Origin of the sequence: uncultured Pontibacter sp. (assembly GCF_947499215.1) — a bacterium.
Lineage (GTDB): Bacteria > Bacteroidota > Bacteroidia > Cytophagales > Hymenobacteraceae > Pontibacter.
In genome coordinates, this window is sequence record NZ_CANMNI010000002.1 from 631318 (window position 1) to 687936 (window position 56619).

The 56619-nt window shown below is 49.6% G+C and carries 59 protein-coding genes and 2 tRNA genes (2 of these 61 cut by a window edge); 45 read left to right on the plus strand and 16 right to left on the minus strand.

Going from position 1 to position 56619, the window contains the following annotated elements; genetic code table 11:
- Positions 1–156 carry the start of a segregation/condensation protein A gene (locus Q1A04_RS10780; RefSeq protein WP_299705269.1) on the minus strand. The gene continues 615 nt to the left of window position 1, outside the view, so 156 of the gene's 771 nt are visible here — the first part of the coding sequence; it begins with the start codon at positions 154–156; its stop codon lies beyond the left edge, outside the window.
- Positions 157–544: 388 nt separating this feature from the next.
- On the opposite strand from Q1A04_RS10780, the gene dxs reads away from it, so the two are divergent.
- From dxs to Q1A04_RS10795, 3 genes are all read left to right on the plus strand, one after another.
- Positions 545–2461 (plus strand): 1-deoxy-D-xylulose-5-phosphate synthase, encoded by a 1917-nt coding sequence (gene dxs, locus Q1A04_RS10785; protein WP_299705272.1) that lies wholly within the window; start codon positions 545–547, stop codon positions 2459–2461.
- Between the two features lie 289 nt (positions 2462–2750).
- Entirely contained in the window at positions 2751–3530 is a 780-nt protein-coding gene (locus Q1A04_RS10790) for an alpha/beta fold hydrolase (RefSeq protein ID WP_299705275.1), read from the plus strand.
- The gene (locus Q1A04_RS10795; RefSeq protein ID WP_299705278.1) at positions 3523–4713 is read left to right on the plus strand and encodes a nitrate/nitrite transporter; all 1191 of its coding nucleotides are present in this window, start codon (positions 3523–3525) and stop codon (positions 4711–4713) included. The genes Q1A04_RS10790 and Q1A04_RS10795 overlap by 8 nt, the downstream gene beginning before the upstream one ends.
- Before the next feature lie 75 nt (positions 4714–4788).
- Here Q1A04_RS10795 and Q1A04_RS10800 read toward each other — a convergent pair whose 3' ends face one another.
- Positions 4789–5211 carry a lipocalin family protein gene (locus tag Q1A04_RS10800; protein ID WP_299705280.1) on the minus strand — a complete coding sequence of 141 codons (423 nt, stop codon included), beginning with the start codon at positions 5209–5211 and terminating at the stop codon, positions 4789–4791.
- 218 nt (positions 5212–5429) lie between these two features.
- Between Q1A04_RS10800 and Q1A04_RS10805 the strand changes: the two genes are divergently transcribed.
- Positions 5430–5735 carry a LysM peptidoglycan-binding domain-containing protein gene (locus tag Q1A04_RS10805; protein WP_299705283.1) on the plus strand — a complete coding sequence of 102 codons (306 nt, stop codon included), beginning with the start codon at positions 5430–5432 and terminating at the stop codon, positions 5733–5735.
- 72 nt (positions 5736–5807) lie between these two features.
- Here the strand turns inward: Q1A04_RS10805 and Q1A04_RS10810 are convergent, their stop codons facing one another.
- The 3 genes from Q1A04_RS10810 to Q1A04_RS10820 all read right to left on the minus strand — a co-directional run bounded on the left by Q1A04_RS10810 (position 5808) and on the right by Q1A04_RS10820 (position 7371).
- Complete coding sequence (locus Q1A04_RS10810; protein WP_299705286.1) at positions 5808–6461, minus strand: hypothetical protein; 654 nt, start codon at positions 6459–6461, stop codon at positions 5808–5810.
- A 3-nt stretch (positions 6462–6464) separates the two neighbouring features.
- Complete coding sequence (locus Q1A04_RS10815) at positions 6465–6857, minus strand: T9SS type A sorting domain-containing protein (RefSeq protein ID WP_299705289.1); 393 nt, start codon at positions 6855–6857, stop codon at positions 6465–6467.
- A gap of 94 nt (positions 6858–6951) precedes the next feature.
- Positions 6952–7371, minus strand: coding sequence for a nucleoside-diphosphate kinase (locus tag Q1A04_RS10820; protein ID WP_299705291.1), 420 nt, complete (start codon positions 7369–7371; stop codon positions 6952–6954).
- Between the two features lie 250 nt (positions 7372–7621).
- On the opposite strand from Q1A04_RS10820, the gene Q1A04_RS10825 reads away from it, so the two are divergent.
- From Q1A04_RS10825 to Q1A04_RS10835, 3 genes are read left to right on the plus strand one after another with little or no spacing between them, the layout of a single operon-like run.
- On the plus strand, positions 7622–8641 hold the full coding sequence (locus tag Q1A04_RS10825) for a bifunctional oligoribonuclease/PAP phosphatase NrnA (RefSeq protein WP_299705293.1): 1020 nt from the start codon (positions 7622–7624) through the stop codon (positions 8639–8641).
- 26 nt (positions 8642–8667) lie between these two features.
- A complete protein-coding gene (locus Q1A04_RS10830) occupies positions 8668–9633 on the plus strand; it encodes an FKBP-type peptidyl-prolyl cis-trans isomerase (protein ID WP_299705295.1) in 966 nt (321 codons plus the stop codon).
- A 30-nt stretch (positions 9634–9663) separates the two neighbouring features.
- Positions 9664–10251 carry an FKBP-type peptidyl-prolyl cis-trans isomerase gene (locus Q1A04_RS10835; protein ID WP_299705298.1) on the plus strand — a complete coding sequence of 196 codons (588 nt, stop codon included), beginning with the start codon at positions 9664–9666 and terminating at the stop codon, positions 10249–10251.
- A gap of 60 nt (positions 10252–10311) precedes the next feature.
- Here Q1A04_RS10835 and recO read toward each other — a convergent pair whose 3' ends face one another.
- From recO to Q1A04_RS10855, 4 genes are all read right to left on the minus strand, one after another.
- A complete protein-coding gene (gene recO / locus Q1A04_RS10840) occupies positions 10312–11022 on the minus strand; it encodes a DNA repair protein RecO (RefSeq protein WP_299705301.1) in 711 nt (236 codons plus the stop codon).
- Positions 11023–13338 carry a hypothetical protein gene (locus tag Q1A04_RS10845; protein WP_299705304.1) on the minus strand — a complete coding sequence of 772 codons (2316 nt, stop codon included), beginning with the start codon at positions 13336–13338 and terminating at the stop codon, positions 11023–11025.
- Between the two features lie 93 nt (positions 13339–13431).
- Positions 13432–14025, minus strand: a complete 594-nt coding sequence (locus tag Q1A04_RS10850) for a thymidine kinase (RefSeq protein WP_299705307.1) — start codon at positions 14023–14025, stop codon at positions 13432–13434.
- A gap of 41 nt (positions 14026–14066) precedes the next feature.
- Entirely contained in the window at positions 14067–14390 is a 324-nt protein-coding gene (locus Q1A04_RS10855) for a 2Fe-2S iron-sulfur cluster-binding protein (protein WP_299705310.1), read from the minus strand.
- Between the two features lie 34 nt (positions 14391–14424).
- Here Q1A04_RS10855 and Q1A04_RS10860 point away from each other — a divergent pair, with 34 nt between their 5' ends.
- From Q1A04_RS10860 to Q1A04_RS10880, 5 genes are all read left to right on the plus strand, one after another.
- On the plus strand, positions 14425–15540 hold the full coding sequence (locus tag Q1A04_RS10860; RefSeq protein ID WP_299705313.1) for a hypothetical protein: 1116 nt from the start codon (positions 14425–14427) through the stop codon (positions 15538–15540).
- A gap of 307 nt (positions 15541–15847) precedes the next feature.
- A complete protein-coding gene (locus Q1A04_RS10865) occupies positions 15848–16234 on the plus strand; it encodes a hypothetical protein (RefSeq protein WP_299705315.1) in 387 nt (128 codons plus the stop codon).
- A 359-nt stretch (positions 16235–16593) separates the two neighbouring features.
- Positions 16594–17058: a hypothetical protein gene (locus tag Q1A04_RS10870; RefSeq protein ID WP_299705318.1), complete on the plus strand. Its 465-nt coding sequence runs from the start codon at positions 16594–16596 to the stop codon at positions 17056–17058.
- Positions 17059–17175: 117 nt separating this feature from the next.
- Positions 17176–18168 (plus strand): MoxR family ATPase, encoded by a 993-nt coding sequence (locus Q1A04_RS10875; protein WP_299705321.1) that lies wholly within the window; start codon positions 17176–17178, stop codon positions 18166–18168.
- 144 nt (positions 18169–18312) lie between these two features.
- Positions 18313–18501: a hypothetical protein gene (locus Q1A04_RS10880; protein WP_299705324.1), complete on the plus strand. Its 189-nt coding sequence runs from the start codon at positions 18313–18315 to the stop codon at positions 18499–18501.
- A 173-nt stretch (positions 18502–18674) separates the two neighbouring features.
- Here Q1A04_RS10880 and Q1A04_RS10885 read toward each other — a convergent pair whose 3' ends face one another.
- Together Q1A04_RS10885 and Q1A04_RS10890 are read right to left on the minus strand one after the other, a co-directional pair.
- A complete protein-coding gene (locus Q1A04_RS10885; protein ID WP_299705327.1) occupies positions 18675–20027 on the minus strand; it encodes a T9SS C-terminal target domain-containing protein in 1353 nt (450 codons plus the stop codon).
- A 50-nt stretch (positions 20028–20077) separates the two neighbouring features.
- The gene (locus tag Q1A04_RS10890) at positions 20078–22876 is read right to left on the minus strand and encodes a TonB-dependent receptor (RefSeq protein ID WP_299705330.1); all 2799 of its coding nucleotides are present in this window, start codon (positions 22874–22876) and stop codon (positions 20078–20080) included.
- A 522-nt stretch (positions 22877–23398) separates the two neighbouring features.
- Between Q1A04_RS10890 and Q1A04_RS10895 the strand changes: the two genes are divergently transcribed.
- The 24 genes from Q1A04_RS10895 to Q1A04_RS11010 all read left to right on the plus strand — a co-directional run bounded on the left by Q1A04_RS10895 (position 23399) and on the right by Q1A04_RS11010 (position 44640).
- A complete protein-coding gene (locus Q1A04_RS10895; protein WP_299705333.1) occupies positions 23399–24685 on the plus strand; it encodes a porin in 1287 nt (428 codons plus the stop codon).
- Between the two features lie 280 nt (positions 24686–24965).
- Positions 24966–26153, plus strand: a complete 1188-nt coding sequence (locus Q1A04_RS10900; protein WP_299705336.1) for a porin — start codon at positions 24966–24968, stop codon at positions 26151–26153.
- Between the two features lie 144 nt (positions 26154–26297).
- Entirely contained in the window at positions 26298–27251 is a 954-nt protein-coding gene (locus tag Q1A04_RS10905) for a PstS family phosphate ABC transporter substrate-binding protein (RefSeq protein ID WP_299705339.1), read from the plus strand.
- Positions 27252–27323: 72 nt separating this feature from the next.
- Positions 27324–28199: a phosphate ABC transporter permease subunit PstC gene (pstC, locus tag Q1A04_RS10910; protein ID WP_299705342.1), complete on the plus strand. Its 876-nt coding sequence runs from the start codon at positions 27324–27326 to the stop codon at positions 28197–28199.
- On the plus strand, positions 28192–29049 hold the full coding sequence (pstA, locus tag Q1A04_RS10915) for a phosphate ABC transporter permease PstA (protein WP_299705345.1): 858 nt from the start codon (positions 28192–28194) through the stop codon (positions 29047–29049). The genes pstC and pstA overlap by 8 nt, the downstream gene beginning before the upstream one ends.
- Positions 29050–29060: 11 nt before the next feature.
- Complete coding sequence (pstB, locus tag Q1A04_RS10920; protein ID WP_299705346.1) at positions 29061–29825, plus strand: phosphate ABC transporter ATP-binding protein PstB; 765 nt, start codon at positions 29061–29063, stop codon at positions 29823–29825.
- 59 nt (positions 29826–29884) lie between these two features.
- Positions 29885–30559 carry a phosphate signaling complex protein PhoU gene (gene phoU, locus Q1A04_RS10925; protein WP_299705348.1) on the plus strand — a complete coding sequence of 225 codons (675 nt, stop codon included), beginning with the start codon at positions 29885–29887 and terminating at the stop codon, positions 30557–30559.
- 238 nt (positions 30560–30797) lie between these two features.
- Positions 30798–31439 (plus strand): heme exporter protein CcmB, encoded by a 642-nt coding sequence (locus tag Q1A04_RS10930; RefSeq protein ID WP_191184197.1) that lies wholly within the window; start codon positions 30798–30800, stop codon positions 31437–31439.
- Between the two features lie 184 nt (positions 31440–31623).
- Positions 31624–32289 (plus strand): cytochrome c biogenesis protein CcsA, encoded by a 666-nt coding sequence (gene ccsA, locus Q1A04_RS10935; RefSeq protein WP_299705358.1) that lies wholly within the window; start codon positions 31624–31626, stop codon positions 32287–32289.
- A complete protein-coding gene (locus tag Q1A04_RS10940) occupies positions 32282–32551 on the plus strand; it encodes a CcmD family protein (protein ID WP_299705360.1) in 270 nt (89 codons plus the stop codon). The genes ccsA (Q1A04_RS10935) and Q1A04_RS10940 overlap by 8 nt, the downstream gene beginning before the upstream one ends.
- 116 nt (positions 32552–32667) lie before the next feature.
- Complete coding sequence (locus tag Q1A04_RS10945) at positions 32668–33093, plus strand: cytochrome c maturation protein CcmE (RefSeq protein WP_299705362.1); 426 nt, start codon at positions 32668–32670, stop codon at positions 33091–33093.
- Between the two features lie 86 nt (positions 33094–33179).
- A complete protein-coding gene (gene ccsA / locus Q1A04_RS10950; protein ID WP_299705364.1) occupies positions 33180–35777 on the plus strand; it encodes a cytochrome c biogenesis protein CcsA in 2598 nt (865 codons plus the stop codon).
- 100 nt (positions 35778–35877) lie between these two features.
- The gene (locus tag Q1A04_RS10955; protein ID WP_299705366.1) at positions 35878–37098 is read left to right on the plus strand and encodes a glycosyltransferase family 4 protein; all 1221 of its coding nucleotides are present in this window, start codon (positions 35878–35880) and stop codon (positions 37096–37098) included.
- Entirely contained in the window at positions 37095–37883 is a 789-nt protein-coding gene (locus Q1A04_RS10960) for a Rossmann-like and DUF2520 domain-containing protein (RefSeq protein ID WP_299705368.1), read from the plus strand. Before Q1A04_RS10955 ends, Q1A04_RS10960 begins: the two co-directional genes overlap by 4 nt.
- A 104-nt stretch (positions 37884–37987) precedes the next feature.
- Positions 37988–38317 (plus strand): 2Fe-2S iron-sulfur cluster-binding protein, encoded by a 330-nt coding sequence (locus tag Q1A04_RS10965; protein ID WP_299705370.1) that lies wholly within the window; start codon positions 37988–37990, stop codon positions 38315–38317.
- A 96-nt stretch (positions 38318–38413) separates the two neighbouring features.
- Positions 38414–38656, plus strand: coding sequence for a Fe-S cluster assembly protein IscX (gene iscX, locus Q1A04_RS10970; protein WP_007652365.1), 243 nt, complete (start codon positions 38414–38416; stop codon positions 38654–38656).
- Between the two features lie 92 nt (positions 38657–38748).
- Positions 38749–39246 carry an HAD family hydrolase gene (locus Q1A04_RS10975; protein ID WP_299705375.1) on the plus strand — a complete coding sequence of 166 codons (498 nt, stop codon included), beginning with the start codon at positions 38749–38751 and terminating at the stop codon, positions 39244–39246.
- 118 nt (positions 39247–39364) lie between these two features.
- Positions 39365–39559 (plus strand): cold-shock protein, encoded by a 195-nt coding sequence (locus Q1A04_RS10980; protein ID WP_299705377.1) that lies wholly within the window; start codon positions 39365–39367, stop codon positions 39557–39559.
- A gap of 116 nt (positions 39560–39675) precedes the next feature.
- The gene (locus Q1A04_RS10985; protein WP_299705379.1) at positions 39676–40524 is read left to right on the plus strand and encodes a geranylgeranylglycerol-phosphate geranylgeranyltransferase; all 849 of its coding nucleotides are present in this window, start codon (positions 39676–39678) and stop codon (positions 40522–40524) included.
- A 306-nt stretch (positions 40525–40830) separates the two neighbouring features.
- Entirely contained in the window at positions 40831–41271 is a 441-nt protein-coding gene (locus Q1A04_RS10990) for a transcriptional repressor (protein ID WP_299705381.1), read from the plus strand.
- 76 nt (positions 41272–41347) lie between these two features.
- Entirely contained in the window at positions 41348–41857 is a 510-nt protein-coding gene (locus Q1A04_RS10995) for a DUF4442 domain-containing protein (RefSeq protein ID WP_299705383.1), read from the plus strand.
- 65 nt (positions 41858–41922) lie between these two features.
- Entirely contained in the window at positions 41923–42747 is an 825-nt protein-coding gene (locus Q1A04_RS11000) for a Cof-type HAD-IIB family hydrolase (RefSeq protein WP_299705385.1), read from the plus strand.
- A gap of 125 nt (positions 42748–42872) precedes the next feature.
- Positions 42873–43328: a DUF1801 domain-containing protein gene (locus tag Q1A04_RS11005; protein ID WP_299705388.1), complete on the plus strand. Its 456-nt coding sequence runs from the start codon at positions 42873–42875 to the stop codon at positions 43326–43328.
- Positions 43329–43401: 73 nt separating this feature from the next.
- Positions 43402–44640, plus strand: coding sequence for a hypothetical protein (locus Q1A04_RS11010; protein WP_299705391.1), 1239 nt, complete (start codon positions 43402–43404; stop codon positions 44638–44640).
- Positions 44641–44673: 33 nt separating this feature from the next.
- Here the strand turns inward: Q1A04_RS11010 and Q1A04_RS11015 are convergent, their stop codons facing one another.
- Positions 44674–45045 (minus strand): helix-turn-helix domain-containing protein, encoded by a 372-nt coding sequence (locus tag Q1A04_RS11015; protein WP_366943859.1) that lies wholly within the window; start codon positions 45043–45045, stop codon positions 44674–44676.
- Positions 45046–45160: 115 nt separating this feature from the next.
- Between Q1A04_RS11015 and Q1A04_RS11020 the strand changes: the two genes are divergently transcribed.
- The 9 genes from Q1A04_RS11020 (at position 45161) to Q1A04_RS11060 (ending at position 54559) form a co-directional block, all read left to right on the plus strand.
- Positions 45161–45814 (plus strand): NAD(P)-binding domain-containing protein, encoded by a 654-nt coding sequence (locus Q1A04_RS11020; protein WP_299705394.1) that lies wholly within the window; start codon positions 45161–45163, stop codon positions 45812–45814.
- 99 nt (positions 45815–45913) lie between these two features.
- Positions 45914–46501 (plus strand): phosphoribosylglycinamide formyltransferase, encoded by a 588-nt coding sequence (purN, locus tag Q1A04_RS11025; RefSeq protein ID WP_299705397.1) that lies wholly within the window; start codon positions 45914–45916, stop codon positions 46499–46501.
- Between the two features lie 52 nt (positions 46502–46553).
- Positions 46554–48077 carry a bifunctional phosphoribosylaminoimidazolecarboxamide formyltransferase/IMP cyclohydrolase gene (gene purH, locus Q1A04_RS11030; RefSeq protein WP_299705400.1) on the plus strand — a complete coding sequence of 508 codons (1524 nt, stop codon included), beginning with the start codon at positions 46554–46556 and terminating at the stop codon, positions 48075–48077.
- A gap of 337 nt (positions 48078–48414) precedes the next feature.
- The gene (locus tag Q1A04_RS11035; RefSeq protein WP_007652384.1) at positions 48415–49440 is read left to right on the plus strand and encodes a rod shape-determining protein; all 1026 of its coding nucleotides are present in this window, start codon (positions 48415–48417) and stop codon (positions 49438–49440) included.
- A 9-nt stretch (positions 49441–49449) separates the two neighbouring features.
- The gene (gene mreC, locus Q1A04_RS11040) at positions 49450–50313 is read left to right on the plus strand and encodes a rod shape-determining protein MreC (RefSeq protein ID WP_299705408.1); all 864 of its coding nucleotides are present in this window, start codon (positions 49450–49452) and stop codon (positions 50311–50313) included.
- The gene (locus tag Q1A04_RS11045; protein ID WP_299705411.1) at positions 50306–50830 is read left to right on the plus strand and encodes a hypothetical protein; all 525 of its coding nucleotides are present in this window, start codon (positions 50306–50308) and stop codon (positions 50828–50830) included. The genes mreC and Q1A04_RS11045 overlap by 8 nt, the downstream gene beginning before the upstream one ends.
- Positions 50827–52656: a penicillin-binding protein 2 gene (gene mrdA, locus Q1A04_RS11050; RefSeq protein ID WP_299705414.1), complete on the plus strand. Its 1830-nt coding sequence runs from the start codon at positions 50827–50829 to the stop codon at positions 52654–52656. The genes Q1A04_RS11045 and mrdA overlap by 4 nt, the downstream gene beginning before the upstream one ends.
- Before the next feature lie 3 nt (positions 52657–52659).
- On the plus strand, positions 52660–53985 hold the full coding sequence (gene rodA, locus Q1A04_RS11055; protein ID WP_299705417.1) for a rod shape-determining protein RodA: 1326 nt from the start codon (positions 52660–52662) through the stop codon (positions 53983–53985).
- A gap of 289 nt (positions 53986–54274) precedes the next feature.
- Positions 54275–54559, plus strand: coding sequence for a DUF4242 domain-containing protein (locus tag Q1A04_RS11060; RefSeq protein WP_299705419.1), 285 nt, complete (start codon positions 54275–54277; stop codon positions 54557–54559).
- 143 nt (positions 54560–54702) lie between these two features.
- Here Q1A04_RS11060 and Q1A04_RS11065 read toward each other — a convergent pair whose 3' ends face one another.
- The 4 genes from Q1A04_RS11065 to mutS all read right to left on the minus strand — a co-directional run.
- Positions 54703–55809, minus strand: coding sequence for a hypothetical protein (locus Q1A04_RS11065; RefSeq protein ID WP_299705422.1), 1107 nt, complete (start codon positions 55807–55809; stop codon positions 54703–54705).
- Positions 55810–55952: 143 nt separating this feature from the next.
- Positions 55953–56036: transfer RNA gene (locus Q1A04_RS11070), tRNA-Leu, on the minus strand.
- A gap of 84 nt (positions 56037–56120) precedes the next feature.
- Positions 56121–56193 (minus strand) — tRNA-Gly (locus Q1A04_RS11075).
- A 167-nt stretch (positions 56194–56360) separates the two neighbouring features.
- Positions 56361–56619: the 3' portion of a DNA mismatch repair protein MutS gene (gene mutS / locus Q1A04_RS11080; RefSeq protein ID WP_299705425.1), read on the minus strand. 2372 nt of this gene lie beyond the right edge of the window; the window shows 259 of its 2631 coding nt (coding positions 2373–2631); its start codon lies off the right edge, out of view; it ends in the stop codon at positions 56361–56363.

A 56619-nucleotide genomic window follows, 5' to 3' on the forward strand; every position in this document is an offset into this window, starting at 1 on the left:
TATGTTGAGCTGCTCGAGCTGGCGTATGTAGCCCACAAACTCGTTGGTAATCTGGAAGATGGGAATATCGTGTATGTCCAGCTCGTCACGCTCAATAAAGAAGAGCAACAAGTCAAACGGCCCCTCAAACAACGGTAATTTAATTTCGAAACTCACTTCTCTGGCCTTTGGTTAATGCGCTGATCGCGACTGATGGACAAAAATACTAATTTATTCGGATGAAATAGCAGTGCACTTAGCGCGTTATAGATGCCGTGCTTGCACGGTTTTTCGAACAAAATAAGATTTCCAATGTATACATGTAGCACTATTAAGGGGAGAGCCTGATGTTAAGTTCCACAAACCATGCTTTAACCTGTTAATCACACGCTTACAACACCAACACCCGACTTCGCCGTTGGCTGCCACTACAGTATAAGGAAGAGAAATAGCAGCTTGTGTTCTGAATTTTGCTAACTTTACGTTTTGTCCGGACGACAGTATTTTGCGCAATGCAAACTTTTGCCGGAAAAATTTGTTGGAAGTCTATAATAAAGACATTTCTATGATCATCAAACCCGGAGAGCTGCTTGCCTCCATTGACAAACCTGCCGACCTGCGCGAACTGAAGCCAGAGCAACTGCTGCAGGTATGCCAAGAGTTAAGGCAATATATCATCGATGTGGTATCTATCCACGGCGGTCATTTTGGGGCCAGCCTTGGGGTGGTGGAACTGACGACGGCACTGCATTATGTGTTCGACACACCTTACGATCAGTTGGTTTGGGATGTGGGGCATCAGGCATATGGGCACAAGATCCTGACCGGTCGTCGCGATAACTTCCACACCAACCGCAAGTACGGCGGACTCTCTGGTTTTCCGAAGCGTAAAGAAAGCGAATACGATACCTTTGGCGTAGGCCACTCGAGCACCTCCATTTCGGCGGCGCTGGGTATGGCTGTAGCCTCACAATACAAAAACGAAGAAGACCGCCAGCACATTGCCGTGATCGGTGATGGCGCCCTGACCGGTGGTATGGCCTTCGAAGCCCTTAACCACGGCGGCGCGACCAACGCTAACCTACTGGTGGTCCTCAACGACAACTGCATGAGCATCGACCCGAATGTGGGCGCTCTGAAAGAATATCTGACCGACATCACCACCTCCCGCACTTATAATAAGTTGCGTGACGAGTTGTGGAATGTACTCGGCAAGATCAGCAAATTCGGACCGAACGCACAGCATATTGCCTCTAAGATCGAGAGCGGCATCAAAGCCACACTATCGAAGCAGAGCAACCTGTTCGAAGGCCTGAACTTCCGCTACTTCGGTCCGATTGACGGGCACGACATCAACCACCTCGTATCGGTGATGGAAGACCTTAAGCGTATACCGGGTCCGAAGATCCTGCATGTGCTCACGACCAAAGGCAAAGGCTTTGCACTGGCCGAAAAAGACCAGACCAAATGGCACGCGCCGGGTCTGTTCGACAAGATAACAGGTGAGATCTACAAGAAGCATCACGATACGCCACAGCCTCCGAAGTATCAGGATGTGTTTGGCCATACCATTGTGGAGCTGGCTGAGAAGAACGACAAGATCATGGGTGTGACGCCTGCGATGCCGTCTGGCTGCTCGCTCAACATTATGATGAAAGCCATGCCGGACCGTGCCTTTGACGTAGGTATAGCCGAGCAGCATGCCGTGACTTTCTCTGCTGGTTTGGCAACACAGGGCTTGGTGCCGTTCTGCAACATCTACAGCACGTTCATGCAGCGCGGTTACGACCAAGTGGTGCACGATGTGTGCCTCCAGAACCTGCACGTGGTGTTCTGCCTCGATCGTGCCGGCTTTGCCGGTGCCGACGGTCCAACGCACCATGGTGCTTACGACATCGCCTACATGCGTTGTATCCCGAACATGGTGGTAGCTGCCCCCATGAACGAGCAGGAGTTGCGCAACATGATGTATACCGCCTCTCAGGAAGGAGCCGGTCCGTTCACGATCCGCTACCCACGTGGCGAAGGTGTGATGCCAAACTGGCGCACGCCACTGGAGCTGCAGCAGATCGGCAAAGGCCGTACCGTGCAGGAAGGTGAAGAAGTAGCGATCCTGACATTCGGTCACATCGGTAATTATGCCGTGGATGTTTGCCAGAAACTGAGCTACGAAGGCATCAACCCAGGCCACTACGACATGCGCTACTGCAAGCCACTGGACGAAGAACTGCTGCACCACATCTTCAACAAGTATAGCAAAGTGATCACCGTGGAAGACGGCTGTCTGCAGGGTGGTTTCGGAAGCGCGGTGCTGGAGTTTATGGTCGACAATGGCTATACCTCCCAAGTAAAGCGCCTCGGCATACCTGACCAAATCTTCGAGCATGGTTCGCAGCTAGAACTGCACCGCGACGCTTGCTTCGATCCGACTGCCATTGAGAACACTGTGAGAGAGATGATCGGTGTGGCGGTGAAGGTATAAGCTCTGACAAAGTACATTTTGACAAAAGACAAACCCCGTAGTTCTTCAGGAGCTGCGGGGTTTTTGTTTGCAATCACTTTTTAGGGACAGATCGCAACCTATCCGCCCGGCGTAGACATTTCTATGCAAATGGTGGTTTATAATTTGCCAATGCTCTGTCAATGTATAAATTTACATTTGTGCGGTTTTCCTGCATTGCCAAGACGTGATGCGCACGCTGTTTTGCAATTACTCATGCACGATTCGGACAGGTCGCGACCTATCCCTACAAATTGACACACCTTAAACTATGAACGGTCACACCACCTATACCTCCGCCGGATCTGGCGAAACAATCGTATTCCTGCACGGCTTCTGCGAGAGCAAAGAAGTCTGGACGAACTTCACAAAGCCGCTGCAGCAGAAGTTCAGAACCATCGCACTGGACCTGCCCGGCTTCGGCGAAAACACCCAAGGTATAGCCGACTACAGCATGGAAGGAATGGCTGACTATGTCAAGGCAAAGCTGGAAGAGCTGAACGTGAAGAAATGTATTCTGGTGGGCCACTCTATGGGCGGCTATGTGAGCATGGCCTTTGCCGAAAAATATAGCAGTATGCTCAGCGGCCTCTGCCTCTTCCACTCCTCCGCCCTACCTGACACCGACGAGAAAAAGGACAACCGCAACAAAACCATCGAGTTCGTGGAGAAGCATGGCGTGGAGAAGTTCATGCAGTCCTTCATCGAACCACTCTTCTATAGCGAGAACCGCGACAAACTAAAAAAGGAGATTGCGCTGATGAAAAAGATCGGAGTCAGCACACCAAAAGAGAGCGTAACCGGTGGCTTGGCCGCCATGCGCGACCGTCCTGACAGAACACATGTGCTAGCCGCTGCTAAGTTTCCGGTGCTGTTTATATTCGGTAAGGAAGACGGCGCCGTCCCGCTTGACAAAGCCCTAGAGCAGTGCCACCTGCCTGACAACAGCATGGTCTACTTCTTAGGCAAAACCGGCCACATGGGCATGTTCGAGCGCACCTACGAAACCCGGAAGGCACTCGAGAAATTCGCTGAAACGATTTATGGCTAACCCAACCTTAGCCCCGCCCGCTCGCATATTGCCTACGCTTGTGTTCTCGCAGTTTGCGGGCACCTCGCTGTGGTTTGCCGGCAATGCGGTGCTGCCGGAGCTGCAAGCCTCGCTGCAGTTGCAAGAGGGTGCGCTGGCACTGCTGACTTCTGCTGTGCAACTGGGCTTCATTGGGGGTACGCTGGTCTTTGCTTTTCTTTCGCTGGCCGATCGCATCTCTCCACGTCTGTTGTTTCTGATCTGTGCGCTGCTGGGAGCCACAGCCAATGCGCTGGTGCTATTCTTTGCTGATAGTCTTTATGCCGTGCTCCTACTACGCGCCTTAACCGGATTTCTGCTAGCAGGGGTCTATCCGGTGGGCATGAAGATAGCTGCCAGTTGGTATAGCACCCGTCTGGGAAAAGCAATCGGCTATCTGGTTGGGGCATTGGTACTGGGCACGGCCTTTCCGCACCTGATCCGTGGCCTAGGCGCTACATTGCCTTGGCAACAGGTACTGCTGGCTGTTAGCCTGCTGGCCTCAATTGGTGGCGTGCTGCTATACCTGCTGGTACCTGACGGCCCATACCTGAGCAAAGGAGCAACCTTCAAAATGGGGAATATGCTGCAAGCTTTCCGCCACCGCGAGTTCCGGGCGGCAGCTATGGGGTATTTTGGCCACATGTGGGAGCTTTATACCTTATGGGCCTTTACCCCGCTCATACTGGCCACCGCAGCCCCGCAGCTTTCTGCAGGGGAAGTATCTTTTTATGCTTTCTTTATAATAGCGGCTGGGGCAGTGGGCTGCATTGGTGGCGGCTACCTGTCACAGGTATGGGGAAGCGCCCGGGTGGCCTTTGTGCAGTTGCTGCTCTCAGGGCTCTGTTGCCTCTTGTCGGTTGTAGTGCTTCAAGTGGACGCTCCATACTTGCTCCTTACTTTCCTGTTGTTCTGGGGCATTGTGGTAGCTGGCGACTCGCCTCAGTTCTCGGCTCTGACCGCCAAAACGGCTCCGTCGCACCTAGTCGGCACAGCCCTGACCATTGTTGTGGCCATTGGCTTTGCCATTACGGTGGTGAGCATACAGCTTACGGGCTATCTGCTCACAAAAATGCCGCTCCAGTATGTGTTTGCTTTACTGGCTATTGGTCCGGCTCTCGGATTGCTGGCGCTCCGCAGGCTGGTTGGAACGCCAACACTTTAAAAATTCTAGTTCTGTTATAAAGCAAAAGAGCCGGTTTTAAACCGGCTCTTCCAAAATATAATCTCAACTCTATACCTATTCGGCTTCCAACTCCATTTTGGAGCCATCACTTGCTACCAAGTGCATCTCCTTGTCGGTCAGTTTTTCTACTGTGAAGTTCTCAGACACATTAGCCCCCTCAAAAGTGAGCGACAGACGTTTGCCGGCTTGGTCATAATTCCATGTGCCAGTCTGTAAAGAGCCCCCGCCACCCATAGCGAAGCGGCCATCAGAGTAGAACTGCATGGTTTCGTCCTTTTCGTCTGCAGTCAGTTTATCTTTATCGCCAGAGGCAGTAGTTTCTTTGTCGGCCTTCCAAGTTTTGCTGCTTCCGCCGGAGATCATGTTCGCGTTACCGGCATCGTCCTTGTCACCACCGCAGCTAGTCATAAAGGCCATCATTACAAAGGCCATCACAACTGTCAAATAGCTCTTAGCCTGTTTCAGATTCTTATTCATAATATTCATAGTTTTATGGTTATACATACCTGCGCCTGCTTATCCAAGGTGGCGTGCATAGAGTACGGCTAAAACTTTTTTAAAGTTGATAAAAGCTACCTAATCTGTTAGAAAGCCCTGATCCCACAACTATGCCCCCCCGTTGGCGTATTTATCTAAGCAGCTGCGCTTTCGTAGCCGCACAGAAAAACTATTACAGACATTTAAAGAATATAGATATGGGATTGCGTGATTTTTTCAAGAAGGGTGAAAAGGAACCCGCTAAGGCTCCTAATCCAACAAACCGTCAACCGGGCGACAGCACATTTTTTAATCAGCAAGCGCCTCAGCAACCCGCGGGTCAGCCAGCAGCGGGTCAGGACACTTATACTGTAAAGAGCGGTGACTCGCTTTCTAAAATCGCCAAGCATTACTATGGCGATGCCAATGCATGGAAAAAAATCTATGAAGCGAACAAGGCTACCATCGGCAACAATCCTGATCTGATTAAACCGGGTCAGCAGTTTGTGATTCCGAAGCAGTAATTTTATTATTATAAAAAAGAAACAGCCGGCTTTAAGAAGCCGGCTGTTTCTTTTTTCTCTCCTCAGGAAATTCTACAAGGTATAATTTACTCCTACTGTCAACCCCAAATCCCGTTCTTTGAAAGCAGACTCTGCTGCTGCTATTCTGTTGCTGAGCGGCACTTGCACCTGCCCGACAAGCTGTATGCGTTGACTTAGCTTTACCTGCGCCTCCAGCGGCACAAAAACTTTTAATTTCCGGTGATAGGTGTTCGCATAGTAGTCATTGCTGTCCACGGCATAACCGACGCCGTATTCGACCTTCTGCATCACCATAATGGCTGCCAAGTTATACCTGCTGCCGACACCTGCCCCCATGCATAGTCTGTCATTTAGCTGATACAGGTATACTGCTGCGCCACCGATTGACAGATTGCCGTATCTGGTTTTGAGATCTGCTATATCATTCCCGTAGCTATCTACAGCCCTGATCGTCCCACCGCTTTGTCGCTCTATGGCCTGCAATACATAAAATTGAACACTACTTTTCTCAGCTACCTTTAATTTAACCCAAGCACCTACTTCAAGCTGCAGTCCGGGTCTATACTGGTTATTACTGCCTATGCTTTCACTGCTGCTGACTATGGTTTTATAGGCTCCGAATCTACCTGTAAGGCCATAAGACACATCTTGTGCTTTAGCAGCGACTGTAAGCAACAAGGCTAGAAAAAAAATCAATTTCTTCATCTCTTACTGAGCTCTAACAAGGCGGTACCGATCTACTTTTCCGGGCTGTTGTACTTCACAAATGTATACTCCCTTTGGCATTCGGCTGAAATCCAGAAATAATGACGTTCCCCCTCCCTCGTGCACCTCAAATTTTTTGCTGTATTTTCCTTTTTCATCAGATACATAAATGGTAGCAGGAGTATTGTCTGGATTATGCACCTCAATGGTCAGATGACTGAAAAATGGATTAGGATAGATGGATACATGTGTGGTACCACCAGTAGTGCCGGAAAACTGCTGCACGGTATAAGGGATGTCTTGGATACCAGAAAAGTCCGGTTCTGGATCGGCTTGGCTACAGCCTCCAATGCAAAAGGTAGCTACTAAGGCAATTAAGTATAAGCAGGATTTCATATCAGAAGATTAAACACTAAACTTAATCAAAAAAGCCCACCTGACCATAGGGTCCTGCGGGCTTTTGAGAAATCAATAAGTAGTCTTTATTAGCTTAGAAACGCTCGTCAGCAGAGAAATAGAAGTCGCCTTCGATCTGAGCGTTCTCGTCAGAGTCAGAGCCGTGTACGGCGTTCGCCTCGATTGACTTGGCGTATACCTTACGGATAGTGCCCTCCTCAGCTTGAGCCGGGTTAGTAGCGCCGATCAGCTTACGGAAGTCCTCTACTGCGTTGTCTTTCTCAAGAATCATGGCTACGATTGGGCCAGATGACATGTACTTAACCAAGTCACCGTAGAAAGGACGCTCCTTGTGCACTTCGTAGAACTTACCGGCACGCTCCTCAGTCAATCTTGTCTTCTTCATCGCCACGATGCGGAAGCCGCCCTCCTCGATCATTTTCGTAATGCCGCCAATGTGGTTATCTGCCACCGCATCCGGCTTAATCATGGTAAATGTGATGTTTCCAGCCATGTCTATTCTGTTAATGTGTGTATGTTTCGTTTCGAAGCTGCAAAATTAGCGCATTTAGCTCAATTATCGCAGCATCCGGCCTACACTTTCTGCAATTATTTATGCGATATGCCATGGAGGCTAAGTTGATTTGCTGTTACCAAACTGCCGCGCAAGGCGTCATAAAACGCTATTTTATTGCTTTAGAAGTTATTTCTTCAGAAATTCGCGCCTTATATCCCTACTAATCAGCGGATTTATAACAAGCAGTATGCACGACATTAATGCTCTCAAAGAGCTTCTGAGAGAACCTAAAGAGGTGATGATCACCACGCACCACAAACCTGACGCCGATGCCTTGGGTTCGTCGCTGGGTCTCGCCGGCTATCTCAAAAAACTGGGTCACCGGGTTACCGTTATCACGCCTTCCGATTATCCCAGCTTCCTGACTTGGATGGAGGGCAACGAGGACGTGCTCGTGTACTCTGAGAAAAACGACGCCCTCGTGCGCCGCATTATAGAGGAGTCGCAAGTAATTTTCTGCCTTGACTTTTCTGTGCTGTCGCGCATCAACGAAATGGGCGAGTATATCCGCCATGCCAAAGGCACCAAGGTACTCATAGACCACCACCTGCAGCCCGAAGATTTTGCCGACCTCGACTTCTCTAACCCGAAGGCGGCCGCCACGGCTGAACTGGTGTATGACCTGATCAAGGCACTGGGCGACGGCGACAAGATCGACACAGGTATAGGCGAGTGCCTTTACGCCGGCATTATGACCGATACGGGCTCTTTCCGCCATCCGAGCACTTCCAAAAATGTGCACCTGATCATAGCTGACCTGCTGCATATTGGGGTGAATACCTCCAACATCCACCGCCTCATCTACGACAGTTCCTCCGAGTTGCGCCTGCGCTTTCTGGGTTATGCCCTCAAAGACAAGCTGGTGGTGCATCACGAGTACAAAACCGCTTACATCGCTATTACGGCCGACGAACTGAAAGCCTACGACTCCAAGACCGGTGACACCGAGGGTCTGGTGAACTTTGCACTCTCTATCGAGGGCATTGTTTTTGCAGCCGTCATCATCGATCGTGTGCAGGCCGTGAAGATGTCTTTCCGCTCGGTAGGTGATTTCTCGGTAAACGAGTTTGCCCGCGCCAACTTTAACGGCGGCGGACACCGCAACGCGGCCGGCGGCATGTCTCTTGACTCACTCGACAACACGGTGGCCAAATTTGAAAGTCTGTTGCCACAGTACAAAGACCAACTGCTGGCTTCTATTAACTAATACAACAATTATCCAACCTATAACACATGCTATTTAAATCAAAGTTCTTATTGCCGGTTCTGGCCGGCGCCCTGTTACTGCAATCTTGCGGCGACAAAAACAAAAGCGACGAATTCCGCACCACGGCTGATGGCTTAGCTTATAAGATTTATGAGCAGAACGACAAAGGTGAGTATGTAAGCCGCGGCGAAATCGACCCGAACGACACCACCGGCGCTCGTTTAGACCAAGTGATCACCATGCACATGTCTTACCGCACTGAAGGTGACTCTGTGCTGTTCAACTCACGTGATCAAAAACAGCCTATCATGATCCCTGTGATGGAGCCGTCTTTCAAAGGCAGCCTTGAGACAGCCCTTACTATGATGCGAGCAGGCGACTCTGGCGTGTTCAAAATCAATGCTGACTCTCTTTTCGCAAAGACTTTCGGTCAGCCGATGCCTCCGTTTATTAAGCCGGGTTCTCACATGACCTTCTACCTGAAAGCTGAGAAGATCCAGTCGAAGGAGGAGGCTATCGCCGACCAGCAGAAAATGTTTGAAGAGCAGCAGAAAGCCGCTATGGCGCAGGCTGCTGAGCAAATGAAGGTTGACGATGCCAAGATTCAGGAATACATCAAAGAGAAGGGTCTGAAAAATGCACAGAAGACTGACGCTGGTGTGTACTACGTGGTAACTGAGCCTGGCAAAGGTCCTAAGGCCAAAGCAGGCGACAACGTGTCTGTACACTACAAGCTTTCTTTCTTGGATGGCAAGGAGTTGGAGTCTTCTTACGACAACCCGATGAGCGGTGGTCAGCCGTTCAGTTTCCCTCTGGGCCAAGGCCAAGTGATTCAAGGCTGGGACGATGGCATAGCGCAGCTTAACAAAGGCAGCAAAGCAATTCTGCTTGTCCCTTCTCCGTTGGCTTATGGAGATCAGGCCCGAGGCGAACAAATGCCAGCCAACTCAATCCTTCGCTTCGACGTGGAGTTGGTTGACATCAAACAATAAGAAGATCTGGAACCGATAAATCCTTTTGCAATGAGCCCTATTACTTTTCTGAAGCAAAAAGCAACGTACTGGAATGCTTCGGTTACCCTGTTGCTTGTGCTGCTTTCTTTGTCATTCTCTTCGTGTGAAAAGCAGGAGGACCCTTACAGAAACCCATGCATCGCCACAGAGGAGGAAAAGAATGCACAGATGCTAGTCGACGTCAAGGCAATCAAGAAGTACTTCCGCGACAATGACATTGACACCACCGACATGCAGGTGACGGCGTCAGGCATCCATTACTTTACTATAAAGGAGGGAACTGGCGACATGATCCAGTCGGGCGATAGAGTATCTGTGCACTATATCGGCAAGCACCTGAGTGCGGCCACGTTCGACGCTTCCAGAACATTCGACAACTCTTACCCAACCGGCACGCCTTTTACTGTCTATGTTGACATGAAAAATGCCCCGGGAAGTGTGATCGAAGGTTGGAACCAAGCCTTGAAGCTGATGAAAATCGGTGGAGTCTCCAGATTCTACATTCCTTCTTATCTGGCTTATGGCAAATGCGGAAGCCAGTCAATACGTCCAAACGAAGTGCTTTCCTTTGAGATAGAGACGCTCAGAAAACTATAGCGCTTGTATAACCATAAAAAAAGCGGCTGGGTATTATACTCAGCCGCTTTTTTTGTGCCCTTACGATAACACTTCTGAAAGTATAGCAAGCGATTTTATCTCGCCCAGCCGCTCTACGTGTAGCTGATAATAACGAATGAGGATAGAGAGCATTTCGCGGCGCACCTTGCCGTTAGGTATAGCCGCCTGCTCCGGTGTGCGCAGCAGTTGGTCAAAGTACACCTCATAGGCCTGCAGCGCTAGCACGGGCGGAGCTCCAGTATTGGACTGGGCATTAGCCGAGAAGGCCACCTGCTCGATGATCTCCGTCCCATTGCTCGGCCCAAAGCCTAGATGGTGGCTCAGGTGCAGTAGAAAGACCAAATGAAAATTCTCGAAGTGCTCCTGCAGCTCGTCAAATTCGATGATGGCATTGTAGAGGAAATGAAAGAGCGCCGGGTTCTCCTCCTCCTCCTTCACGGTGCGCGACACCATCTCTGACAGAAACAGCAGGATGCTGCTTTTCCGGATGTCGAAAGGTATGGTAGAGAAGGGATAGGCACTTCTATACTCTGAAATGCGAGTCAGCCCGCCTTTGTGGGAGGTATAGACCACCATGTCGAGCAGCGTGAAAGGCTGAAACAGGGCAATGCGAGAACCAGCGCCCTTCTTGCGCACACTGTTCACGATATAAGACTGCACCCCTAACTGCTCGGTGTATACCTTAGCGATGATGGACGACTCTCTGAACTTGATATAGTGCAGGACGATGCCTCTTGTTTTGACTAGCATTTATTCCAGTACGGCTATTTTACTGATACAGGTTTGACGGGCTTCGCCATCGGAAGCGAACACCAAGTAAACGCCCGCTTTTACTCGCTTGCCATTGTAACCCCTGCCGTCCCAAGCGATGGTGCCGCCGGTGGCCTTTGCTTTGTACACCAGTGTGCCGTTTATGTCGGTGATGCGCACATCGGCGTTATTAGGCAGCCCCGATACACCGATTAGCCCCGTAAAGTCGGGCCGCACCGGGTTTGGGTATACCTGGGTGCAGTCGGGTTTGCCCTCAGTGATAGTGGCACTAGAGCGGTAGGAGGCAATACCCGCGTCAGTTACCACAAACACTTCGCCGGAGCGGTGCTCTATCGCCACAGAGAGCACCTTGTTAGATGGAAGCGGACTGTTTTGGGCCGTGAAATGCTGCAACAGCCTGTCTCCCTCCGAGTTAAACAGCCAAAGCCCATTATCTGTGGCCATCCATTTTCGGTTGGCACCATCTACAGCTATGTCGCGCACCACCTGTCCTCCCAGCAGCGGCCTACCGTCTATCACAGGTATACGGGCATCGTACCCCTGCACGGAAAACACGGCTGCGGTGCTATAATATACCGCTACCCCGGAGGCCGTGCCTACCCAGATGTCACCGCTAAGGTCTTTTGAGAGGCTATATACCGCCCCGCTTGGTAGATTTCCACTGCCAGCGCCAGTGGTAAGCTGCCGGAGTTGCTGCCGCGCCTCGTCATACACCACCAAGCCGCTTCGCACATTGTTGCGCCGGCTTATACTTAGCCACTTATACCCGTTATCATCTACTGCGAGGCGTTCCAAGTTGCCATTGTCTAGGATGCTTGGAATCATGTAACCCTGCCACTCACCATCGGGTCGCAATACGTGCAAACCCGGTGCACCGGACACTTGATGGCGGTTCACCACCCATACATTGCCACCGGCATCCACTGCCATATCCGTAAGCCGTACCTGCTCGGTGCGATCAGTGCTGGGCTGGGTGCTGAGCAGCGTGCTGTTGGTGCCGTTATAGAGCAGAGGCTGCTCCTCCCCTTTCCAGACTAACAACCCTTGCCCGTATGTCGCCATGTATACATGCTCGGTCACGGGGTTATAAACTGCATCCACGAAGTCACGCAGCTCTCCACCAGCAGGGGACTGGGCAGGGCTGTTGTTATACCAGCGGCCACCTTGGTAGCCATAGTAGCCGTTTGTGCGGTTAAGGGGCTGGTAGTTTTCGTCGTAGCCGCCGCTGAGCACGTATGTTATGCCGTTGCCAGCCTGTACCCTGAAGCTATTACTGGAGGCTGGTCCGTTGGGGGCGAGCACAACAGCATCACTTTGCAATCCCAATACCACCAGCCCTTTGCTCCTATCAGCCACCCACATGACACCAGATGCATCTTCCACCACCATCGCAGGCCGCTGCACACTAGGGTGGGTTAGCCCTGAGGCCACGCCGCGCTGGTCCAGCAGCAGGATACCTTGTGCTGTGGCGGCTGTCAGGCTGCTTTCGGAGACGTTCATACTTCGAATAGCTGAACCATCTGGTACAGGCACTGGCTCCCATACTCCGTTCTGAAGCACTTGCATACCGTGTGCTGTGGTACCTAGGTACACTTTGTTTTGAAAGGCCGCGATGGCTGTTAGGTTGACATTTTGTAGCAATCCGGCGGACATAAGCTGCCAGCTCCTGAAATCTTTGAGGTTTGCCTGAAGGCGGTTACCGCGCAGCACCCCAAGGTTGGTTGCCAAGTAGAGGTGTTCGCCCAGTATAGCAGCCGCCTTTACAGACAGGTCCGCTCCTTCAGGCCCTAGTTGGGTATAGGTGTCTTTTATCTCCTGCTTTACCAAGTCTAGCACCACTACCCCAAAAGCAGTGGAGAGATAGGCCGTTTTGTTATGGATGAGAATATGGTGGATAGTCTTGTCATCACCAACGTTACGGCGCATGATATCCGGAATGTTCAGAATCCGGTTCCCCTGCAACAGGTCGAGGTTAGCGTTGGCATGGGCAATGATGAGTGTGTTGGTTTCCGGGTCGTAGCCGATGGTGCTGATACGCTGTTCGCTGAGTCCGTCAGCACGGGTGACGGGCTGCACATTTCGGAACTCCTTATCGTAGTAAAACAATCCCTGTTCAGCGGCAAGGTACACCCGATCGCTAGCATCAGCCACTGCCCTGCCCTCGGTATAGGGCACATGCAGTTGCCAAGCACCTATACCTATCTGGCTTTGTCCTAACACCGAGGCTGGCAGCCAGCCTAAGGCCACTACTAGGCATATCAAGCGCACGATGGTGTTCTGGGCAGGTATAGGCATAAAGGTTGTAACATGGTGAGCATCTGTCGGCAAGCTACAAGACAGCTTTGGGCATTTGCTTAGCTAGTGGCTTAGAGCTAAAGAACCGTCGATCTACTTTTTCTGTTTGATGCCCTCTACAAAACAATGGCGGCAGCGGGCCTCATACGACTCCGTCTCGCCGAGCAGCACTTGGTGTTCCGATACCGCATTTCGGAAAGAATAGGTGGCAATATCGCCGCACTGTACGCATATGGCGTGTACCTTGGTCACATACTCGGCCACGGCCATCAACGCAGGCATGGGCCCGAAGGGTTTTCCGAGGTAGTCCATGTCGAGGCCGGCGGCAATCACACGCACCCCGCTGTTAGCAAGCTTCACGCATACCTCGGCCAGCCCCTCATCAAAGAACTGGGCCTCGTCTATCCCTACCACGTCGCAGCTGCCGCCGAGTAGCAGCATGTCCTGCGCAAAGTCTATGGGTGAGGAGCGGATGGCATTGGCGTTGTGCGACACAACGTCCTCGTCGTGGTAGCGCTTGTCAACAGTAGGCTTGAATATCTCAACCTTCTGTTTGGCGATCTTTGCTCTGTTCAGTCTGCGGATAAGTTCCTCTGTCTTGCCCGAAAACATCGATCCGCAGATCACCTCTATCCATCCTCTTCTGATTGCATGGTTCTCATTGCCCACGCGCGGTTCTATAAACATGTACTACTCTGTAATGACTTTATGGCTAAATGGTTGAGTTGTTAGCTACTGTATTTCATATGTGGCAGCATCGTCTGCCGGGGCACGCGGCCTATGGCATCTCCTGTTACCAATGTACACTGGCAGGTCAGTCTTTCGTTAGTCTTTAGGCGGCCGTTGCTTCGGTAGCGCTCCTCAGCGGCGGTCAGCGGGCCGAAGTGCTCCATACCCTCCTGCACAATGATACGGCAGGTCGTGCAGCGCCCCTTGCCGCCGCAGGCATGCATCCAGTCGATGCCAGCGGCCTGAAGTGCTTTGAGCAGCGTTTGACCGGGCGCTACTTCTACCTCACAATCGTGCAGGTTTTGCACCGTTATGTTTGGCATATTATTTATAACTTTACGAGAGAAAGCGATACCAATGGAAGACAAATATAATCAATTACGCCTAGAACGTTACAGCAAAGAACTCGCAAACATGCTTTGCGACCGCCATTTTGCAGCCCACGATACAATTAACGGTCCGCAGCTGATCGGCTTTACCCCAGTTAGGCAGGTGAACCTGTTTGTAATTAAAGAACTGTTGTTGAAGTGGCACCACGAGATGGCCAATCTGCGCAGCCCCTACTTCGACTATGAGCACGAGGAAGTGAAGGAGGCGCTGCTCAATTTTATGAACGTGCTCTCACGCAAGATCCTGATCAAACGCGACGCTTTTGAGCCCCTTCTTCAGAAAGCCATTTACGACACGTTCCTCCTCAAGCTGGCACCTGTGGCCATGTTCGAGGAAAAGTTTCTGCGCATTCAGGAAGACATCACCTTGCCTAAGTTGCAAGAGAACCTCAAGTACATCGATCTCGACAAACCGTTGTTTGCCGGCTTCGTGGGCACCCTATCGCCCTCCAACCGCGACCGAGACTATATTCTGAGCCGCTTCAAGCTATACCTGAACGCGAACAAAGACAATATTGCACCATTGGCCGAGCTTGTTTCCAGCTTTAACAGCCTGCTTCCGATAAACGAAGAGGAGATTAGAGAAGCGGCACCGGTTTCGCCACTGGCGGCCTATGCTGCTGCTGCAGCTGCTAAGCCTACACCAGCCGCCCCTGTGGAGGAGAAAGATGTGGTAGCGCCCATACATACCACCCAGCGCGAAGCCTCAGCTCCTGTGGCAACTGCCGCCAAGACAACTGTAGCCAACGATAACATCAATGAGCGCTTTAGGGCGGAGCGCCCTACCATGAATGAGAAGTTTAGCAACCCGGCCTCGTCTTCTCTCGGCGACTCGCTGAGCAACCGCAAAATCGAGTCACTTAAAAACTCCATCTCCATCAACCAGCGCTTCAGCTTTATCAATGAGCTGTTCGATGGCGACAACATGAGCTACTACAACACCATCCAGAAACTGGACGAGTACAAAAGCCCGGATGAGGCCAAGCACTATGTGCAGCACGAGCTGGCTCCTCGGTATGACTGGAGCAAGAAGCAGGACAGCGTGGGCAAGCTGCTGCGCCTGATCGAGCGCAAGTTTGCCTAAGTCGTCTTCATCACAGCACAAAAAAAGACCTTTTCTCGGAAAGGTCTTTTTTTGTTGCCCGCTCTATTGGCTTTACGGTCAAGCACTACCAGCGCACATTTTTTCCTTCGCAAAATAATTCAACACAGGCAGGGCCTAGGGCATTGCAAATACGGTTTTGAAACATTATTTATGCATTTTCTTTGGCTGTAGCAGCAGGCAAATAGCTGTTTCTATGAATCCGTTCTGAGATAAAACAGTATACTTTATGCAACACCCGGAGAATAGCCGTGCGTACTAACAATTCAAAATAACCTTATTATCAGCCATGAGAGACGATTTCGACTACGATGACGACTTAGATTACAGCTTCGATGATGAAGAGGAGGATGACGACTTTGGGATGACCTTCGAAGAGGACCTGTACCTGATGATACGGGAGAAGCTCCGCGACACCATTCAGGAGTTTAAGGCCGAGCATCCGAGCCTGAAGAAACTGGAAACGCACGTAACTAGCTTCAAGGTGAATGCCAAGAACACGGACGACTCTAAATTCTACCCGCTGGCTGCCAAGTTGCTGAGTGAGCACATTAAGCCGCTCACCCAAGATTCTGAAGAAATATTGGAGATTTACGAGAATATGCAAGCGGATATTTCCCGATTCAAAAACCAGCGTGCGCATGGCCACGAAGGCGAATTCTACCTAATTGGATAAACCACGTTTTTAGAAAAAAACAGCAAAAGCCACTCTATTCAACTGGAGTGGCTTTTGCTATATATAAATATATAAAATTTAAATTATTCAACGCTCAATTTAATACTAGGCAACATTTTTGCTATCAAAGCATACGATTTGCCGTAGGTATAATATTGCGAACCGCCAAGTATGATTTTACAAGGACAGACTTTGGCGCTCTTCGCTCTGAGAGTAATATTTTTTAACTTTGTCCCCGATTTAGATGCAACCATTTGGTGCGCCAGGGAATCTTGGACATAGATAAACACCAAAAATAAGCTGTGATACACTCGCTCCGCCTCAACTTAAAAACAAACAAACTTAATGCTCCATCAAGTATGGCAGTAACCCGATTGCTTGATGGCGAGAGGTGTCTTATACAGACAGTGGACAAGAAACTCACCTTGACCACGCACCGCGTTATACAGCGCCAACAAAACTGGTTGGTCCGTAGTTCACAGGCCATCATGCTCGAAGACATCTCGTCTTGGCAGATAAAGGCAACCGGCAAACCGCTTTACCTTGCAGCCAGCGTGGCAGCCGCTCTGTTCGTTTATTTCAACGATTCCTTTGCTTTGCTGAGCGGCTTTTTTCTGATGCTATACCTGCTTACCCGCCAGCATCGCATTCATATCGCATCGCCTTACGCCACCATGATCCTACCCATTGAGGATGTGGAAGAAAACCGCCTGAGCAGTATGGTAGAGTTGGTGCGGCAGGCCAAACGCGAACGCATAGAAGCCCTGCGGCAACAGGCCGACAACCCCGCTACTTTCGAGACCGAACATAAAAAAAGCGCTTAAGGCGCTTTTTTCACTTTTAACCCCTTCCTAGGCATACCTGCCTGTACGCTGAAAAGCAATTAATTGCGCCCGTCCCTTAGAATTGCTATATTTAGGGCCTTTAAATGCCTTTGAGCTATGCCAGCAGAAGAATTAGTATATCAGGACCAAGTGAAAGACCATCAGCAAAAGATCAAGCAGGTCTTCGATGAAGTGGGGAAAGTGGTAGTGGGGCAGTCCTATATGGTAAACCGCCTGTTGATTGGACTCTTTACAGGCGGCCACATCTTGCTGGAAGGTGTACCCGGTCTGGCCAAGACGCTAACGATCAACTCACTGGCCCGCGCCCTGCGCCTCGACTTCCAGCGTATCCAGTTCACACCCGACTTGCTGCCTGCCGACCTGATCGGCACCATGATCTATAACCAGAATGCCTCCCGCTTTGAAGTGAAGAAAGGCCCGATCTTCGCCAACCTTATTTTGGCTGACGAAGTGAACCGCTCTCCTGCCAAGGTACAGTCGGCCCTGTTGGAGGCCATGCAGGAGAAGCAGGTAACCATCGGTGAAACGACCTATATGCTCGATCTGCCTTTCTTGGTACTCGCCACGCAAAACCCGGTGGAGCACGAAGGCACCTATCCGCTGCCAGAAGCGCAGGTAGACCGCTTTATGATGAAGGTATACATCGACTACCCGAAGAAAGCCGATGAACTGGAGATCATGCGCCGTATGGCCAACATGGCGTTTAATGACAATGTTAACAAGGTGCTTTCGAAAGAAGACATCTTCGCCATCCGCAGTGAGATAAACCAAGTGCAGATATCGGAGACACTGGAGAAGTACATCATCGAGCTAGTGTTTGCGACACGCCGTCCTGCCGAGTACGACCTCAACGAGTTTGCAGACTACATCCAGTTTGGCGTGTCACCCCGTGCCAGCATCGCCCTTAACCGCGCCGCCAAAGCCATCGCTTATTTCGATGACCGCGACTACGTATTGCCTGAGGACATCAAGGAAGTAGCCCACGATGTGATGAACCACCGCATTATTCTCAACTACGAAGCAGAGGCCGACGGTATCAAAACCAAGGATTTCATTGAAGCTATTCTGCGAAAGGTACCGATCAGCTAAAAGCTGTAATAGCTATACCTGATAGGTCGTAGGAGCCTTACGCAGAACTACCTTCTATACCTTTCCGTAAGTTTTAACCCCGACTGTTTTGTGTTTAAGCACAGTACAGTCGGGGTTATGTGTTTTAAAACTAAGGTATAAACTATGTTAAGAGGCTTATTCAAATTTTGGATTCTAAGTAAGTTATTCGGCGGCAGAGGCGGCGCTGGCGGCGGAAGAGGTCGAGGTGGCTGCGGCGGCATTGGCTGTTTGGGTATCATCGTACTGGCTGTGCTGACTTATTTCCTCTTCCAATACTTAGGCGGTGATGGCGGCACAGTGACTGACTTTTAAAGTATAACTTGCTGAAACATACCTTATAGGTATAGCCTACACAAAGGTATAGGTATAAAAAAAGACCCGCTCTTACGAGGCGGGCCTTGTGCATGATGTGGGAGACTAAGCCACACCACTATGGATTGCCGCAATTGATCTCACCCATAATGGGCAATCCGTATTTTTATAGATTAATAAGCAGTGCTGATTGGGTCAAAGTTAGCCCAGCCAGCAGTCCAGTCCTCTGAGCCGAAAGCACCTCTGTAAGTAACTCGCTCAAAGAAGTTGTCCATTCCGTCGAAGGCGGCGCCGCTCTGTAGGCTGTTACCGGTTAGCACTGGGCGTGAAGTCTGGTTGAAGCCACCACTGATGTTTAGGGTAGCATTGTCAGCCACTACGCTGTTGCCTTTGTCTGCTGCGTTGAACCAAGCCGCCACATCAAACGTGCTGCCGCTCTCCACTGTCAAAGCGTTTGAGGAACCTGAAATCACCGTGTTTTTGATGGCCAGCGAACCTGCCGTGGCATTCGCCTGTGACTTGGTACCGTCCAGCAACAAACCTGTTGGCCAGCCAGCGAACAGCGAGTTGTGCACCTGAATGTTGCTGTTACGGCGGATGTGCATCGCACGCTTGAAGTTGCTGTTGAACTGGGTGCTCTCCGTAGCTTTCGGTCCGAAAAGACTCACGTTTGAGAAAATAGCCGAAGTTTTTGGTGTTGCGTCAGAACCCTGTGCGTCGCCATCCGACTCAAAGCCGTTGGAACCAGACACATCGGCCATGTTCGGGTCAGAGATACCCAGCAGGAACTGCAGTTTGCCAGAGTAACCATTGTCTGTGTCGAACATATCATCCACTGTTTTGTAAGCGATCAGGTGCTTGGCATTCACGGTGCCACCGAACATCTCGAAAGCGTCGTCACCGCAGTAAGAAACCTGCACATAATCCACTGTAGTGCCAGCACCTACACCGCCCATGGTCAAGCCGTTGATTTCGTTGTCTGGCTGGAAGGCTATACCTGAGAACTCGATACGCACATATTTCAACACACCGGAGTTGTCGTTAGCGTCTGTGCCGCCGTACTCACGGTCCACACCGCCTTCAATACGGGCATTGTTACCAAGATTCACAGGAGCTTTGCCAAGAACGATCAGGCCACCCCAGTCACCTGCGGCACGCTGCCCGGCAGGCTGAGCCGATGTGAAAACGATAGGCTTCTCTTTCGTGCCCTGCGCCATGATCTTACCGCCGCGCTCCACAATTAGAGTGCCTTTTGAGTTTTTGTCACCCATGATGATGGTGCCCGGCTCGATAGTGAGCGTGGCGCCGTCTTTCACATACACGAAGCCTTTGAGCAGATACTTCGTGCCCGCTTTCATGGTGAAGTCTTCTTCCGTAGAACCTGAAACGGCCATCATGCCGCTCTCCTGTGCCATCGTGAATTCGATGCCTTTTGGTGTTGTGGTTCCTGGGTCGTCGTCTTTGTCGCATGCGAAAAGGGAGACTGAAACAACAGCAACCAGCAATAAATTAAATAGCTTTTTCATAAGTAATGAATTAAGGTATATGGGTTTGGTTTTCTATTGGAAAATCGATTTTAAAACTTGTAAGTAGCGCCTAGCGTGGCGTAACGGCCTTTGCGGAACTCGCGGAAGGACTCGTCTATACCTGTGATTTTGGCGTCGTCGTTGGAGTCTTGGATCAGGCGCGTTTTCTGGTTGAGGATGTCCTGTACACCTGCCTTCAGCTCCAGATTTTGACCGAAAGCCTTGGTCACAGAGAAGTCGATCACGTTGCGAGGCAGTTCATACACGGTCGGGCGCAGGTTGCTGCCCACCGCGAAGATGCGGGTACCGATCACGTTGTAGAGCATGCTGAACTGGAGTTGGCGGACGTCATCCTGATAGTAAAGACCGGTGTTCAACACATAAGGCGATTGCCCCATCATCGGTCTGTCAGTGCTTTGGTTGTCGTACTTATCATCCAGCTGCACGCGGCTCTGCACCAGCGCTGCATTCAGCACCAGCGACAAATTGTCTACCAGCGGCGAGGCAGTCAGGCCTAACAGTGATTTGCGTACTTCGGCTTCCAGACCATAGCTGTAAGCTTGGCGGGCATTGTCGAAGGTGATGCTGTTGGCGCCACTGGTGTTTTGGAAAACTGTTTCGATTGGTTTGTTAAAGTACTTATAGAACATACCCAGCGACAGGATCTCGGTAGGGTTCGGGTAGAATTCGTAGCGCAGGTCTCCGTTGTAGATCGTGGCCGTTTCCAGATTCGGGTTACCAGTCACTTCCAGCAAGTTGATGAAGTCGTAGTAAGGGGCCGGGGCCAGCTCACGGAACTCCGGGCGGTTGACACTGATACTCGCTCCAGCCCGCAGCATAGACCGTGGATTGAAGGTATAGGTGAAGTTAGCGGCCGGCAGCACGCTCAGCACCGGATTACTTCTATTGAGACGTGAGCCATCCAGATTCACGGAGCGGAGTTCCTGTTCGTTATACTCCAAACGCACCCCACCCGACACCGACAAGGCACCTGTCAGCGGCGTAGCACCGCCTAAATAGCCGGCCAGCAAGTTGCTTTGCGCTTCGTAGTTGTTCTGCGGGTTGGCGTCTTCTTCCACTCGCCAGCCCGTCTGGCTGTTGATGTTCTCCGGTGCGAACACCTGATCGTAAGGCTGGAACAGAATGCTGTTGTCGAATGAGCCGATGTTGGCAGGTATATAAGAGAAGTAGCGGGAGTCGTAGTTGCGGTGTTTGCGCTCGGCGTACAGGCCTACTCTTACTTTCGGGGCATGCTCGGCTGTGGAGTCTGCCGTGCTGAAGCGGTGCTCGAATTGCGTATTGGCCATCACGGTGTTCTCGTCGAGCTCAGAGTAGAAGCGACCAGCGTCGTTGAGGCTTGGCGTGAACTTGTAGGTCATTTCGTAAGGACCTCCAGAGCCGGCGTCGCGGAAGGTGCGGAAGCGGCGGTAGTCAGGTTCGTTGCGGTTGGTGTAAGCGTATCCACCTGTCCAGGTCAATGTGCTTTTCTCGTCGTTCAGGTCGTGCGTGCCCTGCAGCTGACCGGAGTAAATGGTGCGGCTTTCGTAGCGCAGCGAGTAGTTGAGCTGTTCCTGATTGGCGTTGGAGAAGTCCACTCCTTCGCGGCGCAGCACTTCGCTACTGCCCAGCTGGTTGAACAAGTTTCGGAACTCCAGTTTGTGGTTGTTGTTAAGACGGGCCGTCCAGTTGTGGATCACACCCAGTCGCACGTTGTGCGCCGATACTTCATCTTTAAAGCTGAACTGGCGCTCGCTGCGGCCCAGCTCAGGTATAAAAGACAGGTAGGTGTCGCGTGTTCCCACGGTATTGGTGCGCGTGTTGCTGTACGACACAGCCGACACATTGCTCAGTCGCACCGAGCCAATATCCAACCTGCGGTTCACCCCAAACGAAAGGCGCATGTCAGGTATAGCCGACACCAGCTCGGGTGCCCAAGCGTTTGGCAGGTCGCGTCCTAGCACGCTGCGCTGCTCCTGATTCACATTGTTTAGGTTATCCGGGAAGCTATTAGGGATAGCGCGGTAACCGTTGTCAAAGCCAAGGAAGTCGGTTTTGCTGCCGTTATAAGTGTTGAAGTTCTGGAAAGTCGTGCCAGAGCGGTAAGAACTGGAGAAGGAGATGGAAGTTTTGTCTTCGTCCACCACGTTGCGTGTATAGATCTTGATTACGCCTCCACCGAACTCACCTGGCAGCTCAGGCGAGCCGTTTTTATAGATCATGATGCGGTCGATCACGCTGGTCGGCAGGATGTCGAAAGAGAAAGCTTTGGCGTCGGGCTCGGTGCTGGGCGTGAGGGCATCGTTGAGCATCACGGTATTGTAGCGCTGGTTCACACCCCGGATCACCACATAGCGATCGTTCATGATTGTGACGCCCGGTATACGCTTCACGGTTTCGGCGGCATCGCGGTCCAGCGACTTGGCTATTTGTTCGCCCGACACCCCGCTCACCACTACTTCGCTCTGCCGCATGTTTTCCATCAAGGCCAGCTCGGTGTTCGTTTGCCGCGTTCCCACAATGGTTACCGCCTGCAACTGGGTGCTGTTCTGCTCGATTTGCACATCCAGTGTGGTAGTTTTGCCCGTTTCTATTTTGATGTTGGTGTGCTCGGTGGGTTTGTAAGAGAGCGAGGTGATGGAGATCTGGTACAGGCCGGCTTCGAGCGGGAGGCTATACCTGCCTTCGACATCAGTGGTCGTACCTTTGGAAGAGCCCTTAATAAAGACCACGGCGCCGATGATGGCTTCTCCGTTTGTTTTGTCTGTTACTTTACCTGACAGCGTGCCCTGCTGGGCGAAACCGTAAACGGTGGTGATCAGGATGGTGAGAAGTGTTAAAATTAATTTCATTGCGCTTAACTGTATCTTAGTCTCGCTGCAAAAGTATAACCGGCCTTTTAAGCTAAAATTACCGCCCAGTTATCAAACTGTTAAAGTTCTAGGTGCTTTGTTAAGTCACTGTTAAGTATGTGTTCAATGCTGTTTCGGCTACTCCTTATTATTGTAAAGCACGTATAATGGCAATTCCGAATCGGTATAACTGACGGCCATTTTTCCTCTTCCGAAAAAAAGTCATATGCTATACCTTCTCTTCCTGCAGAGTACTCAAACTCCCTCCGCCACTTCTAATAATCACTTATACCTATACCTGTCCGCCAGCTTTTTATACTTGCCCACACTTTGGTAACACAATCTTAACATTGGCATAACAGACGAGTAACATTACCACCCGACCTTTGTGCCGTTGAAAATGAAACCACCTTCTAAATCAATCAATTAGCGGCTTTTCAAATTCAGCAACAGCCTTCCTCAAGCGAGTAGACTCCGCAGCGGGACCAGACTAAGGCTTCAGTACATTATACTCACCCAAAGATGAAGGTAACAATCGTAACGCGTGCTATCCTCGTGGCAGGATTAGCCACAGGCTTTTTGGTTTCGAAGGAAGTAAAGGCCCAGACAACAGACTCTACTACACAGGCCACATCGGTGGTGGTGCAGCAAGTTCCTGCAGCAATGCAGGAAGCCCCAAAGAAAAAGGCTTGGTACGATAGAATATCGCTGCGCGGCTATGCGCAGGTGCGCTACAACCGCCTGCTCGAAACGAACCCCAACCTCAAGTGCGACCAGTGTGACAAGTCCCTCGGAGAAGGTGGCGGTTTGTTTCTACGCCGTGGCCGTCTGATCTTCAGCGGCGACGTGAGCGACCGCCTTTCGATCTACATCCAGCCTGACTTCGCGTCATCACCTTCTTCCAACGCCCTGCACTTCTTCCAGCTCCGCGACGCTTACTTCGATGTGTCGCTCGACAGACAGAAGGTATACCGCTTCCGGGTGGGCCAGAGCAAGATTCCTTATGGATTCGAGAACCTGCAGTCAAGCAGCAACCGACTGGCTCTTGACCGTAACGACGGTCTGAACAGTGCCATAGCAAACGAGCGTGACTTAGGCATCTTCTTCTACTGGACGCCCGAAACCGCACAAGAACGCTTCAAATTGCTGACAGACGCTGGCCTGAAAGGCTCAGGCAACTATGGCGTGTTCGGTATCGGTATCTACAATGGCCAGACCGCCAACCGTCCGGAAGCCAACAATACGCAGCACGTGGTTACCCGCCTTTCCTACCCCTTACTGGTGGGCAGCAAACAAATCATTGAGCCGGGTATACAAGCCTATACAGGCAAGTATGTGGTCACGCCAGACCAGCTTTCTTCAGGCGTAAGTGTAGCCGAGAAGTACCTAGAAGAAGGCTTTACTGACCAACGTATCGCCGCCTCTTTAGTCGTATACCCGCAGCCGTTCGGTTTTCAGGCGGAATACAATGTGGGTCGGGGGCCAGAGTTCAATCCAGAGACAAACGCAATTGAAGTGAAGAACTTAAAAGGTGGTTACGCACAGGCCATGTACCGCAAAGAAGTGGGTTCGCAGGTGCTTATACCTTTCGTGAAAGTGCAGCACTACGAAGGAGGCAAGAAGCATGAGCGCGACGCCCCTAGCTACAGCGTATATGAAACCGAAATCGGTGTGGAGTGGCTTGTACACAAGAGCGTGGAGCTAACGGCGGACTACAGCATCGGCGACCGCACCATCCGCAACGCCCAGAACTTCAACAACAGCCAGCACGGCAGCCGCCTGAGACTACAGGCGCAGTTTAACTTCTAAAAATCAGGAGTGATATACCTTGCACAGTCGCTGGTTCTTGGGAGCCAGCGACTGTTTTGTTCTGTCACACCCTATTCTTAACATATTCGTAACATGGCCATAACCTCCGATTAATATTGGTGTGATAACTTTGCAGCATAATTCAGGAACAGATCTGATGGCCTGACTACCCATTTACTGCTCTGAACTTTAACTTGCCAAGGTATCGGCTTAGACTATCGATATCTGGCTTCAAAACAAAAGTTATTAGATTAATTCTCACCTTAACTAATACAACACAGTGAACAACACAATCAAAAGAGGGCTTATTGCACTCTTATTCATCTGCCTCTATACTTTCAACACGCAAGCTCAAACCATCAACGACAGCAAGTTCGGCAAAGGATTACGGTTCGTAGCGGCCGACTCTTCTTTCAGTTTTCAGCTGGGAACGAGATTCCAACTGCTCTACCAAGGCGGGCAAACCCCTGCTACCGATGAGTGGGACGACCGCTTCCTTATCCGTAGGGCTCGACTCAAATTTGACGGTTTCGCTTTCTCGCCACGGCTAGTGTATAAAATAGAACTCGGTCTGAGCAACAGCGATATTGGCAGCGACATACCAAACCAGACCAACAACGCTGACAATATCATTCTGGACGCTGTGGCCAAATGGGAAGTCGCTCCGAACCTGCATTTGTGGGTGGGCCAAACTAAACTGCCCGGCAACCGCGAGCGTGTTATCTCTTCCCAGAAACTCCAGTTTGTAGACCGCAGCTTGCTCAACTCCCGCTTCAACCTCGACCGCGATGCTGGCCTGCAGCTGCACCACGAGCACCAATTGGGGCAGGTGGTATTACGCGAAATTGGCTCCATCTCGATGGGTGAAGGCCGTGATATTACTGTAAACAATTCAGGTGGTTATAATTATACAGGTCGCTTTGAAATACTACCCTTCGGTGAATTTGAAGGTGGTGGCGACTATGTGAGCAGCGATATTGAGCGTGAGCAGACTCCTAAACTCTCACTGGCCGCTTCTTACGACTACAATGACAATGCCGCTCGTGATCAAGCGCAACTAGGCGATTTCCTGAGCGCGACCCGTAACCTGCGCACTTGGTTTGTGGACGCCATGTTCAAGTACCGCGGCTTTTCGGCTATGGGCGAGTATGCCAACCGCAAAGCTCCAGATGGATCTGTGGTGCTGCGCGACGAACTGGGCGGCGTGGCGGAAACCTTCGTGACGGGCACTGCCCTGAACCTGCAGGCGGGCTACCTTATGCCGAGCAATTGGGAAGTGGCGGGCCGCTATACCGACTATACACCAACAGCCGAGACAGGATTGCGAAATCAGGAACAGTATACCTTGGGTGTATCCAGATACATTGTGGGGCACTCGCTTAAGGTGCAGAGCGACGTATCGCTGATACAGGAAGCTGGCCGCGATGATCGCACTCAGTTCAGGCTGCAGTTTGAATTGGCCCTTTAAACAACTACCTCATTACCAAAACAGTATATCAGCTTAAAAATCATCAATTCCATACAAACCAACCCAAAACACTCATCTTATAACCCAAAATCGAATTGTATGTTAAAATCTAGGCTTTCATATTTCAGACTTAGCGCAGTTATAATGCTAGGTGCCTCGCTTGCCATGACGTCTTGCGGCGGCGAGCGCCAAGAAGGCGGCAGCGACATGTCCGGCTCTATCCAGATTGACGGTTCTTCTACAGTATACCCGATCACAGAAGCTGTGGCAGAAGAGTACCGTGCCGAAGCTCCTGACGTGAAAGTGACCGTGGGTGTATCGGGTACAGGGGGCGGTATGAAAAAGTTTACACGTGGTGAGATTGATATCGTGAACGCCTCCCGCTCCATGAATGCCGAAGAGGAAAAGACGGCCACTGAAAACGGACTTTCATTCCTGCAGCTGTCTGTAGCTTACGACGGCCTGACGGTGGTGGTGCATCCTGAAAATGACTGGGTACAGGACATTACTGTAGCCGAGCTAAAGAAAATTTGGGAGCCTGAAGCACAAGGCACGATCAAACGCTGGAACCAGATCCGCCCGGAGTGGCCTGATCAGGAGATTCACCTGTACGGTGCGGGTGTAGAGTCCGGCACGTACGACTACTTTACTGAAGCCATTGTGGGCAAAAGCCACTCGAGCCGCGGCGACTATACCGCCAGCGAGGATGACAATGTGCTGGTGCAGGGCGTATCCACAGACCCACTGGCGCTTGGCTTCTTTGGCTATGCTTATTATGAAGAGAACAAGAGCAAGCTGAAGGCTATACCTGTGAACGACGAAGACGACAGCAACGGTGCAGGCGCTATCCTGCCATCGCTGGAAACGGTGAAAGACGGCTCTTACGCTCCGCTTTCCCGTCCGCTTTTCTTATACATAAGCTCTAAGGCAGTGGCCAAGCCAGAGGTGGTAGATTTTGTCAACTTCTACCTCGACAATGCCCCAGAGCTTAGCGAAGAAGTGGGTTACATTCGCATGCCGGATAACATCTACAACGAGCAAAGACAGAAGTTCGAGCAATTTGCGAAGGGCGCTGCCACTGCCACTAATCAACAATAACTTCCTGAAATAAGCAGTACAGGTATAGCCCGCGGAGACAGAGGCTATACCTGTGCTTAAAGCAAAAGCACCTTGAGAGTACAGGAGAAAATTATCGAAGGCTTGCTGTGGCTGTCGGCCGCCATCACCATCCTGATCACGGTCAGCATTATCTGGGTATTGCTCTCGGAGTCGGTTAAGTTTTTCAGCGAAGTATCCATCGTGCGCTTCCTGACAGAAAAAGAATGGACGCCACTTTTCGCCGAGAAGAAGTTCGGCATTATGCCGCTTGTGGCGGGTACTTTTCTGACTACGGTCATTGCCATTGCGGTGGCGCTGCCCATTGGCCTCACCATCGCCATTTACCTGAACGAGTACGCACACGCCCGTTTCAAAACCTTTATCAAACCTTTGCTCGAAGTGCTGGCCACTATACCTACCGTTGTGTATGGCTTCTTTGCCCTGACCGTGGTGACGCCTTTTCTGCAATCGTTTATACCCGGTCTGGCAGGTTTCAATGCCTTGTCGGCAGGCATCGTGATGGGCATTATGATCATCCCGATGATTTCTTCTTTGAGCGAAGACGCCATCAGCGCCGTGCCCCGCTCTCTGCGAGAAGCCGCTTACGGCATGGGTTCCACCCGACTGCAGACCGCCTTTGGGGTAATGGTGCCCGCCGCTTCGTCAGGTATACTGGTGTCGGTGATTCTGGCTATTTCGAGAGCCGTGGGTGAGACCATGATCGTGGCCATTGCCGCAGGTCAGCAACCGCGCCTCACCCTCAATCCGCTGGTGCCTATTGAGACGATTACGACTTACATCGTGCAGGTGAGCTTGGGTGACGTACCGCACGGCTCGCTGGAGTACCGCACTATTTTCGCGGCAGGTATGACGCTGTTCGTGTTTACGTTTCTGCTGAACAACCTCAGCTTCTGGATCAAAAAGAAATATCAGGAAAAGTATGACTAACTCCGAGAAAAACCGCCTCAAAGACAAGGCCTTTCAGGTGTTTGGCGTCTTCTGTACCTTCATCGGCTTGGTGGTGCTGGCCATCTTCCTGATCGACATCGTGATTGAAGGTGTAGCCCGCATCGACTGGGACTTCCTGACTAGCCTTCCTTCCCGCCGTGCCGCACGTGCAGGTATACTCACGGCTTGGGCAGGCACGCTCTGGATTTTGGTGCTGTCAGCTATCATTGCTTTCCCACTGGGGATAGCCGCTGGCATATACTTGGAAGAGTATGCGAAAAAGACAAAGCTTTCGAACTTCCTCGAAATCAACATCGCCAACCTTGCGGGCGTACCTTCCATTATCTACGGTTTGCTGGGGTTGGAGCTTTTTGTGCGCATCATGAACTTAGGTGGCATTTTGCTAGCAGGGGCCCTCACGCTCTCCTTGCTGATTCTGCCCATTGTTATTGTAACCACCCGCGAAGCCATCAAAGCCGTACCCCGCACCATCCGCGACGGCTCTTTTGCGTTGGGCGCTTCCAAATGGCAAACGGTGTGGCATCAGGTGCTGCCTGCCTCGTTTGGCGGCATCCTTACCGGGGTGATTCTGGCACTCTCACGGGCAGTGGGTGAAGCGGCACCGCTTATTGTCATCGGGGCTTTGGCTTACGTGCCTTTCGTACCGAGATCGCCGATGGACGAGTTCACGGTATTGCCGATCCAGATCTTTAACTGGACCTCCCGTCCGCAGGCAGCCTTTCTAACCAATGCGGCCGCGGCCATCATCATTCTCCTATTGATTACCTTCCTGCTCAACGGCATAGCGGTATACCTGCGCCACCGTCAGCAAAAGAAAATAAAATGGTAAGTTTTTCACCCATGACTAAGAAATACAGCAAGTTAGAAGCCATTAACCTCGACGCCTACTACGGCGACTTTCATGCACTTAAAGGCATCAACATCGCTATGGAGGAAAAGGCTGTGACCGCTTTTATCGGGCCGTCGGGCTGTGGCAAGTCCACCTTCCTGCGCACCTTCAACCGCATGAACGACTACATCGACGGCTTCCGCATAGAAGGTCAAATTCTGTTGGACGGCCGCGATATTTATGAAAAGGACATTCGGGTGGACGAACTCCGCAAGGAAGTGGGCATGGTGTTCCAAAAGCCCAATCCTTTCCCGAAGAGCATTTACGAGAACGTGGTGTACGGCCTCAAAATACAAGGCATAAAGGACAAGAAAATTCTGCAGGAAGCCTGCGAGACCTCACTGCAGCAAGCCGCCATCTGGGACGAAGTGAAAGACAAACTCGACAAGTCGGCACTGGCGCTTTCAGGTGGACAGCAACAGCGCCTCTGCATTGCCCGTGCTTTGGCCATACAGCCTTCTGTGATTCTGATGGACGAACCCGCTTCGGCCCTCGACCCCATCTCCTCAGCCAAGATTGAAGAGTTGATCTACGACTTGAAGAAGGACTATACCATCGTAATCGTGACGCACAACATGCAACAGGCAGGCCGTGTGAGCGACCATACCGCTTTCTTTTACATGGGAGAACTGGTGGAGTATGCCAAAACCAAAACCATGTTCACAAGCCCCAAGGATACCCGCACCCAGAACTACATTACGGGCCGCTTCGGTTGACAGGCGCCCACCGCTGATTCACGTATAAAAATAGTCTCACTCAAAAAAACTATACACGAATGCCTCATATAGATGTAGAACTCGAACGCCTGCGGGAAAAATTATTGGAGATGTGGGATTTGGTTGACTACCAGCTCACCAGCGGGCGCGACGCCATGATGAATGCCGACCATGAACTGTCGCAGCGCATTATCAAGCTAGAGCGCAAAGTCAACAGCTTTGATATTAAGATCGACCGCATGTGCGAAAACTTTTTCGCCCTATTCACGCCCGTTGCCGTTGACCTGCGTGCCGTGCTGGCCATTCTCAAGATAAACACCAACCTAGAGCGCATTGGCGACACCGCCGAGGGAATGGCCCGCTTCGTCTGTAAGCTCGACCGCCCTTTTGACCCAGAGCTGGTAGAGCTTACTAAAGTGCTGGTGATGTATGACGAGGCGCTGGCCATGTTCCGGGAATGCCGCACAGCCTTCGTGAAAGATGATCCTAAGCACGCCAAACAAATCATCAAGATGGACAAGGCGCTTAATAAGATCTATCGCAAATCCGACGTCGTGATTGCCAAGTATCTCCAAGCCAATCCCGACCGCATTCCTGAAGGCCTTGCCCTACTCTCGATTATTAAGAAACTGGAAAGAGTAGGCGACCAAGTAACTAATATGGCCGAAGAAATCATCTTCTACCGTGAGGCGAAGGTAGTAAAGCACAGAAGGAAGAAGAAAAAGAAGGAGTAGGTTAATGGTTAAATTGTTGATTGTTCAATTGCTGGTTCGCATTGAGTAAAATAACTGGCGCAAGTTTTCAAACTTGTGCCTTTTTTATGATGGCAAGTTTGTAACTCGACCTTATACCTTGCCATAAGAATAACTCCCGCACTCATACCTCCCCAACCCCCACTTTAGCAATTATACAATTTGTGTCGTACCTTTGCGCAAAAATACGAAGGTGCTGTTCAAAGAAGTTATATACCTAATGCAGAAGGATTTCCTGCTGGAGTGGCGGCAAAAGTATGCTTTCAACGGCATGCTGCTCTATGTCAGTAGCACGGTGTTCGTCTGCTACCTGAGCTTCGGGCTCCGCTCGAATGCCCTGCAAGTGCCCGTTTGGAATGCTTTGTTCTGGATCATCCTGCTGTTCACGTCAGTCAATGCGATTGCCAAGAGCTTTATGCAGGAGAACCGCGGTCGGCTGCTCTATTTCTACTCCATCGTGAGTCCGCAGGGTATTATTCTGGCCAAGATCCTCTACAACGCCTGCCTCATGTTGGTGCTGGCGCTCATCTGCTTTGTGTTCTACGCCTTCGTGCTGGGTAATCCCGTGCAGGATATTCCGATGTTCCTGCTCAGCATTCTGTTAGGAGCCATCGGTTTCTCGACCTCCCTCACCATGATTTCAGGTATAGCGTCCAAGGCCGCCAACAGTAGCACACTCATGGCGGTACTAAGCTTCCCGGTGATTGTACCCATGCTGCTCATGCTCATTAAGATGTCCAAAAACGCCATGGACGGACTGGAGCGGGCTGCCAGCCTCGACGAACTACTTACTTTGCTTGCCATAAACATGATCGTTGTCACTGTTTCTTATATTTTGTTCCCGTACCTTTGGCGTTCGTAAGGCATGGCCCAATACGCAAGGTATAGCCAACAGAAAACAAGGCATAAGCAACTGAGCTGACGAAAATTAAATACAGTTCCTGCGCAGGTTTGCGACAATTTGAGCAACAAAACTGTTAGGAATAAAAAGAGAGAATGGAACACGGCGCAGGCTGGCTTCCATCATTAAGAAGAGAAGAAGGAACATGAAGAAGAACTGGTGGAAAATACTGACTGTGCTGCTGCTGGTGTTTACCGTGGCGGTGGGTATGTTGTCGGATGTTCCCCGACTGGCTATCCTCAACGAGACTATTCGTAACCTATACTTCCACGTGCCGATGTGGTTTGGGATGATTCTTATCCTGCTGGTATCGGTGGTGTACTCCATCAAATACCTGCGCAAGCCGAGCATCAAAAACGATATCATCGCACACGAAGCAGCCAAGGTGGGTATCCTGTTCGGTGTATTGGGTATTGTGACAGGTATGGAGTGGGCCAAGTTTACGTGGGGTGAGTACTGGAGCAACGACCCGAAACAGAACGGTGCGGCCATTGGCCTGCTGATTTACTTTGCCTACCTCGTGCTGCGCAGCTCTTTTGCCGAGCAACAGCAACGCGCCCGCATCAGCGCTGTGTACAACATCTTCGCTTTCGCGGCTCTTATCCCTTTACTGTTCATACTGCCCCGCCTTACAGACTCGCTTCACCCGGGCAATGGTGGCAACCCCGGCTTTAACGCTTACGACCTCGACAGTAGCCTGCGACTGGTGTTTTACCCTGCCGTGTTGGGTTGGACGCTGCTTGGCATCTGGATCGTGAACGTGAAATCAAGATTTGAAATACTGAGACAACGCATATATGAAAATGTTTAGAATACTGGCTATTTGCTGCTTTATGCTCGGCGTGTTGTTCGCCTTTGAGCCAGCTATGGCACAGGACCAAATGGTGGAGTTCTCATCGGCTCCGCAGCAAAACATTGAAATGGCCGATAGCCTGCGCCAAGACGGCAAAATCTACGTGGTGGTAGCTGTGCTGCTTACCGTGCTGGCAGGCGTGCTGTTCTACCTGATTGCCCTCGACCGCAAGGTAGGCCGACTGGAAAAGCAGCTGAAAGACGAGTACGTGAACCGCTAATTTCTTTTTTGCTCCACTGGGCCAAAAAATGATAAATATCCCTATTTACGATGGATTTAAAACGTCTTGTCGTGTGTTAGGCTAACAGAAACAGAGTATTTATACCTCAGATAAAGATGAAAAAGTCACACATCATCGGCATTATCGTCATCGCCATGGCCATTGGCATCATCATGACCACGGCTGGCGACGCGAGCACCTACGTTTCATTTGGCGATGCCATTGAGCTGGCCAAAGACGGCAACTCCACCAAAGTACACGTGGTAGGACGCCTCAAAAAAGACGACCAAGGTCACATCGTAGGCATGCACTATGAACCGATGAAAGACCCGAACTACTTTGCCTTCACCCTTGTGGACACGAACCGCTTCGAACAGCGCGTGGTCTACTTCAACCCGAAACCGCAGGACTTTGAGCGCTCTGAGCAGGTTGTGATCACGGGCAACATGCAAAACGAAGTGTTCGTGGCCGACAAGATACTCCTCAAGTGTCCGTCTAAGTACACGGAGAACGAAATCCAAACCAACACCGCAGGCCTATAAATAAGTTAAGGGTTGAGAGTTAAGAGCCAACACTCTTAATACCGCACAACTCATAGCTTTTAACTTTACACTTTTAACTGTCAGAAATGATTAATACGCTAATCGGAGACTTTGGCCACGCCAGTGTGATTGTAGCTTTTGTAGCGGCCATCGTAGCCTCATATGCTTATTTTATGGCCGCGCGCCAGAAAACCGAAGAGAGCGGCGACACCACTTGGCGCAAACTGGCACGTGGTGCCTTTTATGTGCACGCGATAGCGGTAGTGGCCATTATCTTCAGCCTTTTCAACATTATTTACGAGCACCGCTACGAGTACTATTACGCTTGGAGCCACTCGTCTAACCACTTGCCTGTTCACTACATGATCTCCTGTTTCTGGGAAGGTCAGGAAGGTTCGTTCCTGCTTTGGATGTTCTGGCACGTGGCCTTGGGCGTGGTGCTGATGAACGCCGGCAAGAAGAACAAACAGTGGGAAGCGCCTGTAATGGCCATCTTCTCTTTTGTTCAAATCTTCATCTCCTCTATGATTCTGGGTGTGGTGATCGGCGATTTCAAGCTGGGCTCCTCTCCTTTTATCCTCATGCGCGACTTTATGGCCGACGCTCCTGTGTTTGCCATGGACCCGAACTTTAAGCCAGCTGATGGTACCGGCCTGAACCCGCTTTTGCAGAACTATTGGATGGTGATTCACCCGCCAACCTTGTTCTTGGGCTATGCTGCTTCGCTTGTTCCGTTTGCTTTCGCCATTGCAGGTCTTTGGAAAGGCCAGTTCAGCGAGTGGATCCGTCCTGCGCTGCCATGGTCACACTTTGCGGCCGTAACGCTGGGTATCGGTATCATGATGGGTGCTTACTGGGCTTATGAAACGCTGAACTTCGGTGGTTACTGGAACTGGGACCCAGTTGAGAACGCAGTATACATTCCGTGGCTCGTGCTGGTGGGCGGTATCCATACCATGATCGCTTATCGCCGCAGCAAGCAAGGGCTGCGCGCTACGTTCATCTTGGTAATCACCTCTTTTGTCCTGATTCTATATGCGACTTTCCTGACACGAAGCGGTATTCTGGGCAACGCCTCCGTGCACTCTTTCACTGACCTAGGTCTGTCTGGACAGCTGTTCACCTATATGATGGCCTTTATAGTGCTCGCCATCGGACTGTTAGTGTACAACTGGAAGAAAATCCCGACAACAGAGAAAGAGCTTTCTACTTACAGCGCTGAGTTCTGGGTATTTATTGGCGCCGCTGTGCTTTGCTTGGCTGCTTTCCAAGTACTCGTAACTACTTCTATACCTGTATACAATGCTTTCCTTGGCTTTATCGGTATAGAGTCAAACGCTGCCCTGCCTGCCGACCAGATTGCACACTACACCAAGTTTCAGTTGTGGGCAGGTGTTGCCATCGCTATCCTGACAGGTATAGGTCAGCTGCTGTGGTGGAAAAAGGCGAACAAGAAGAGCTTCAAGGATGCCATCACCATGCCGTTGATGCTCACGCTGCTATTTGCCAGCTTGGTGATCATCCTGTCTAACAAGTTTGATATCTTCACTTTTAAGCTTGATAACCCAGTCTACATCCTGTTATTTGTAGTATCGCTCTTCGCGGTGTTTGCCAACTTCAGCATCATACTTGGTTTGCTGCAGAAGAAGATTACGCTGTCAGGTGGTGCCGTAGCACACATAGGTATAGCGTTGATGCTGATCGGCATCCTATTCTCTTCAGGTTACTCCAACATCATTTCACAGAACAACTCAGGTCTGCTCTATTCACGCGAGTTCCCTGACGAGATTAACCGCGACAACGTACTCCTGTGGCGCAACACCCCGGTGCAGATGGACCGCTTCAAAGTAAGCTATCATGGTCAGTTCCAAGAAGTGAAAGGCGTTCCGGGTTATGTAAATAAAGAGCTTTTGTACCAAACCGACGATATGTACACGGCCATCGCCCGTGGTAATATTCAGGTAAAGGACAAGGTATACTTCCAGACAGGTGACACATTAGAGCTTGTTTCTCCAGAGAACACTTACTACGAAGTGAGCTACGAAAGCGAAAAGGAAAACTTTGTGCTATACCCTAGAGCACAGGTAAACCCGAACATGGGCCTCCTCGCCTCTCCTGACATCAAGCACTTTGCTGGAAAAGACCTGTATACCCACGTATCCACTGTGCCAGACCCTAACGAAGAGAAGGACTGGGGCGAACTGCAGGAGTATGAAGTTTCTGCTGGTGACACGATCGTAATCAACGATTACATTGCCATCTTCAACGGCATTGAACAAATAGAGCAAGTTCCGGGCGTACAGTTAGCCGAGGGCGATGTAGCCGTGCAGGCCGCCATGAAGATCATGGGCGAGCGCAAAAACTACCATGCTCACCCGGTGCTGATGATCAAAGACCAGATGATGGGCCGCGTACCGGAAGTAATCGAAGACCTAGGTATACGTATTACCTTCCTAAACATCGACACGGAAAACCACAAGTTCAAAATTGGTGTGAATGTAACGCAGAAGGATTATATCATCCTGAAAGCGATGGAGAAGCCATTCGTGAATATTCTCTGGATCGGCACCATCATCATGTCTATTGGCTTTGTAATGGCAATTTTGCGCCGCAATAAAGAAGGAAATGGTGGTGAAGGGAAAGCGCCTAAGATGAAGGAAGAACGCAAGGCGCAGGTAGCGTAAAGTGTTTAATTGTATTAGATTTGTAAGGCAGGCTTTTGAAAAGCCTGCCTTATTTGTTCATTAGCTATATCCCAAAAGCTTGGCTTAAATAAACCGCATTATGATGAATGTATTTGTTATACCTTCTTGGTATCCGTCACAAGATTATCCTGTGACAGGTATAATGATAGTGGAACAATACGAAGCCCTCTGTAAAGCTAATACTGCAATCAATATCGGAATAAGCGTATGGGGGCAAATGGACAGCCGCTTTCTCCTATACGCAAGTGATCATTTCAAGAATTTACTAAAGTTGACAGTTGCTAAACAAAGCTTTACAATTCCAAAAGCACCGAATTTGAAAGAATACCACACCCCAGCATTTACTTGGAGCAGGAAAATATTTGATGGTAATTTCAAAAGCATAGTGAAAGCAAATCTTAAGAATTTCAAAGCTTTTGAACGTGACTTCGGTCCTGTACAACTAATCCATGCACAAGTAGGGCATCCGGCTGGAAATATTGCCCTTGAAGTTTCCAAGCAAACTAATATTCCATTTTGTCTCACTGAACGCATGGGGCCTTTTCCAAGCCCTTATACTACCAATAAGTATGGTGTGCTGACGGAGTTTCATAAATCCCCTTATCTAGCTTCTGTTAAAAACATTGCTGTAAGCCCATTTCAAAAAAGAATGATGGAGCAGCAATGGATTCCGAACATAGTTACCATACCTAATTTTGTTGATGAAGATTATTTTCAACCAGCACATCGATTAACTAAAAGGGGTTCCACTTTTACGTTTTTTGCTTTTACACGGCTTGTGGAGGGTAAAGGAATAGAAGACCTCCTTCTCGGCACTAAAATTATACTTGATACTGGAGTAGATATAATTCTTCGCATTGGCGGAACAGGACCAAAAGCGAAAGAATATATACAACTAGCCGAGAACTTACGAATATCGAAAAGCATTGAATGGTTAGGTGAGCTCTGCCGAGAAGAAGCTCTACAGGAATATCAAAAATGTGATGCGTTTGTACTAACTAGTCATTATGAATCTTTTGGAATAGTTTATATTGAAGCACTGGCATGTGGTAAGCCCATAATCGCAACCAAGTGCGGAGGACCTGAAACTATAGTAAATGATTTAAATGGATTACTTGTTGAGAAGAATAATCCCTTAGCATTAGCTGAAGTATTACAATATATGATAGAAAATATTAGCAAATATAACTCAGCCTTAATTCGTCAGGACTTCTTAAATAGGTTTTCAAAAAAGGTGGTTATTCCACAGCTTATAAATTTATACCAAGAAGTCACTACCCAACACAAATCAACCCCATGAAAACAGCCCTCATTGGAGCAGGAAATGTAGCTTGGCACTTAGGTAAGGCGCTGCACCAAGCCGGACATGAGATCGTGGCAGTATACAGCCCCACAGAAGCAACACGACATGATTTGGCCCAGCAACTGCCTCCTACCACACCCATCTCAACACTTGACCTGACTCAGGTGGAGGCTGAACTGGTCCTGATTGCAGTGCCTGATTCGGCTCTTGCAAGTGTAGCGGCTAATCTCAAAGTACCCAGCGGCACAATTGTAGCTCATACTTCAGGTTCTCAACCGTTAGAGGTATTACAGGGAATTAAAGGTGCGCGAGCAGGCGTGTTCTATCCATTGCAAACCTTCTCAAAATCCAAACCTGTAGACTTCAGAACTATACCAATACTACTGGAGGCTGAAGATGAACTGACTTTACGCGCTTTGCAAGAAGTAGCCAGTACTGTTTCGAGTGAGGTGCACCGCGTAGATTCCGACAAGAGAAAACAATTGCACCTTGCCGCGGTCTTCGCCTGTAATTTTACGAATCACCTGTTGGGTATAAGCCGAGAACTACTGCAACAAGCCCAACTTCCCGACACGCTGCTTCAGCCGCTCATACAGGAAACCATTGCCAAAGCGATGCTGCAGCACCCTTTCCGAGTACAGACCGGTCCCGCAATACGTCATGACCAGAACGTGATAGACGCCCATCTGCATATGCTAGCAGATCAGCCGCTTTACCAAGTTCTGTACCGATTACTCACCCAGAGTATACAGGCTCAGCACCCTCAAAAACCACAACCGTAACCTATTGGTATTTCGTCTTGTTTGTAATCCGATGAAGGTATAGAATGCTCGGCTTTGAATCGGGGGGCGGGTTTCATAACTTTGCACCGTAAATAGCAAGACTCATGAAAATTGTAAATATAACTTTTAAATTCGCTGACGGCTCACCGGATCAAGTCCTTCCCGCTGTGGAGGGAGAATCGGTGCTGGACGTGGCGCTTAATAACGACATCAAACTGCAGCATAACTGCGGCGGCGTGTGTGGCTGCAGCACCTGCCATGTATACATCGAGTCCGGCATGGACGACCTGCCTGAAATTTCCGATAAAGAAGAGGATTACATTGACCGCGCTGTTGACCCGCGCATCAACTCCCGGCTGGGCTGCCAGTGCGTGGTGCAGGGCAACGAAGATGTTGTGGTTACTATTCCGCCACAAGACTTCTTGGGCCACTAAACCAAATGGCGAAATTAGATGCATCGTATGCCTTTGATTTCCAATTATAAGTATAAACTGTTTAATGATAACTGATCATTGATTACTGTAAAAGATATGGATAAGAATTATGAACCGCCTATTCACTGGAATGACTATGAAGATATAGCCATGGCCCTGTACGAGAAGTTTGGTGATGATTTCAACGAGTCGAAAATATACCGTGTTCGTTTTACTGAGCTGCTAGATTGGGTGCTGTCGCTCCCTAACTTCGTTGGAAAACGCGAGGAGTCTAACGAAGGGCACTTGGAGCAGATCCAAGCGGCTTGGGTATACGAGTGGCGTGACAACCAAGACTAAGAGGTAATACGTCACTAAAAATTCATTATATTAAATTAAATATATATTTTTAAAGGTCCTTTCTGATGAGAGGGCCTTTTTTGCTTATAACTATGTCTATAACACAACCAGACCTTACTCGCATTAACACATTCGTTTTTGATGTAGACGGCGTATTGACTGACGGTTCTCTCTATGTTTTCGCAGATGGTGAAAAGGTGAGGGCCTTCAACATCAAAGACGGCTTTGCCATTAAACACGCCATTCGCCAAGGCTACCATGTGGCCATCATTTCCGCTAAAAATGAGCCCGGAGTGCGTGTGCGGTTAGAGGAACTTGAAATAGAGGATATCTTCTTGGGAGCTGACGACAAAGTGGAAACTTTGGAGAATTACCTCTACATGCAGGGCATCCATCCGGCTACGGTAGCTTACATGGGTGATGATATGCCTGATTTGGAGGCCATGCAGCGTTGCGGATTAAGAGCCTGTCCTGCCGATGCCGCCGATGATATACGGGAGGTGTGCACCTTTGTGTCAACCAAAGACGGAGGTAAGGGTGCTGTGCGCGAGTTGATTGAGAAAATCATGAAGGTGCAGGATACTTGGTAACTGGTATTATACTTTTCTCAAATCAAATAGCAGATTTCTTTTACATAAAAGTTTGCATATATATAAATTATTTTTAATCTTACAGACAGTTTATTCAAAATTATTTATTTTCATTTTTATGAAGACAGGAAAAGTAAAGTTCTTTATTGAGTCAAAAGGCTTCGGTTTTATTACCGAAGACGAAACGAATGAGGATTTCTTCGTGCATGTTACAGGCCTAAACGGTTTACAGATACAGCAGCACGACCGTGTGGTTTTCGACACACAGGAAGGTAAAAAAGGAATCAATGCGGTAAACGTGCAAAGAATCTGATTCTACTCTACACCGCATAAAAAAACCCCTTCCTTGCAAGGGGTTTTTTTATGCCCACAGCTTGCTGTACCGCTAAGGCGCTTTAACTTTGCTTGGGCTTTACCTGTTACCCTGTCTTGAAAGAATTCCTATACCTGATCCGATTCCCCAATTTAATGCTCATCATCCTGAGCCAAGCATTAGTGCAGGCCAGTCTGTTGAGTCCGGGTGTGGAGTGGGCGCGCATTACCGAGCTTGGCTTCCTCGTACTTACCCTAGCCACGGTATGTGTGGCGGCGGCAGGCTACATCATCAATGACTATTACGACGTCAAAATTGACGCTATTAATAAGCCTGAACGGGTGGTGGTGGGCAAATCCATCCGCAGGCGTCCTGCCATGTTTACACACATGGTGCTGTCATTTATTGGGGTGGCGCTGGGCTTCTGGCTGTCGATTGCGGTGGGTCTGATCAATCTTGGCGCCGTGCTGTTGCTTTGGGGTTACTCGGCCCGCTTCAAAAAGATGCCCCTTATTGGTAATGTCGTCATTGCGCTTTTAGGGGCCTCGATGCTGCTGGTGGTGGCTGTGTATGCGGGCAAGCTGAATAAAATCACCATCAGCTACGCTGTGTTCGCTTTTCTGATTTCGCTGATCCGAGAGATTATCAAAGACATGGAGGATGTGCGTGGCGATGCGTCTTTCGACTGTCGCACACTGCCCATTGTGCTCGGGATGCGTCGTGCCAAGTATGTGCTATACCCCATCATTGCCCTATTTCAAGCTTTCCTATTGTTGGTTATCCTCCATCCGGTTACGGACTTAGGTTTTGATGTATACATGATTCTTTTTGTCTTGATCCCCAGCATTTGGATGATCGTAAAACTAGTGCGAGCCGACAGAAAGCGTGACTTCACTTTTCTGAGCAATTTAGGAAAGCTCATCATGCTGACAGGTATACTCTCCATGCTCTTGCTCAACCAGTAGCTCAATGAAAAGGCTGGCCTAGGTATTTAGGCCAGCCCATTCCATTCAAAGCACACTATACCTAGCGCACTATAAACCGGTCGTCAGCCATTTCTGTGTCTCTGATCACTTTAATAAATTAGAACCCTTCGACGAGCTCAGCACATCACCCAATGCTATCATAGTACGCCCCAATGCGTCGTACACTTTACCTGCCTGCAAGTGCCCTTGCATTATCAATCTGATTTTCGATATTTACATATCATGCAAAAGGCCACCTATAAACAAGACGCTGCGAAGCGGGTAGCTATACTTTCCCAAAACCCTATGAACAAACTTCACCAAATTCTTCAAAACTACGGCCTGCGCAAAACCAAATGCCGCACCGATGTACTCAACCTGTTTTTGGAAAACCAGCATGCACTGGCACACGCCACCATTGAGCAACAATTTGGCAAACAGTATGACCGCGTCACGCTTTACCGTACGCTCCACTCATTTGAGGAAAAGGGTCTGCTGCACAGCATAAAGGATGGCAGCGGCGCGGTGAAGTATGCCCTCTGTAAAGAGGCCTGTCCCCAGCACCAGCACCACGACAACCACATACACTTTAGCTGCACCGTCTGTGGCCAGACTTATTGCATCAACGAGGTGCACATACCGGCGCTGCGCATGCCCGACGGCTATCAGGTACAAGAAATGCACTTTTCAGCGCAGGGTGTCTGCAAAACCTGTTCAAGACAGACTAGGCAGCTTGATAAGGTATAGGTACAGCCTTTACTAGTTGCGCATACCTGATACCCACTTTATACCGTAAGCACTATTTATAACCAAAACGATTGCTATGGCCGCCTCTGTCCTCTCCCCTCCCGACCTGTTCCGAAAACTTGCCACTTCCCCTAACAAGCTGCGCTTATTTATGCTGGCCAAGCTACCCATGGCCTACATGGCCGACCTGCGGGTACGCTCCATTTCAGAGGAACGGGCCGAGGTGACAATCCCCTACAAGTATCTCAACAAAAACCCCTTCGGATCCATCTACTTTGCCAGCCTAAGTATGGCCGCTGAGTTGTCTACAGGCTTGCTTTGCATGGCTCAGACCTATAAATCTGATCCGGCCGTATCGATGCTGGTGGTGCACATGGAGGGGGACTTCACCAAAAAAGCAGTGGGCAAGATCACCTTCACCTGTGAGGACGGGCCTACTATCAAGGCAGCAGCAGACCAGACCAAAGCCACCGGCACCGGTGTAACAGTGGTTGCCACCAGCATTGGCACGGACCAGAGCGGCGACAAAGTGGCGGAGTTCCGGTTTACGTGGTCGCTGAAGGCGAAGCAGCAGCCTAGCTCCTGATTTCATTAGCTTTTTGGAGGCTATACCTGTAACTTGCAGCTTTTTACCAGCTATCATACCCCTGCATGAAATTCCGAGCTATCTGCACCGATATAGACGGCACTTTGCTTAACAGCGACCGTCAGCTATCACAGCGCACTATTCAAACTATCAAGAGTTTAGACAAAGACATACCTGTTATACTGGCCTCATCGCGTATGCCAGCCGCCATGCGCCATCTGCAGCAGGAGCTCGACATAATGCATCATCCGCTTATCTGCTTCAACGGTGGCTACGTCATCTATTTCGAGGACGGTAAAACAGAGGCTTTGCCATTGGACTCGGTACAGATTCCCGCTACGGTTTGCCAAACCATACACGACTTTGCGCAAGGCACTGACCTGCATGTGAGTTTGTATGCACAAGACAACTGGTATGTGCCTGCATTCGATTTCTGGGCTGAACGTGAAAAGAACAATACCAAAGTAAACCCCGAGCAAGCTGAGCTGAAGCGCATACTTCAAAGCTGGCATCAGTCAGAAACAGGCGCGCATAAAGTTATGTGCATGGGTCCTGCCGATGAAATCGACGTCTTACAAAACGAACTGACAAGTAACTTTGCCGACCAAGTGCACGCCTATCGCTCGAAAGACACTTACCTCGAGATTGCTCCGCGCGCCATTTCCAAAGCCACCGCGCTGGAGTTGCTGCTGAACGATCGTTTTAACATTAGCATGCAGGAGGTAATGGCTTTCGGCGACAACTACAACGACATCGACATGCTACAGGCTGTGGGAATGGGTATAGCCGTAGGAAATGCCCGCGAAGAAGTAAAAGCAATAGCCAATGAGATTACACTCAAAAGTGTAGAAGATGGCGTAGCTGTTGCTATTGAAAAATACTGGTATTAAAACAGCATGGGTTATTGCTCCACTGCAAGACTACATTTTCAGAACGACATCAAACATCTCTCCAATAGCTAGGATACTAAGCCTGAGAATTAATTACTTTTGAAAGCTTGACTTTATTCATCCCTATGCAATCGACCGCCCCAACACCCGAGTTATACATAGCTGAACTGCCTGAAGAGCGCCAGCCAATCATGACTGCCTTGAGAGAAGTAATTCTCGAAAACCTGCCCGAAGGTTTTGAGGAAGTGATGGGTTATGGAATGATGGGCTACGCAGTGCCGCATACCTTATACCCGGCCGGATACCACTGCGACCCGAAACAGCCGCTGCCTTTTATGAGTATCGCCTCACAGAAGAACCACATTGTCATCTACCACATGGGCATGTATGCCAATGAAGATTTGCTGAATTGGTTTAAAGCCGAATACCCCAAGCACAGCAAAACCAAGCTGGATATGGGCAAAAGTTGTATTCGCTTTAAAAAGCCGGAGCACGTGCCGTTGGCGCTGATTGGCGAGTTGGCCTCGAAGCTGCCGCCGCAGGAGTGGATTGAGATTTATGAAAGCGTGATTAAAAAGTAAATACTGGTTTCCGGATAAGGATTAAATGAGAGAAGGTAACTTTTTAGAAAAGGCAGGATAGCAGATAAATCGAATGAAAGAACACCTAGTAGCACTAATTATAAGTTTAGCATTTACTTTATTTTCCCTTTACATACACGTCATGCCATCATCCAATAGCATGATCAATTTAAAGACTTCAAACCTAAGTGAAGAAAAACCTTTTATCTCCAATGATTATTTAACAGTTGCTATAACCTATCATAAAGAACATCCTGCTTTTGCAAAACGCCCTCTAACCACTTATCTCGTTGAAAAGCTTAGCAATTATTCGTCACTTAACTTAGGCACATCTTTTACTGTCATTAACTTCTTCTTTCTCTTTCTATGCGGGATGGTTATTTACTACTGCTCCATCTTAATAGGGAATAATAAAATAGAGGCACAGTGGAGCATTGCTCTATTTTATCTTAATTTTAGTGTACTATTCGCATTTTTCCCGCCTATATACAGTTATGACGAACCTCTATACTACTTTCTGATTTTTCTAAGTCTAATTTCACTGCTCCATGGCCGCTGGATATTATATGTTCTTTTTTTCAGCCTCGGTCTAATTACCCGGGAAAGTGGTTTAATCCTTTTACCAAGTTTTGCTATCCTATCTTTAAGCTATCAAAAGCCTGCTTCCTTCTACCTGAAAAGGTTATTTTTTTTAAGCGTCCCCATAATCATCTATGCAGCTTTCCTGTATATCTTTATTTCTAAAAATAACATTGAGGAAGCTTCCAAGCAGGACTTCTTAGATCGTTTTTCTCACTTCTTCGGGAATTTCCGCGACTTAAAATTCACTGTAGAGTCAATTGCCTCTTTCATATTAGCTATTGGCTTGCAATCCTATTTACTGTATTGCTATGCCAGCAGAAAATTACTTTCAACTACTGAAAAGAGGTATATAACAGCATTTATTTTGGCATTAATCATTAACACCTTAGTTGTTATTTTAACCACTCAGGCAAGAGAAACGCGACTATTCGCATTGCCACTGGTATTTTTGTCTCCTCTTTTGGGGAAATACCTTATAAGAGAATATAAATTTATCCGAAATAAACTATTGAGGGCTCCAAAAAACGAATTATTGCGAAGCTTGTTGTTATTGGCAGTTTTAATAAGCCTAAGTCTAATTATAACCAACTCCTTTTATTTTCAGACAATTGGGAGCCCAGCCGAAAATTTATTTGATGAATACATAGCGGTTGCTGCCTCACTTTTTTTTTCACATTTTGTCTTCAGATTTGTGTTAAAACCAAATGACGCTGTCGCAGTGATGGATTAAGATTTATACCTCTCAGATCAAGCGATAAACCCCTTACTTAACTTCCCTCAACTGGCCTCTGGTCTCCCCTTGGCTTCTGCCCCACTTCGCGATAGCGTCCAGCACAGGTTCCAGCGTTTTACCGAATTCTGTCAGGGAGTATTCTACCCGCAAAGGCACTTCCGGATATACCTCTCTTTTTACCAAGCCATCCTCTTCCAATGCCTTCAGCTGGATACTCAGCATTTTCTCGGTGATATCCGGAATTTGCTTTTTCAGTTCGCCGAAGCGGAGCGTCTTGTTTTTCAGGTACCACAGCACTACCGTTTTCCATTTGCCACCGATGTAATCCATCGTCACGTCCATGGCGCAATGGTAGGTCTTTTCGCCTATTTCAAACACATATTCCCTGTCCTGTATAATCATCTCACTAAAAACTAAAATAAATCCATACTGTCAGGTTTGACAGTTATTGCAAAGATAAACAACTATACATAAGTTTGCTACTGTAAATTATATAGTGACTAAAAAACAGCAACTTATGAAGAATATAGCAGTTCTAGGAACGGGCATGGTGGGCAATACCATCGGCACCAAACTCATCAAATTGGGGTATAACGTCATGATGGGCAGCCGAAGCGCGACCAACGAAAAAGCGCTAGCTTGGGTTGAGGCCAATGGTGCAAATGCCTCCGCAGGTACTTTTGAAGACGCTGCCAGGTTCGGCGAACTCATCTTTAACTGCACGAAAGGAGAAGCCGCGCTGGAAGTTTTTAAGATGGCAGATATAGAAAACTTCAAAGGCAAAACCATTATCGACATCAGCAATCCGCTGGATTTCTCAAAAGGAATGCCACCCTCGCTTATACCGGAACTTTCAAACACCAACTCACTAGGTGAAAAAATCCAGAAGCTGTTACCGGAAGCGAATGTGGTCAAAACCCTCAACATCGTGAACTGTGAGGTGATGGTGGATGCAAAGAAAAGCGGTGGCGACCCAACCATGTTTATGAGCGGTAATAGCGCTGAGGCCAAAGAAGAGGTAAAAGGTATGCTGCAGCAGTTCGGCTGGACAGACATCATCGACTTGGGTGATATTACCACAGCGCGTGGCACGGAGATGATGCTGCCGATCTGGATCAGGACTTGGATGGCGACAGGCAATGGTTATTTTGCTTTTAAGATAGTCCGATAGGTTTCTCGCCATAGGTATAATCCGCAATTTTAAACTGTAACGGTGCTGGCTTCTACGGCCAAACCCGCTATATTTGCAGCTTCATTACAAAGCCTTACTTTGGAACGAGCAGCTAAAAAGAATATAGTCATTTTTGCTTCGGGTTCGGGCAGCAACGCACAGCGCCTGATGGAGTACTTCGAGCACCACCCAGACATTCGTGTGGCCGCCCTGTTTGCCAACAACCCGAAAGCGTATGCCCTCAAAAGAGCCGAGACCTTCCACGTCCCGGCTTTTTTATTTTCCCGCGACGAGTTCTACAACACGGAGAAGGTACTGGAGCAAGTTCAGTCTTTCGAACCTCATCTGATCGTGCTGGCTGGTTTCTTGTGGCTGGTACCGCAGAACTTCCTGCAGGCTTTCCCGGACCGCATTATCAACATTCACCCTGCCCTGCTGCCCCAATACGGTGGCAAAGGCATGCACGGACTCAATGTACACACGGCGGTCGTATCGGCTGGCGACAAGGAGTCAGGTATAACGATCCACCGCGTGAACGAGGAGTACGATAAAGGTGAGTTTGTGCTGCAAGAGCGCTGCCCCGTGCACCCCGAGGATACGCCTGAGGATCTAGCTGCCCGTGTGTTGCAACTCGAGCACAAATACCTACCCGAGGTGGTCGAGAAACTGGTGCTGCAACTGCCATAAGCCCAGCATCATTAGCACATTAAAAAATTAGCACATTATATAGCCCATACCTATGCAATCTGTCAAAATCAAATCCGCACTTATCTCGGTTTACTACAAAGACCGCCTCGAGCCACTCGTAGAGCTCCTGAAGCAGCACAACGTGACCATCTACTCTACTGGTGGCACACAAGCCTTCATGGAAGAGCAGGGCGCTGAAGTAGTAGCCGTAGAAGACCTGACTGCTTATCCGTCTATTTTCGGTGGCCGCGTAAAGACCCTGCACCCGAAAGTGTTCGGTGGCATTCTGCACCGCCGTGCCAACGAGAGCGATCTGGCCGAGCGTGAGCAGTACGAGATCCCCCCGATCGACTTGGTAGTGGTAGACTTATACCCATTCGAGGAGACGGTGGCATCAGGCGCATCAGAAGCGGATGTGATCGAGAAAATTGACATTGGCGGTATTTCGCTGATCAGAGCGGCAGCCAAGAATTTTCAAGACGTGTTGATCGTGTCTTCGCGCGAGCAATACGACGAGGTGGTAGACTTGCTGAAAGAAAAAGACGGTGCTACTGAATTAACAGACCGCAAGCGTTTCGCAGCCAAGGCGTTCGATATTTCTTCCAACTACGATACGCATATCTTCAACTACCTGAGCAAAGAGCAGGACATCAACGTGTTCAAACAGAGCGTTCGTGAGGCTACTCCATTGCGCTACGGTGAGAACCCGCACCAGCAAGGCACTTTCTATGGCAAACTGGAGGACCTGTTTGAGCAACTGAACGGCAAGCAGCTTTCTTATAACAACCTCGTGGACGTGGACGCTGCCGTGGCACTGGGCGCTGAGTTCGAGGAGCCGGCCGTAGCTATCCTCAAGCATACCAACGCCTGCGGTTGCGCTACGGGTGAGAGCATTAAAGAAGCTTACCTGTCTGCCCTATCCACAGACCCAGTTTCGGCCTTTGGTGGTGTGATCATCGCCAACCGTACCATCGATATGGGTGCTGCTGAGGAGTTGAACAAGCTGTTCTTCGAGGTACTGATCGCTCCTAATTTTGATGCTGACGCACTGGAGCTACTGCGCACCAAGAAAAACCGCATCCTACTCAAGCAGAAGCCAGTGGAGCTGCCAGCCAAGCAATTCAAGACACTCCTAAACGGCGTGATTGAGCAGGACAAAGACCTAAAGACAGAGTCAGAAGCCGATTTCAAAACCGCCACCAAGCGTGAGCCATCTGCCGAAGAGAAAAAGGCGCTGGTATTTGCGGCCAAGGTTTGCAAGCACACGAAGTCCAACACCATCGTGCTGGCCACCGACAAAATGATGATCTCGAGCGGTGTGGGCCAAACCTCCCGTGTAGACGCGCTGCGTCAGGCCATTGAGAAAGCCAAGAGCTTTGGCTTCGACATCAGTAACACGGTGATGGCCTCCGACGCCTTCTTCCCGTTCCCGGATTGTGTGGAGATCGCGGACCAAGCAGGTATAAAAGCGGTGGTACAGCCCGGCGGTTCTATCAAAGACCAAGACTCAATTGATTACTGCGACGCCCACAGCATGGCGATGGTAATGACTGGTGTGCGCCACTTCAAGCACTAAGGTATAGCATACTGAGTACCTAAAGCCCCACCCCAATCAGGTGGGGCTTTTTCATAGGTATACCTAATGTTATTTAAACGTACTCTGGCACTTAACTTTCGTCAAAAACAAATTTTCGATAAAAACTTCATCCAATTTTGTACTGATAAAAGCGTTATCAGGGGCAGTACATAGAAATTGTATGTAAAATGGCTTAGAAAAAAATTAAAACTTCTGCCTCTTCTTCATCAGCATTATTAATTCCGCTGAAAATCACTAATTTTGCCGCTAGTTTTCGACAAGAAATATTGTATATTAAACATATAACGAGGCAGCCGCACGCCTTTATAAAATAAGAATGGGACTATTTAACTTTCTTACCAGCGATATTGCCATTGATTTGGGTACCGCCAATACTCTGATCATCCATAACGATAAGATTGTGGTGGACGAGCCATCCATCATCGCCGTGGATCGCACCACGGGCCGCGTACTTGCCATTGGCCGCAACGCCATGCAAATGCATGAAAAAACCCACGAGAACATCAAGACCATTCGTCCGCTGAAAGACGGTGTGATTGCCGACTTCCACGCCGCTGAGGAGATGATCCGTGGTATGATCAAGATGATCGACACGGGCCGCCGCTTGTTCCAGCCTTCGCACCGCATGGTAATCTGTATACCTTCAGGTATAACGGAAGTGGAAAAACGTGCCGTACGTGACTCGGCCCAGCACGCCGGAGCCAAAGAGGTATGGATGATCCAAGAGCCAATGGCCGCTGCGATAGGTATAGGTATAGACGTAGAGCAGCCGATCGGTTCTATGATCGTGGACATCGGGGGTGGTACTACTGAGATTGCCGTTGTGGCTCTATCCGGTATCGTGTGCGACCAGTCTATCCGCATTGCCGGTGACGTGTTCACCAAAGATATTCTGGACTACATGCGCCGCCAGCACAACCTGCTGATTGGTGAGCGTTCCGCTGAGAAAATCAAGATCGAAGTTGGGTCGGCTCTGACTGAATTGGAGAACCCACCAGCTGACTACGAGATTCGTGGCCGCGACCTGATGACAGGTATACCGAAGGTAATCAAAGTAACCTATCAGGAGATCGCGATTGCGCTGGACAAGTCAGTGTCCAAGATCGAGGAAGCGGTACTGAAGGCGCTGGAGATCGCGCCGCCGGAGCTGTCTGCCGACATCTACGACAACGGTATCCACCTGACAGGCGGTGGCGCCTTGCTGCGTGGTTTCGACAAGCGTCTGGCTGCCAAAACCAAACTGCCAATCCACATTGCCGAAGATCCGCTTAGAGCGGTGGTACGCGGCACGGGCGCGGCTATCAAAAACTTAGAAGGTTTTAAGAACGTCCTGCTGACCTAAAAGTACCGCATGCGGAATCTATTTGCCTTTATTTACCGGTTCCGTGCGTTCCTTATATTCGTGCTGCTGGAGGCGCTCTGCATTTTCCTGATCGTGCGCTACAACACGTATCAGGGAGCTGCCATGTTCAACTCCGCTAACACCTATGTAGGGCAGGTACTTGAGTTTCAGAGTGGTGTAACCGACTACTTCAGGCTGGCGTCTGTGAACAGTACGCTAGCCCGGGAGAATGCTGCCCTACGCCAAGAGTTAATGCTCTATAGGGAAGAGGCCGAGGCCGACAGCACCGCACAGCTCGACACGACGCTTTATGCCCCTACTGACACCTTAAAAGCACAGCCTTTTATTCTGCATGCCGGTCGGGTGATCAACAATTCGGTACGCCGCACCAATAATTACCTGACATTGGCGGCCGGTAGTCAGGATGGCGTGAAACCGGGTATGGGCGTGATTTCTCCTAACGGGGCCGTCGGACGCGTAAAAACGGTATCGAAGAAATACGCTACCGTTACCTCACTGCTGCACTCCCAAATGCTGATCTCAGCCAAGATCAAAAAGAATAACACCTTCGGAACCATCAAGTGGACTGGCGGAGATTACCGCACGGCCCTGCTTGACTATATTCCGCTGCACGTAAAGCCGGAGATAGGCGACACCATTGTAACAAGTGGCTATAACACCGTATTTCCGGAGGGAATCAATGTGGGCACGATCAGCAAAGTGGACCGGGAGGCGGACAAGAGCTTCTATACCATCCGGGTGCAACTGGCCGTTGATTTTGCGCAGCTTTCTTATGTGTATGTGGTGGAGAACCCCCTGAGAGTGGAGCGGGACTCTTTAGAACTGGAAGCAGGTATACAACCCAATGAATAGTAGCTTAGGTTTAAGACATATCGTACAGTTTGTCGTGTTTGTGGCCTTGCAAATACTGCTGATGGACAGCCTTGTGCTTTTTGGCACCGGCTTCAGCTTTATTTACATCGCTTTCCTGCTTTTCCTGCCAATCGACATGAACAGAGTGCTGTTGCTCTTTCTGGGCTTTGTAGCCGGTTTTGCTGTCGATATTTTTTACGACACCATGGGCATTCACGCGGCGGCAAGCGTGTTGCTGGCCTATTTAAGGCCTTTCATTTTGAACCTTCTCACACCCCGAGATGGTTACGATACCAATGATTCGGTTAACATACACATCATGGGCTGGCGCTGGTTTCTGGCCTATGCCCTCACACTGATTTTGGTGCACCATACGGCTGTTTTCCTTCTGGAGATTTTCAGCTTGGAAGGACTGTCGGCGGCAGTTCCAAAGATTCTGTTGAGTGTGCTGTTCACCGGGGTTGTTATGGTTATCCTACAATTACTGTTCTTCTCCCTTAAGAGAGCGAATAGATGAATTATCTCGAAAACAGAAAGTACGTCATACAAGCAATCTTCTTGGCCGTGGGAGTGGTCTACGCGCTGCGCCTGTTTTACATCCAAGTGGTGGACAGCAGCTACAAGCAGGCCGCTGAGACCAATGCTATCAAGACGGTTATCCAATATCCTTTCCGGGGCCTGATCTATGATCGTAACGGCGATTTGCTGGTGCAGAATACGCCCGTGTATGACCTCATGATCGTGCCCAAAGAGGCCCGCAACATCGACACGCTGCGACTGGCCCAGATGCTTGATATTCCGTTGGAGGACGCCCGCGAACGCTTCAAGAAAGCCCGCGCCTATTCTTGGGTCAAGCCCTCTATCTTTCAGCAGATGTTGAGCACGCAGGATTTTGCCCACATTCAGGACAACCTGATCGATTTCCCCGGCTTCTACATTAATGCCCGGACGGCCCGCGGCTATCCGCACCAGAGTCTGGGGCATGCGCTGGGCTACATCGCCGAAATCAGCCCGAAACAGTTGGAGGATACCTCGTACCAAGGCTATCGTCCCGGTGACTACATCGGCAAAGCAGGTATAGAGATGGCCTACGAAAAGTACCTGATGGGCAAACGTGGTGTCAAGTATAAGATGGTAAACGTGCGCGGGATCGATAAAGGCTCGTTTAAGGACGGTGCTTACGATACACTTTCCATAGCCGGCCAGAACATGGTGAGCACCATCGATCTGGACCTACAGGCATACGGCGAGCACCTGATGAACGGTGCCAAAGGCAGTGTTGTAGCTATAGAGCCAAAGACAGGCGAGATTCTGGCTTACATTTCGGCGCCATTCTACGACCCAAACCTGTTCACCGGCAAAGACTACGGCAAGAACTACATGGAACTGTTGCAAGACCCGGACAAGACCATGTTCAACCGCCCGATCATGGCCGACCAAAACCCGCCGGGCTCCATCTTTAAACTCACACAGGCACTCATCGCGCTGGAGGAAGGCGTGATCAATCCGCGCACAACCTACGCCTGCAACAAGTCGCTGGTGAACTGCCACCCGCACCCCTCGCCGCTTGATCTGTATGGTGCGGTACAGCACTCCTGCAACCCGTGGTTCTTCCAAGCCTACAAGGCGCTGATCAACCAAGGCAAGTCGAAGAATACGTTTACCGACACCTCGCTGGGCCTGAAAGACTGGCGCGAACATGTGCTAACCTTTGGTTTCGGCAAGAAACTGGGGATAGACATATCAGGTGAGAAATCAGGTATTATCGCCTCAACCGACCTGTATGACCGGGTGTATGGTAAGAACCGCTGGAAGTACTCTACGATCTACTCACTCAGCATCGGGCAGGGCGAACTGGGCGTAACGCCGCTGCAGATGGCGAACTTTATGGCCATCATCGCTAACAAAGGCTACTATGTGACCCCGCACCTCATCCGCTCGATTGGCGATGACGGCAAGCCTTTGGCAGAAAACTACGAGCGCCACTATACCTCTGTAAAACCTCATCACTACGAGCCCATCATAGAAGGCATGGCCGAAGTAGTACGCGCTGGTACGGCCCGCCGTGCCAATCTAGAGAAAGTAGGTATAGTCGTTTGCGGCAAGACGGGAACGGCCCAAAATCCGCAGGGCCCTGACCACGCCGTATTTGTGGCTTTCGCACCGAAAGATGACCCGAAGATCGCCATTGCCGTCTATGTAGAACATGGCAAGTGGGGCGGCCAATCGGCAGCGCCTATCGCCGGTCTGATGATCGAGAAGTACCTGACCGACACGGTGACCATGAAGCTACAGGAGAAATGGGTGTTGAGCCGCGAGTATTTGAACATTAAATCGAAGTAAGGTATGCCAGCAACAGGACATCGTGTGATAGGAGGAAAGATCGTGCAGCCAAGCAGCCGCCGTCAGTCAACCAGCGTGTTCGGGAACTTGGACTGGTTTACCGTGCTCATCTACTTTGTACTGGTGGCTTTGGGCTGGATGAACATCTACGCCGTGGTTTACAGCCCCGACAATGTGGTCAACATCTTCAGTTTCGACATCAACTCAGGCAAACAGCTAGTGTGGATAGGCACCGGCGTAATTCTAATGATCGTCCTCTTGGTTGTTGACAACAAGGTATACGAACACCTCGCCTACCCCATTTACGGCGCTATAATCCTGCTGCTGCTCTTTACCTTAGCCGTGGCAAACCCGGTAGCGGGCTCCCGCTCTTGGCTAGATCTGGGAGGCGGTATACGCCTGCAACCAGCTGAGCTCGCGAAGTTTGCCACCGCATTGGCTATCTCTAAATTTCTGAGCAATGTGAGCCTTCGTCAGCAGAAGATGAAGGACCAGATGATCTTGGCGGCCATTACCTTTTTGCCGGCTGTTATCATCATTCTGCAAAACGAAACGGGTTCAGCCCTCGTATTTGGCGCCTTTATTCTAGCCTTCTTCCGCGAAGGCATGTCGCCGCTTATCCTCATAATCGGCGGTTCTGCTGCTGCTATTTTCATCCTGACGCTACTAGTGCCCAAGCTATACCTGCTGATCGGCATTGCCGCGCTCATGGGCCTCGCCATGTTCTTGGACTACCGCCTCATGCGCCGTTTTAAGACCATGATTGCGCTATTTGTACTAGTGGTGGGCATGGTGTTCAGTGTGGACTACTTTGTGAACGATATCCTGCAGCCGCACCAACAAAACCGCATCAAGGCGCTCATCAACCCGGAGGCTGATCCACTGGGCTATGGCTGGAACGTAACCCAGTCGAAGATCGCCATTGGCTCGGGTGGTTTCTGGGGTAAGGGCTTCTTGGAGGGTACACAGACTAAATTCGACTTCGTACCGGAGCAAAGTACCGACTTTATCTTCTGCACCATCGGGGAGGAGCATGGCTGGGTCGGCAGCACCATTCTGATCGCGCTGTTCCTGCTACTCATGATGCGCATCGTCTTTTTGGCAGAGCGCCAAAAGTCCGTTTTTGGCCGCACCTATGGCTACTGTGTAGTCTCGGTCATCTTCTTCCATTTCGTCATCAACGTTGGCATGACCATCGGTTTAGCACCGGTGGTAGGTATTCCCCTGCCTTTCTTTAGCTACGGCGGTTCCTCGCTGTGGTCCTTTACGATCCTGCTATTCATTCTGCTGGCCATTGACGCGAACAGGAATAGAGAATTGGTAAGGTAAGGTACAGTCCACATTATTCATTGCAATTCATTTGTAATCAGCAAGCCCTTGCAGAAGCATCTATCCTTCTGCAAGGGCTTGCTGATTTATCGCGTTTACAAATTCAACGGACCAGATATTCCAATGAAGTTATCTGGGTTATCCTCGAGCGCTTATACCCACAACAGCTTGGCCCGGAAAAACAGGCCGTCCACTAAGTTGCTGTTGTCAGACTTCACCTTTGAAAACACAAAACGTTAGCATCAAATAGTGAAGCAAAAACTAACAGCCACCTTAAAAACAAAATAAAATGCCTAAGTATGTAATTGAAAGAGAGGTTCCGGGCGCCGGCAGCTTGTCACAGGAACAGCTGCAAGCCATCTCACAGACTTCCTGTGGCGTACTGGATAACATGGGCCCCAAAATACAATGGGTACACAGTTACGTGACGGATGACAAGATCTATTGCGTTTACAATGCACCGAACGAGGAAATGGTGCGGGAGCACGCAAAGCAAGGCGGTTTTCCGGCAAACTCTGTAAAAAGAGTACATGCCATGATAGATCCGGTCTCTGCAGAGCAACCCGTTTCGTAAGCCCAGATGTGAATTTAAAACCAGACGGGATAGCAGCTAAACGCTGTTACCTATGTAAAAGCTGAAATGCATAGACATGCTGGCTGAGCGCCAGTAATAGGTATGGCTTTGTCTCATCTGCCCAACACAGCTTAACGATTTCTTCAGGAGCTATACCTGACCTTCGAAGTGTAGGTAGGCTTCGTAATGGTCTGTCCGGTTTTAGGGTTGATGAAGTGTACCTTCCCCTGCCGCAGTAGCCGCTCATATGCCAGCTTATAGTTCTCTAGGATATAATGTGTGCCGATGCTGTGCTTTTCATACACCTGCTGCAAGGCCATGTTATTGTACATACTAGCTTTTTGCAAAAGTTCCTGCACTAAATTGGAAATGGAATATTTGTAGTGCTCATGAAAAAGTGAAGTTTGCTGCATTTTGAGGTTTGCCCCAAACAAGGGCACCCCATCCTCTTGCACATCGCTATACGCCTGCATCAACTCTTTCAGCCTAAGGTGAGCAATTGCCGACTTAGTTGCTGATACAAGATAGTAACTTGATTGGGCCTTGTCCGAATGATTCACCCTAAACCTAAAAACATGGCACCCTTTCTCTTTGAGAAGACTATCAAAGTTGTCTAACAGAAACTCTTCTCTCCTATCTGTATTTTTCGTTTTTTTTTGAAATTCCTTAATTTGGGTAAGGCGATCTCCAAAATGCTCAGACAAGGGACTATCCGGCTTTGCTTTTTTCAGGGCAATTCTCATGTCTTCCAAAGGAAAGAACATGAACAAATCGGCTTGCTCATCCATAGCGGCACGAAACAACATTTCCAGTGAACAGGAATCTTTAAAAGGGTTGAGAAAGCCGACTAAATGAGGGCCAGCCTCTAACAATTCCTGCAAGAGCGCTTCATCATGCAGTACAACAGGTGGGTGTTGCAACTCCTGAAGAAAAGGATGTTGCTTTATACGTTCCTGCAATTCGGCTAAGGCAGACTTGTCCGCATCATATAAAACCACCTGCGTTCCCTGATTTAAATCAAGCCGGCTATTTGTGCTGCTGTATACCTGCCGCAGCCATTGTACGGTAGCGAGAGTTGGTTCATGGCCGTCCATGCCTGCTAGCAAATCCAAGCAAAGCACAGGTGCTGTAGCTTTTGATTCGAGTAACAAACTGGTTACAAAAATCTCAAAAACACGTGGCAGCAACTCCAATTTTATCTCCGAAGCTGTTCGTTCAGTTTTAAAGAAGTTGTTGGTTGCTGTGGTCATGTATGGCGGTATTACGGGGTAACGCGTGCCTTAGCTTTACGTATGGGCACTTTTTTGTTGCTCGTTTGTTACTTAGGCAAAACAAACCCAATAAAAAAGCCCTTGCAACTTCCGTTACAAGGGCTTTTCTACAGTTTATTCAGTACCAGGAGCGGGAATCGAACCCGCACGAGCTTGCGCTCACAAGATTTTAAGTCTTGCGTGTCTACCAGTTCCACCATCCCGGCGCCTTCCGAAACGTTTTCCGGAGGGGTGACTTTAAAAAACAAAGACGTTGCTTACACAACGTCTTCATCAATTTGCCTTTTTTGAGCGGGAGACGAGGTTCGAACTCGCGACCTCGACCTTGGCAAGGTCGCGCTCTACCAACTGAGCTACTCCCGCTTTAAGTCATTCCCTAAACCCCCTTAGCGATTTAGTGATACAAAGATATAGACAAAATTTCAGAAGTCAAGAGACAGGGCTAAAATTTTCCATCACTTTTTCTTTTTGCACTGATTTTCAGCGAGAAAATTTTCAGAAAATCTTCGTCCTATACCCCACTATACCTTCTAGCGTACCACTTCGCCTTTATCTTTTAACAACAATTTGAGCTCGTTGAGTTTCAAAAGTGCCTCTACAGGGGTAATGGTGTTAATATCGAGTTGCTCCATGAGCTCCTTCACACGCTGCAGCTGCGGATCCTGTAGCTCGAACATGCTCAGCTGGTAGTTGTTCTTGGGAGCCGACTTCATCCGCTGCTTCGGTGCATGCTCCGATACCTTCTCTTTCTCGAGGTGGTGCATGATCTCGTCGGCGCGCAGCACCACA

What these genes read in the sequence shown, in the direction of transcription:
- dxs (WP_299705272.1), top strand. Translation starts at nt 545, where the DNA reads ATGATCATCAAACCCGGAGAGCTGCTTGCCTCCATTGACAAACCTGCC.
- Q1A04_RS10790 (WP_299705275.1), top strand. Translation starts at nt 2,751, where the DNA reads ATGAACGGTCACACCACCTATACCTCCGCCGGATCTGGCGAAACAATC.
- Q1A04_RS10795 (WP_299705278.1), top strand. Translation starts at nt 3,523, where the DNA reads ATGGCTAACCCAACCTTAGCCCCGCCCGCTCGCATATTGCCTACGCTT.
- Q1A04_RS10800 (WP_299705280.1), bottom strand. Translation starts at nt 5,211, where the DNA reads ATGAATAAGAATCTGAAACAGGCTAAGAGCTATTTGACAGTTGTGATG.
- Q1A04_RS10805 (WP_299705283.1), top strand. Translation starts at nt 5,430, where the DNA reads ATGGGATTGCGTGATTTTTTCAAGAAGGGTGAAAAGGAACCCGCTAAG.
- Q1A04_RS10810 (WP_299705286.1), bottom strand. Translation starts at nt 6,461, where the DNA reads ATGAAGAAATTGATTTTTTTTCTAGCCTTGTTGCTTACAGTCGCTGCT.
- Q1A04_RS10815 (WP_299705289.1), bottom strand. Translation starts at nt 6,857, where the DNA reads ATGAAATCCTGCTTATACTTAATTGCCTTAGTAGCTACCTTTTGCATT.
- Q1A04_RS10820 (WP_299705291.1), bottom strand. Translation starts at nt 7,371, where the DNA reads ATGGCTGGAAACATCACATTTACCATGATTAAGCCGGATGCGGTGGCA.
- Q1A04_RS10825 (WP_299705293.1), top strand. Translation starts at nt 7,622, where the DNA reads ATGCACGACATTAATGCTCTCAAAGAGCTTCTGAGAGAACCTAAAGAG.
- Q1A04_RS10830 (WP_299705295.1), top strand. Translation starts at nt 8,668, where the DNA reads ATGCTATTTAAATCAAAGTTCTTATTGCCGGTTCTGGCCGGCGCCCTG.
- Q1A04_RS10835 (WP_299705298.1), top strand. Translation starts at nt 9,664, where the DNA reads ATGAGCCCTATTACTTTTCTGAAGCAAAAAGCAACGTACTGGAATGCT.
- recO (WP_299705301.1), bottom strand. Translation starts at nt 11,022, where the DNA reads ATGCTAGTCAAAACAAGAGGCATCGTCCTGCACTATATCAAGTTCAGA.
- Q1A04_RS10845 (WP_299705304.1), bottom strand. Translation starts at nt 13,338, where the DNA reads ATGCCTATACCTGCCCAGAACACCATCGTGCGCTTGATATGCCTAGTA.
- Q1A04_RS10850 (WP_299705307.1), bottom strand. Translation starts at nt 14,025, where the DNA reads ATGTTTATAGAACCGCGCGTGGGCAATGAGAACCATGCAATCAGAAGA.
- Q1A04_RS10855 (WP_299705310.1), bottom strand. Translation starts at nt 14,390, where the DNA reads ATGCCAAACATAACGGTGCAAAACCTGCACGATTGTGAGGTAGAAGTA.
- Q1A04_RS10860 (WP_299705313.1), top strand. Translation starts at nt 14,425, where the DNA reads ATGGAAGACAAATATAATCAATTACGCCTAGAACGTTACAGCAAAGAA.
- Q1A04_RS10865 (WP_299705315.1), top strand. Translation starts at nt 15,848, where the DNA reads ATGAGAGACGATTTCGACTACGATGACGACTTAGATTACAGCTTCGAT.
- Q1A04_RS10870 (WP_299705318.1), top strand. Translation starts at nt 16,594, where the DNA reads ATGGCAGTAACCCGATTGCTTGATGGCGAGAGGTGTCTTATACAGACA.
- Q1A04_RS10875 (WP_299705321.1), top strand. Translation starts at nt 17,176, where the DNA reads ATGCCAGCAGAAGAATTAGTATATCAGGACCAAGTGAAAGACCATCAG.
- Q1A04_RS10880 (WP_299705324.1), top strand. Translation starts at nt 18,313, where the DNA reads ATGTTAAGAGGCTTATTCAAATTTTGGATTCTAAGTAAGTTATTCGGC.
- Q1A04_RS10885 (WP_299705327.1), bottom strand. Translation starts at nt 20,027, where the DNA reads ATGAAAAAGCTATTTAATTTATTGCTGGTTGCTGTTGTTTCAGTCTCC.
- Q1A04_RS10890 (WP_299705330.1), bottom strand. Translation starts at nt 22,876, where the DNA reads ATGAAATTAATTTTAACACTTCTCACCATCCTGATCACCACCGTTTAC.
- Q1A04_RS10895 (WP_299705333.1), top strand. Translation starts at nt 23,399, where the DNA reads ATGAAGGTAACAATCGTAACGCGTGCTATCCTCGTGGCAGGATTAGCC.
- Q1A04_RS10905 (WP_299705339.1), top strand. Translation starts at nt 26,298, where the DNA reads ATGCTAGGTGCCTCGCTTGCCATGACGTCTTGCGGCGGCGAGCGCCAA.
- pstA (WP_299705345.1), top strand. Translation starts at nt 28,192, where the DNA reads ATGACTAACTCCGAGAAAAACCGCCTCAAAGACAAGGCCTTTCAGGTG.
- pstB (WP_299705346.1), top strand. Translation starts at nt 29,061, where the DNA reads ATGACTAAGAAATACAGCAAGTTAGAAGCCATTAACCTCGACGCCTAC.
- phoU (WP_299705348.1), top strand. Translation starts at nt 29,885, where the DNA reads ATGCCTCATATAGATGTAGAACTCGAACGCCTGCGGGAAAAATTATTG.
- Q1A04_RS10930 (WP_191184197.1), top strand. Translation starts at nt 30,798, where the DNA reads ATGCAGAAGGATTTCCTGCTGGAGTGGCGGCAAAAGTATGCTTTCAAC.
- ccsA (WP_299705358.1), top strand. Translation starts at nt 31,624, where the DNA reads ATGAAGAAGAACTGGTGGAAAATACTGACTGTGCTGCTGCTGGTGTTT.
- Q1A04_RS10940 (WP_299705360.1), top strand. Translation starts at nt 32,282, where the DNA reads ATGTTTAGAATACTGGCTATTTGCTGCTTTATGCTCGGCGTGTTGTTC.
- Q1A04_RS10945 (WP_299705362.1), top strand. Translation starts at nt 32,668, where the DNA reads ATGAAAAAGTCACACATCATCGGCATTATCGTCATCGCCATGGCCATT.
- ccsA (WP_299705364.1), top strand. Translation starts at nt 33,180, where the DNA reads ATGATTAATACGCTAATCGGAGACTTTGGCCACGCCAGTGTGATTGTA.
- Q1A04_RS10955 (WP_299705366.1), top strand. Translation starts at nt 35,878, where the DNA reads ATGATGAATGTATTTGTTATACCTTCTTGGTATCCGTCACAAGATTAT.
- Q1A04_RS10960 (WP_299705368.1), top strand. Translation starts at nt 37,095, where the DNA reads ATGAAAACAGCCCTCATTGGAGCAGGAAATGTAGCTTGGCACTTAGGT.
- Q1A04_RS10965 (WP_299705370.1), top strand. Translation starts at nt 37,988, where the DNA reads ATGAAAATTGTAAATATAACTTTTAAATTCGCTGACGGCTCACCGGAT.
- iscX (WP_007652365.1), top strand. Translation starts at nt 38,414, where the DNA reads ATGGATAAGAATTATGAACCGCCTATTCACTGGAATGACTATGAAGAT.
- Q1A04_RS10975 (WP_299705375.1), top strand. Translation starts at nt 38,749, where the DNA reads ATGTCTATAACACAACCAGACCTTACTCGCATTAACACATTCGTTTTT.
- Q1A04_RS10980 (WP_299705377.1), top strand. Translation starts at nt 39,365, where the DNA reads ATGAAGACAGGAAAAGTAAAGTTCTTTATTGAGTCAAAAGGCTTCGGT.
- Q1A04_RS10990 (WP_299705381.1), top strand. Translation starts at nt 40,831, where the DNA reads ATGAACAAACTTCACCAAATTCTTCAAAACTACGGCCTGCGCAAAACC.
- Q1A04_RS10995 (WP_299705383.1), top strand. Translation starts at nt 41,348, where the DNA reads ATGGCCGCCTCTGTCCTCTCCCCTCCCGACCTGTTCCGAAAACTTGCC.
- Q1A04_RS11000 (WP_299705385.1), top strand. Translation starts at nt 41,923, where the DNA reads ATGAAATTCCGAGCTATCTGCACCGATATAGACGGCACTTTGCTTAAC.
- Q1A04_RS11005 (WP_299705388.1), top strand. Translation starts at nt 42,873, where the DNA reads ATGCAATCGACCGCCCCAACACCCGAGTTATACATAGCTGAACTGCCT.
- Q1A04_RS11010 (WP_299705391.1), top strand. Translation starts at nt 43,402, where the DNA reads ATGAAAGAACACCTAGTAGCACTAATTATAAGTTTAGCATTTACTTTA.
- Q1A04_RS11015 (WP_366943859.1), bottom strand. Translation starts at nt 45,045, where the DNA reads ATGATTATACAGGACAGGGAATATGTGTTTGAAATAGGCGAAAAGACC.
- Q1A04_RS11020 (WP_299705394.1), top strand. Translation starts at nt 45,161, where the DNA reads ATGAAGAATATAGCAGTTCTAGGAACGGGCATGGTGGGCAATACCATC.
- purH (WP_299705400.1), top strand. Translation starts at nt 46,554, where the DNA reads ATGCAATCTGTCAAAATCAAATCCGCACTTATCTCGGTTTACTACAAA.
- Q1A04_RS11035 (WP_007652384.1), top strand. Translation starts at nt 48,415, where the DNA reads ATGGGACTATTTAACTTTCTTACCAGCGATATTGCCATTGATTTGGGT.
- mreC (WP_299705408.1), top strand. Translation starts at nt 49,450, where the DNA reads ATGCGGAATCTATTTGCCTTTATTTACCGGTTCCGTGCGTTCCTTATA.
- Q1A04_RS11045 (WP_299705411.1), top strand. Translation starts at nt 50,306, where the DNA reads ATGAATAGTAGCTTAGGTTTAAGACATATCGTACAGTTTGTCGTGTTT.
- mrdA (WP_299705414.1), top strand. Translation starts at nt 50,827, where the DNA reads ATGAATTATCTCGAAAACAGAAAGTACGTCATACAAGCAATCTTCTTG.
- rodA (WP_299705417.1), top strand. Translation starts at nt 52,660, where the DNA reads ATGCCAGCAACAGGACATCGTGTGATAGGAGGAAAGATCGTGCAGCCA.
- Q1A04_RS11060 (WP_299705419.1), top strand. Translation starts at nt 54,275, where the DNA reads ATGCCTAAGTATGTAATTGAAAGAGAGGTTCCGGGCGCCGGCAGCTTG.
- Q1A04_RS11065 (WP_299705422.1), bottom strand. Translation starts at nt 55,809, where the DNA reads ATGACCACAGCAACCAACAACTTCTTTAAAACTGAACGAACAGCTTCG.